Raw genomic sequence first — 57,671 nt, 5'->3', positions numbered from 1 at the left:
TCATCCTTTTGGATGTATTCCATGGATTCTTCCAAAGAGAATTTTTTTGCAGGAATGATTCTCACGTTATCATCAGAACCTGAAGCTCTCATGTTGGTGAGCTTTTTTCCTTTTTGAATATTTACTACGATATCGTTGTCACGAGAATGCTCGCCCACAACTTGTCCTGCGTACAAATCATCTCCTGGATCTACGAAGAATGTACCTCTATCCTGAAGTTTGTCGATTGCATAAGCCGTACAAGGTCCACCTTCCATTGCAATCAACGAACCATTGATTCGGCCTGGAATTGTTCCTTTGAATGGCTCATAAGCAGAGAATCGGTGATTCATGATCGCTTCACCTTGAGTTGCCGTCAAGACGTTGTTTCTCAAACCGATCAAACCTCTGGATGGAATTCTGAATTCCAAATGCTGAAGATCGCCCTTCGGCTCCATGATGGTCAGTTCGCCTTTTCGCTGCGTAGCAAGTTCAATTACTTTACCTGCAGTTTCCTGAGGAACGTCCACCACAAGTAATTCGATTGGCTCGCATTTCACTCCGTCAATATCTTTGAAAATTACCTGAGGCTGACCTACCTGTAGTTCGTAACCTTCTCTTCTCATCGTTTCGATCAAAATCGACAAGTGAAGAATTCCACGTCCATAAACCAAGAATTTATCTTCTGATTCAGTTGATTCAACTCTAAGTGCTAGGTTTTTTTCGGTCTCTTTGAAAAGTCTGTCTCTCAAGTGACGGGAAGTCACGAATTTTCCTTCTTTGCCGAAGAATGGAGAGTTGTTGATCGTAAAGAGCATATTCATCGTAGGCTCATCGATCGAGATTCTTGGAAGTGCTTCTGGAGTATCTGGATTGGCAATGGTATCACCGATTTCGAAATCTTCCACACCCATTACAGCGCAGATATCACCTGCCGCTACTTCAGTCACTTTCACTCTTCCCAAGCCTTCAAATACCTGCAATTCTTTCACACGCATCTTTTTGATTACGCCGTCAGCTTTGCAAAGTGCGATTTGTTGATTTTCCATGATCGTACCTCTTTTCACACGACCGATAGCAATTCGACCCACGAAGTTGGAATAATCCAAAGAGGTGATTTGCATCTGAAGTGTACCTTCGTCGATTTTTGGAGCAGGGATGTGTTCCAATATCGCGTCTAAAAGTGGGAAAATGGTATCGGTTGGATTTTTCCAATCCGGACCCATCCAGTTATTTTTTGCTGAACCGTATAGCGTGAAGAAATTAAGCTGCTCTTCTGTCGCATCTAAGTTGAACATCAAGTCAAAAACTGACTCGTGTACTTCGTCTGGGCGACAGTTTTCTTTATCTACTTTGTTTACTACTACGATAGGAGTAAGTCCAAGTGCCAAAGCTTTGCCCAATACAAATCGGGTCTGAGGCATAGGTCCTTCGAAAGCATCTACTAAAAGAATAACGCCGTCAGCCATTTTAAGCACTCGCTCTACTTCACCACCGAAATCGGCGTGACCAGGAGTATCAATGATGTTGATTTTAGCGTCTTTGTAGCGTACAGATACGTTTTTTGAAAGAATGGTAATGCCTCTTTCACGTTCAAGGTCATTACTGTCCAAGATTAGGTCTTGGAATTGTTGATTTTCTCTGAAGATTTGAGAGGCGTGGATGATCTTATCCACTAGTGTTGTTTTACCGTGATCAACGTGAGCGATGATCGCGATATTCCGAATATTCTGCATGGTTTGCCTAATTGAGGCTGCAAAAGTAAGAATTTTATTTGGGAGTAAGGTTATCGCCCTGTGAAGTTTACGATTACAAAGTGGATTTATTCTGGGTAGCGTTAAATCAAAAAGGCTTTTGTTAGATTGAATTCCTAGGGGAAATTAAGAGTATTTAAAAGTCGATTATGGCTTTTAAAAATCAAGTACCTCTGGGAAGTATAAAAAATATGTGAGTAAAGATAATTTAAAAGATGATATTTAGTTATATGTGTAATTTTTGATAATTATTTGAATATATGGGAAAAGTTGTTTTTTGTATTTGTTTTTTACTTTTCGGATTTTCTTCTTTTGCTCAAATCCAAACTAATGCACTAAAAAAAGCAACCAGGTTAGCTAAAGGGGAAAATTACAGGAATTTGAGCAATGAAAATGGGTACTACGTTTTGCCATTTTTTGGTATGCGATACGGAGTTTATTCCGATTTTCAGTTCAGCGGAAATGAGGACCTTAGTTTGTACTATGGACTGGGTTTTGGTTTTCGAAAAGATAATTTATCCTTAGAATCAGGGCTTTCATTTTTTCATCATGATTCCAGTCCACTATATCTTGAAGTGTATGGAAGATCTCTGGATGTTTCAGGGGCTGGATCGGCTAATTTAGTTTTACCATTCACTTTTCGGTACGATATTCCCACTGGAAAAGAGCAAAACATCCGAATTGGAGCATTTTTGAATCCTAATTTGGCGATTTCGGGATTAAACATTGAATCTCAAAGTAGATCAGGTCAGATCCAAACTTCAGATGGAGAATTGCTGGATTATAAAATAGAGTTGATCAAAAGGAGTCCATTTTTCTTTAAAACTGGCATTCATTCCAGAATTAGGGTATTCAAATCTTCCTTTTTGAATCTTGAGATAGGCCAGTTTTTTACTTTAAGTCCAAATCGGTTATATGAGTTTACTTTAGAGAATAATTCTCCCGAGAGAATCTCCAGGAAATGGGAAGGTTTATCCTGGACATTTGGCGGTATTTTCCCTATGAGTGTTTGGGAGAAAAAGTTTAAAAAGAAAACCTAAAGTTTTTACTTAAAATAAGGCCTAAAAATCTCTGTCCAGATCACATATCCTTTTTCATTCAGATGAAGTTGATCTTCCAAGAATAATTTAGGTCTTGGATTTCCTTCGGCATCTGTCAGTGCTTTCCAAGTATCGATAAATTCTACACCTTCTTTTGCTTTTCCATATTCTTGCAGCTTCTGGTTAAATATGGCATAGTTTGCCTTCTTCTCCCATCTAGAAGGACTGGGTTTCGCACCAATTAAGAAAATTTCTGTTTTCGGGTCAATTAATTGAAGTCGATTGACAATGTTGTCCAAGCTTGTCAAAATTTCTGCTACCGGAACGTCACTCCAAATGTCATTGTCTCCCTCGTAAATGAATACGCGGCTTGGTTCCAATCGAATGACCAAGGGAAAGAGGTGAGTTTCCAAATCCGAAGCTTTGGAACCTCCAAAACCTGTATTAAGTATATTTTGATCTGGAAAAGACGCTTGCAGTGTTTTCCACATCCGAATAGTCGAGCTTCCGGTAAAGATTGTGCTGCCACTTTCCCAACCTAGGCTGTCAAGATCAGATGATATCTGTCTGACTTCTTGTTCAAATAGTGCCGTTTGGGAAAATGCACTCAGATGTAGAAGTCCAACCAAGGACACAAGGATTAGTAGCTGCTTTTTCATTTAATTCTGTTGTGATGTGCTATAAGAACGAAAGGACTGGTTGCAATGGTAAATTGATAGAGTAAATCCCACAGATGCACAGATAAACATCCCTGCATTTGTGGCAATCTAAGTTAAAAATTTTGGTTTATCCCGGGCAGGATTGAGGTATCTATTGTTCTAAAATCATTTCACTGTTTGAAATGTGCTTGTCATGTAAAGTCAATTTTCTCTTGAACCAAAACCGTTCATCAGTTGCACGATTACGTACAACCCGAACAGATTAGGGTTTTGACCCCTTTTTATCTGGTGGTTTAGAAAACAACTTTCTGTCACAGGAAATGAGGTTTTGATCCCATTTTTGGTCCAAAGAAAGGTCTCCAAACATAAGTCCTATTTTTTGGAAGAGTTTTGGCGTTCTAATCAAAGGATCCATCCTACAATCTTCCAATCATGCAGCAAATCACCCGTTTCTTTTGGTTTTGCAGCGGTGCAAACTTTGCTCTGCTCAAACGTGCCCCAACCGAATCCAATAAGTATTTCGGAATCGGGGCAACAGTTTTCTTCACAGGAGTTTTGGCGTCGCTTTCTGCCGGATATGCGCTTTTCACAGTATTCCAATCTTTGGTTCCTGCGATTTTCTTTGGGCTACTTTGGGGTTTGATGATTTTCAATCTGGATCGATTTATTGTCTCCAGTATGCGAAAGCAGGAAAATGCTTGGGCAGAGTGGAAGCTTGCCATTCCTAGATTGGTTTTGGCTATTTTATTGGCTTTGGTGATTTCCAAGCCACTGGAATTGAAAATGTTTGAGCGGGAGATTAATCGCAAACTGGATGAGAAAAAGACAGAATTCATCACTCAGTCAAAGTTGAATTTAGCTAAGGGCTTTCCTGAGATTCAGGAATTAGAGGCTAAAATTGACACACTAAAAACTGAAGTTGCAAATGCTGAAAGGTTTCGAGACCAACTTCAAAAAGAATATGATGCAGAGCGATTTGGTGAAAAAACCTCCGGTACGAGCGGAATTGTAGGTTTGGGTACCAATGCCAAAAAGAAGGAAGCTCAGCTCGATGCAGCACAACTTGCTTTGGATGAGCTGCGCAAAAGAAATCAAGTACGAGTGGATACGATAGAAGCTCAGATTCGTGAATTTATCGCTTTGCGCCAAGCCGAATTTGAAAAGCAGCAACCCGGAATCGAAGGTTTCGATGGACTTGCTGCACGAATGGACGCATTGTCTGTTTTGACAACAGAAAGCTCAGTGATGGCGATGGCTAATATTTTTATCATTTTGCTCTTCATCGCAATTGAGACGGCACCGATCTTCGTCAAGCTGATTTCAGCTCGAGGACCTTATGATGAATTATTGGAGCTGCATGAGGAAAAAGTCAAGCTATTCAAGGGTGAAAAGTGGACTAAAGCCAAGGGCGAATCCGAGGCTAGGGTGAGCTATTTTCAGGAAACGCACTTCTATGCCACAGATCTGAACAAGGAAAAAACCAACAAAAAGAATAAGGCTCAAACCGAAGCCGAAATCGCTGAAATTGAAGAAAAGCTTAAAAATTAACAATTTTCAATGATCAATGATCAATTACCATTGAACAACATACAATGAGCATTGATCAAAATTTATTAACAGACCAAACTTGTCCGCAGAGGCGGAGAAGAGGTTCTCACCTGGTTTTTGCGATCTTCAATCCTTTTTCCAGTTAGTTACCAAGGATTGAATTGGAAGGCTTATTCTTCACATAGGGCTAGATTTCAATTATTTGTAGTAAATTCTAAATAAAATATTTGACTTTACGTATAGATTTATTTTTCTTTGCGTAGTAAATAATTTATTCATCAAATTTCTTTGTCATGGATGCTAAAATCACACTTGCTTTCAATCGAGATGTCATCGAGAAGGCAAAGGACTTCGCAGAAAGCAATAATATCAGTCTTTCCCGATTGACAGAGTATTTGTATTCTCAGATCACTTCCAAAAACTACAAATCTTTGGAGGAGCTGCCTGTTTCCGATTGGATTAATGAAGTGTCAGAAGGTCCAATTGAATACAAGAAATCTCCGAGTCGGGACAGCCTCAAAAATGAATTTTTTGAGAAGAAATGAGGATCTTTTTGGATGCCAACGTATTGGTTTCTGTGTTGAACAAAGAATATCCACTTTTCCCGATTTCTTCCAGAATCCTGAGTTTGGCTGATAAATCCGGCTATGAGCTTTTCACCTCTCCGATTTGTTTAGCTATCGCTTTTTACTTTTCAGAGAAAAAAAGCGGAACCGATTTGGCCAAAAAGAAAATTGAAATGCTGGCCTCAAAGCTGAAATCAACAACTGTCGATCAGGAAGTAGTGAGCTTGACAACCACAGATTCTCGAGTAACAGATTTTGAAGATGGGTTGGAGTATTATTCTGCTTTGAATTCATCCTGCGAGTTCATCATCACAGAAGATCATAACGGGTTTTACTTTTCGGACATTCCAGTCTTGACCTGTGATCAGTTTATGAAGGAGAAGTTGTTTTAGAAGGAATTCACTGATCAAAAAAGCTAGAATACGCTTGGATGCGGTACAGTTGATCAGGATGGAGTAGGGGGAGTAGATGAGTAGTAATTAATGGCCTCTGTAAGAACTAATGAATTCGCTAAAAACTTTCCTCAAATTATTTGAAATCCTTTTGCTCGTGAAAACGTTTTATCCTCAATTTGAAGATCAACCAATCAGTTGCAATTCCGAATTTCACTACTTTTGCTGCTTCTAATCACCACCCGATGTTTCTCGACATATTAATCGCCATGCTATGGAGCATTTCTCCTTTTGGAGAGGCGAAACTGGGCATACCTTACGCCCTCCTGAATGATATCAATATTTATTTGGCCTTCGTTCTTTGCTTTTCGGCCAATGTGCTGGTCTTTCCCATCATGTCATTTTTTTTAGACGTAGTAAACCGATATTTCATGAAATGGAAATCCTATAAAAAGGCGGCAATTTTTGTAGGTCGTAGAGCCAAAGCTGGTGCTGGCAACAACGTGAAGAAATATGGTTTTTGGGGCTTAATGATTTTTGTGCTGATTCCGCTTCCCGGTACAGGCGTGTATGCAGGTAGCATTGCAGGATATCTTTTTGGTTTGGATAGAAAGAAAGCTTTTCTAGCCAATACAGCCGGGATTTTTTTCTCATGTGTTATCGTATGGGTGACCACTGTAGTAGCCATGGGAGGGTTTAATTAATCCTCAAATTATCCTTGCGGAGGGAATAGACGGTAAACCACTGTCTAAGAGAATTTTTATTTTGGATTGGACTTGTGGAGCGTGAAAGCGTTGAGCAAAAAAGTCTCCAGTCCTTACGAAATTGTAATTTCAATAAACAACCCGATTTACAGAAATGAAGACGATGTGGATTACTCCCGAAGGTTTGGAGAAGGTGAAGGCTGAATTGGACCATCTGTGGAAGGTGGAGCGTCCGGAGACTACCCAAAAAGTCGCTTGGGCTGCAAGCTTGGGGGATCGCTCGGAGAATGCCGATTACCACTACAACAAAAAGCGGCTCCGCGAAATAGACAAGCGGGTACACTACCTACGCAAATGCCTCGATGACTTAAAGGTGATTCACTATACGCCCTATCAGGAAGGAAAAGTGATGTTTGGAGCTTGGGTTGAGATCGAGAATACAAAGGGACACAAGATACACTTCCGGATTGTTGGTGGCGAGGAGATTTTTGAGCGCAGAGACTATATATCGATCGATTCCCCTATGGCCCAAGCGCTACTAAAAAAGGAAGTAGGGGATGAGGCACTCGTTCAAACCCCTAGCATGCAGATTCTTTGGCGGATTAAAAAGATTGAGTATGAGAAGTAAATAAAAGATGATCAGTTTAGACCTTGCAAAGATTTTCATTTTACTTCGAGGTTGGGCTCAAAAATGCAATGCAAAACTTTGTTACTTTGGAATTAGATATGCCGTCCCGATGGGACTTTAAAAAATTAGCTCTGCTGATAATTTGGAGGTAGACAGAAATGCCGTAGGCCCCTAGCGATACACAGAGGGATGATTATCAAAAACTCTGGCTTACATAATTCTCAATTTCTTCCAAATCCAGATAAGCAGTCTCTGTAAGTTTTATTGTAAGGTTTGCCATTTTTCCTCCAATTTATTCTTAGCATCAAGGAGGGTCATGGTTCTGCCTTTGTCAGCATCCTGAATGCCTTTTTCTACTTTTTCTATAAACAACAGCTTTTCTACTAATTCTTCAATATTAAATTCGTCAGGCAGTTGATCTAATGTTTCTATAACTTTGTGTTTTTTCATTGTTATGCTTTTTTTCAATCTACTGGTTTTTGAATATTTTTCCAATTATGCTAATAGTTTAGTTTGCCTCTGGATGAACTTTGGCGAAAGGAGGCTAGATGTACTCCGCGATAGCAATTGGGAATAAAACTCCTTCGTGTCCAAACGAATTGTCAATTCGATTTCATCTCAGGACGATTAAATGGAATTTGCTTCCGATTACAAATCGGCTCGGATTAAATTACACTCAGTCTGGAGCCTTTGTAAACCTTAAAATTGAAATGAAATAAATTATACCTAGAGTGTTTTGAATTTCTTATGCTTCCGGATTGCGGTATATCTCAAATCCCGAACAACGAATGTCGAACACACCGAAAATCAAACCACCAAATCATAATCCGTAATGAGAATCTCGGCCGAGAGGTTAAGTTTATTGGTCAGCTTGCGTACCATCTCAATGGTGAGTTTTCTTTTACGGTTCAGAATTTCAGACACCCGATTGGTTCCGCCCATTGCTTCAGCTAGGTCAATTTGTTTGAGCGAAAGTTCTTCCATCCTGATTTTTATGGCTTCAATTGGGTCAGGAGGACCGATTTGGAAATGCTTGTTTTCATAGTCATCTATCAACAAAGCCAAGATATCTGCTTCATCACTTTCCGGACTTTCGATAGGTGCATCGAATATTTCATGCAGTCTTTTCAAGGCGACTTGATAATCAGTGTCTGTTTTAATTGGTTTTATTTCCATATTAAATTGTGTTTGCGTCTATTGAATCATATTCTCGATGTGTCCCAATGAACCGGATAAAGAGCCATTCCTTCTCATAATTTATTTTGGCTACCAATCGAAATGAGTTGCCTTTGATGTTGAAAACAACTCGACCTTCTTTCAAAATACTCGCGTTTGCGAAAGTTTCCTTCAAATCAGCCGGTTTTTTCCAAGTGGTCTTGGTTACAGTATCGTACCAGACCTTCAGGTGCTGTTCGATTTCAGGATACCGTTCCCAATACGCTCTTAATGTTCCCTTGGAAAAAATCCGCTTCACGTTTAAAGACTTTGAATGAAGTAATAATTCCCAATTTGGGAATAAAAATCAAAAGAACATAAAAAATCCCTAAGGTTGCTCCAAGGGATTGTATTGATTTGAGATTTTGAATTTATGATTTGAAATTCTTAAAATCGAAGAGGTCAATTTTATTATTCACGATTGGAGGTCAATTAGACCTCGTAAATCGTATATCGTACTTCGTAAATCAAAATACTATCGAATGTCGAATGGTGAACTCCGAACGCCGAACATTAACCCTTCGACTCCACCCACTTCCTCGCATTCACAAAAGCCTCCATCCAAGGAGTGAAATCATCATTCCGATCACTCGGATAATGCGCCCAGTTCCAAGGTTTCAAGCTTCGCTCAATATGTGGCATGATAGCCAAGTGTCTTCCGTCTTCGGATGCAATTCCTGCTGTTGCAAAGTCTGAACCGTTAGGATTTCCCGGATAAGCAGCATAGCTGTACTTCATGGCGAAGTTGTAACCATTTTCACCTTTTGGAAGGGAGAATTTGCCTTCTCCGTGTGCTACCCAAACACCAAGTCGCTGACCACTAAGCGAACCCAGCATCACAGATTTGTTTTCCGGGACGGTAACATTCACAAAGCAGGATTCAAATTTGTGACTAGCGTTGTGAAGCATTTTAGGCTTCTGATCGTGATCTGACGTGACCAAGCCCAATTCCACCATCAGCTGACAGCCGTTACACACGCCCAAAGAAAGCGTGTCAGGTCTTGCATAAAAATTATCGAGTGCTTGCTTGGCTTTTGGATTGTAAAGGAAAGCACCTGCCCAACCTTTAGCCGAACCAAGAACGTCTGAATTGGAGAAGCCACCTACGAAGACGATCATCTGTACATCTTCCAGATTTTCACGACCGGCAATCAAGTCAGTCATGTGAATGTCTTTCACCTCAAATCCTGCCAACCAAAGCGAATAAGCCATTTCTCGATCGCCGTTCACGCCTTTTTCCCGGATGATTGCAGCTTTCGCTTTTCCTTTTGTAGTTCGGAAAGGATCTAGTCCTAATCCTTCAAAACTTCCTTTCCAGCCTTCGGCAAATTCATAAGAAAGTGCCTGATTTTTATAATTGTCAAAGCGGTCTTTGGCAAGTTTCTCTCCGCTTTGCTTTCTATCTAATAAATAGGAAGATCTAAACCAAACATCACGCATTTCACCGACATTCAGATCCAAGTTTTCCAAAGAAACAGCTCCATCTAAGGTAACTTCTGCTAATTCTACAAAATCAATTTCAGCCTCTGCTAGTAGTGTTTCAACTTGATTATCATCGGCAACTTGAATCAAAATTCCTGGATTTTCTGCGAAAAGTGCTTTTACCAAATCGCTTTCCCCTAATCTTGATTCCTTTACTTTCAAACCTACTTTTTCCGAAGGAAAGCATATCTCCAGCAAAGCAGTAATGATCCCTCCAGAGGAAATGTCGTGTCCTGATAGGATCAACCCTTTTTCAATCAAATTTTGAATTGCTCCAAAAGCCGCAGCGAAATAGGCCGAATCAGTTACTGTTGGTGTTTCTGTGCCGATTTTATTCAATATCTGATAGAAAGACGATCCTGCGAGTTTTGCTCCGTCTTTTGAAAAATCGATGTACAAAACCTTGCTACCTGCCTCTGGGAAAAGTGCAGCTTTCACGGTCTTTTTGATATCAGAGCATTCGCCTACAGTAGAAATGATCACAGTCCCCGGAGAATAAACTACTTTTCCGTCAGGATATTTCTGAGTCATGGATAGCGAATCTTTTCCAGTAGGAATATTTACTCCCAACTCAATTGCAAATTCAGAAACTGCCTGAACTGCTCGGTAAAGTCGATCATTCTCCCCTTTGTTTTTAGCAGGCCACATCCAGTTGGCAGAAAGGGAAATTCCTTTCAACCCATCTGCAATCGGTGCAAAAACCAGGTTGGTCAGTGCTTCCGCTATCGCCAATCGGCTTCCTGCTTCAGGGTCTGCCAAAGCCGCAACAGGTGCGTGTCCGATGGAGGTGGCAATTCCTTTATTCCCGGTAAAGTCCAAAGCCATTACAGCGACGTCATTCAGCGGAAGCTGGATTTCCCCAACGGTCTGCTGCGTTGCAACACGACCTGTAACAGATCGATCCACTTTATTCGTCAACCAGTCCTTGCAAGCAACCGCTTCTAATTGAAGAACTTCTTCGATGTATGACTTAAGTTGCGCTGGATTGTATTCTGGTTCAGAAAATGAAGCATTACCTGAATTGTCCTCAAGGATTGTTTTTGGTGAAGAACCAAACATGTACGACAAGTTCCAGTCCACGGGCTTTTCACCTGTTTTACTGTTTTCAAACTTGAAGTGCATATCTCCAGTCGTCTCGCCGACCACATAGAATGGTGCGCGTTCCCGTTCGGAAAGTTGCTTAAGAATGTCAACATCTTTTTTGCCCACGACCAATCCCATTCGTTCCTGAGATTCGTTTCCGATGATCTCTTTTGAAGAAAGAGTGGGATCACCAATCGGCAATTGGTCAATGTGGATCGTGCCACCAGTGGTTTCGACCAATTCAGAAAGGCAATTCAAATGTCCTCCAGCTCCGTGATCGTGGATGGAAATGAACGGGTTATTTTCGCTTTCAGCCATCGCTCTAATCACGTTTGAAACACGCTTTTGCATTTCGGGATTGGAGCGTTGGATTGCGTTAAGTTCTATGGCGTTGGAGAGTTCGCCGGTATTTAAAGAGGAAACAGCCGAACCGCCCATTCCGATGCGGTAGTTGTCACCGCCCATGATGACGATTTGATCGCCTTTTGCTGGCTCGCTTTTCTTAGTGTATTTGGCATTGGTGAAGCCGACACCACCAGCCAACATGATTACTTTGTCAAATCCGTGGTGCTTTCCATCTTCCTCATGCTCAAAAGTCAAAACAGAACCAGCGATAAGCGGCTGACCGAATTTGTTACCAAAATCAGATGCTCCGTTGGAAGCCTTGATCAGGATATCCATCGGAGTCTGATATAGCCAAGGACGCTCAGCGAGATTTTTCTCCCAACTTCGACCTTTTTCCGAACGGGAATAAGAAGTCATGTAGACGGCAGTTCCAGCCAAAGGAATCGATGCAGTCCCGCCAGCCAAACGATCTCTGATTTCTCCACCGGCTCCAGTTGCTGCGCCATTAAATGGTTCAACTGTAGTGGGGAAGTTGTGAGTTTCAGCTTTTAGGGAAATGACGGTATCGATCTCGCGAGTTTCAAAAAAGTCAGCTTGATGCTGCGTTATTGGGGCGAATTGCTGTGCCTTTGGACCAGTGACGAAAGCCACATTGTCTTTGTAAGCTGAGGCGATTCGATTCGGATGCTTTTTGGAAGTTTCTTTGATGAGTTGAAAAAGTGTCATCGGTTTTTCTTCGCCATCAATGATAAAAGTACCATTGAAAATCTTGTGTCGACAGTGCTCAGAATTCACTTGCGAAAAGCCAAAAACCTCTGAATCGGTCAATGGACGACCTAATTGTGTTGAGACATTATCAAGATAATCGACCTCTTCCTGACTCAGCGCGAGACCTTCGGATTTGTTGTAGGTTGCAATATCAGTGACAGCTTTGATTGGTTCGGGCTGGAGATGTATATCAAAAATCTCCTGATCCAGTCCATCGTAGATTTTCTGAAGCATCGGATCGATTTGATCGCCTTCTGCTTTTGGTAAAAACTCTTCGATTCGCTGGATTCCCAGGATTCCCATGTTCACGGTGATTTCCACGGCATTGGTGGACCATGGTGTGATCATCTCTTTTCGTGGTCCAGAATATTTCCCTGCCAGTTTTTCTCCCTGAATCGCTTTGGCTTCGCCAAAAAGCCAGATGAGTTTTTCGATGTTTTCAAGTGAAATTGGCTGTGGGGATTGAACTCCGTAAACGAGTTTCTGGGGTGATTCAAAGAAGAAAATCATGTCCTTGGGCTGGTAAGTCGCAAAGGTAAGGATTTGGGGGATAGATTGGGGAATTGAAGTATTGAAAGATTGAAATTGTCAGGTGAAGGATGTCAGATGACCGATGTTTAGTTAGCCAAATGACCACAAGATTTTTTCCAGAATTTTTATTTGAGCTTTCAGCCTTAACGTTCGCCCATCAAATACTCAACTGCTGCTTCAATCAATTGTCCATGACCGACGGGAAGTTCAACGTTTTTCAAATGCGGTATTTTTTTACTGAATCGATCAAGATTCTCTGCAGTCACCATTTTGTCATGGCTTCCAATAAATAAGGTAATCGGTGTTTGATGATTTCTGGCTAATCGAATGATCTGCCCGAGGTGTAGCTGAATACCTCCAAAAACTTTCCAGACGAAATAGGCTTGAGCACGGTGAGATCGTGTTTCGAGCTGGGTTTTTACAAATTTGACAAAGCTTTTTTCTACCAAACCAGCGGAATTTAACCCGTCAATGATTCCAAAAAATCGATTAGGCTTGAAAATCATCCTTTTAAAAACGGGATGAATAAAGTTGGGATAATTTGTCATGCTATACCAAAGGCCTGTTTTGATTCCATCAGGGGCTAGAAGTGTGAGGCTTTTGACTTCGTTTACAAATAGCTCATAAGTGAGCATTGAAAACTTGCCTCCCATGCTGTATCCTATTAAGTTGAACTGTGTAAAGTTCTCCTTTATTTGAAGCATTCTTATAATTTCTACCCAAGTAGCGCGATCTAAATTTTTTAGAGAATCAAACCATTGACTGCGTCCATGATAAAACATGTCGATGAATAGAAAGCACTGATTTGGCATTCTTATTTCATCAAGGGGGAGCATATCCTGATGATTTTGCCCAAAACCATGGAAAATCAAAAACATTTCGGGACCAATCCCCTTTTTTTTGTAAACAAGTTTCCCCTTGGGGTGGATTAAATATTCCATGAAGTAAAAATTTATATTTCGAAGTTATAGAAAATGGGAAATATCCTAGATTCATTTTTTATACAAACGAATATTATTTTGTTAAAACCGGATAAAATCGATTTATGCACGATTTCGAACATGATAATTTTGTCTTAATGAAATAATAATCTGGAAAAAACTTAAGAAACTTTGAACAATATGAAAGTTTCCATAGTTTTGTCCGAAATTCAGAAAAGGAAATTGGAGACGAGAAATAGAATTTTAGAGATAGCAACCGAGCAGTTTTCGAGATATGGTGTCAGAACAGTGACGATGGAAGATATTGCCCGACTAGCTGGAGTATCCAAAAAAACTGTTTATCAAGAGTTTGCAGATAAAAAGGATTTGGTAAAAGAGGCGTTTGAGAAAATTCTGGAGGAAGATCGAACCAAGCTGGCATACATTCTAGAAACGGAAGATGGTGTGATCGAGCACTTGGTGAAGACATCCAAAATGATGCGAGAAAGAATGAAAAACATCAACCCGATGGTAATCATGGAGATTCAAAAATATTTCCCTGAGGCTTGGAGAATGTTTGAGGATTTCAAAACTCGAGTAATCATGAATGACATTGTAAATGTCATCGAAAAAGGGAAAGAATTAGGGTATTTCAGAATGGAAATAGATTCTGAGATTTTAGCGAAAGTCCGTGTCAATCAAATAACATCTGCCTTTGAACCCAGCAATTTCACAGATCCTAATTACAATTTCGCAGAAGAACAAGTGGTCCTGATGGATCATTTTCTTCATGGAATTTTTACAGAAAAAGGCCGTTTGGCCTATGCCGCTCAGCAAGCAATAGAAAATTGAAAACTAACCGTCTATGAATAAGAGCCTTTTAACAGTTATAATGTTTTTTCTCGTTCTTTCAGGCATTCACGCTCAAGAAGTAGCCCAACTCACCTTGAACGAATCGATTCAGTATGCCATAGAAAACAATGTAACGACCAAAAACGCCCGTTTGGAAACTTTAATTTCCAAAGCAACAGTAAAGGAAACCACAGCTCAGGGACTTCCGCAAGTTAAGGGATCCTTCAATTTGGACTATAATCCCCAGATTCCTGTGGTATTTCTTCCTAATCAGCCTCCCTTTGGAGATCCCACAAATCCATCTGATGTAATTCCCGCTCGATTTGGTGTGAACTATTCCTCTGGAATTGGTGTGAATGTGACACAGATGATCTTTGACGGATCATTTTTCGTGGGACTTCGTGCCGCCAAAACTTTGACTCAGTTAACCAATTTTGATTTGGCCAAAGCAGAAAATGATGTGATTGAGACTGTCAAGAAAGCCTACTTTGGGGTTTTGGTCAATCAAGAGCGAATTCGACTTTCGCAATCCAACCTTGCAAGAATTGATTCCTTGCTGAAGGAAACTAAGGCACTTTATGAGGCTGGTTTTGCAGAAAAAATCGATGTGTCAAGAATTCAGGTGCAGCGAAACAACACTTACTCACAAGTGGCACGCAGTCGTACAGCATGGGAGATCAGCAAAGAAATTCTCAAAATTCAGATGGGAATGCCTTTGAACGTGGATATTTTGATCACAGAAACACTGCAGGACTTGAATCCTCAGGAAAATCTTAGTCGGCTTTTGGTAGAAGAAGGTGATGGTCGTGTGGAGCTTGATCAGATAAAAACTCAGATCGAACTGGTTCAACTTGATATCAAGAATAATACCTCGCAATACATGCCGACTATTGATTTTGTCGGAAACATGAGGCGAAATGGTGCTGGAAATAGCTTTAACACAGTCTATGATAGCCGAAACTGGTTTGGGAGTTCCTTATTAGGTATAAGTATGAACGTGCCGATTTTCGATGGTTTTGCCAAAAGTGCCAGGATTCAAAAAAATCGTCACCAGATTAATCAGCTCGAAAATCAGCGGTTTTATTTAGATGATAATTTCAAAAATGAAATTTTTGTAGCCAAAGCTAACCTCAGAAATGACCTCACCCTACTTGAAGTCCAACAAGAAAATCTTGCTTTGGCAAGAGAGGTTTTTGACATAGCAAAAATCAAATACCAAGAAGGCGTGGGATCCAATTTGGAAGTAGTGGATGCTGATGGTGCCTTGATCGAGGCCGAGATCAACTATTTAGCAGCCTTGTATGACGGATTAATCTCTAAAGTAGATCTTGAAAAAGCCCTAGGACTTCTAAAGTCCGATTTGAATAACTAAACCAACTCTTTATATCTCATTCTATAATTCTCTTCTCTATATGAAGCCTATACTTAAATTTTTACCTGTAATGTTCTTAGCCATCCTAACCTTTTCTTGTGAGAAAAAGGAGGGGGTAGAAGCCATGAAAACCAAGCTTGTTGAATTGAAAAATCAAGCTGGGGAGCTGAATACAGAAATCAAGACCCTTGAATCAGAGATCGCTAAACTCGATCCTGATTTTGCAAAAGCCAATAAAAAATCAATTCTCATCACCACTGCAGCAGCCAGAAAAGGTGAGTTTACACATTATGTGGAGGTGACAGGTTCTGTTCTTTCAAAGAAAAATGTGAGTATAAGTGCCGAAACTGCGGGAAGAATCCTTGAGGTACCAGTGATGGAGGGGATGCGCGTAAGTAAAGGTCAGATATTGGCCAAAATCGATTCGGAATCAATTGATCGAAATATCGAAGAGATGGAAAATTCTTTACAATTGGCCACTACGATTTTCCAAAAGCAGGAAAGACTCTGGAATCAGAAGATCGGAACTGAGATTCAATATTTAGAAGCTAAAAACCGAAAAGAAGGCTTGGAAAAGAATCTGGCTTCAATGAAAACCCAATTGAACAAAGCATTTGTCAGAGCTCCATTTAACGGCACAATAGAGACTGTTCAAGTGAGAATGGGAGAAGCAGTACAGCCAGGTGTTCCCATGTTTGAATTTGTAGGCGAAAGTGACATGTTTATCCTGGCGGATGTTTCAGAAAGTTATGTTGGAGTTCTGACTAAAGGGGACAGTGTTACAATTGACTTTCCTTCCATTGGAAAAACTTTGACTACGCGTGTTTCAGCTGTCGGTGGTGTCATCAATCCAAACAACCGAACATTTAAAGTAGAAGTACTACTTCCGAATATGACTGACATCAAGCCAAATATGATCGCTGTACTTAAGATCCGTGATTACCAAAACCCAAACAGCGTCTTGGTGCCGGCACATTTGATCTTGGCTGACAACAAAGGGGATTATGTCTTTATCGTCGAAAATCAAACGGCCCAAAAGAAATATGTTAAGCGTGGTTTAACAGCTAATAACGAAACAGAAATCCTTGAAGGACTGACTGGCTCTGAAATAATAGTTGACAAGGGCTTCCGTGAAGTTGGTGATAATTTCAGTGTCAATATTTCTCAATTGTAAATCATGACCAACGCACCAAAATCTAGCATTATTCGGGAATTTGGGTTGTCCAGTTTCAGTGTGGACAATTCCACCTCGGTGGTCATCTTAACTCTGATTATCACAGTTCTTGGATTGGGGGCATATCGTACCATGCCCAAGGAAAGCTTTCCCGAGATTGTCATTCCGACAGTATATGTGGGAACTCCCTATCCGGGTAACTCACCAGTGGATATGGAAAACCTAATCACTCGTCCCATAGAAAAGGAGTTGAAGTCTCTAAACAATGTGAAAGTGATTAAGTCCACCTCGGTACAGGATTTTTCTTCCATTGTGATTGAGTTTAATCCGGGAATTCAGATTTCCAAGGCGATTCAAGATGTAAAGGATGCCGTGGATAAATCAAAAAGTGAACTTCCATCAGATCTGGATCAAGATCCAAATGTCTTGGAAATAAACACTTCTGATTTTCCGATCATGAATGTCAACATCTCCGGACCTTATTCAGAACAGGAGTTAAAGAAGTTCGGGGAATATCTGGAAGATGCGATTGAGAAACTTCCTGAGATTTCCAAAGCAGATCTGGCAGGTACCGTTGAGCGGGAGATCCAGATCAATGCCGATCCTTACAAAATGGAAGCTGTCGGAGTGAGTTTTGGAGATATTTCCAGTGCGATTCAGGCAGAAAATGTGACAATTTCCGGTGGTACTATCAGGAGTGGAGACTTCGAGCGTTCACTTCGTGTGGATGGAGAGTTTATGAATCCTATGGAATTGCTCGACATCATTATAAAGACTGATCAGCAAAAGATCGTTTACCTTCGGGATGTTGCCGAAGTCAAAGATACTTTCAAGGACAGATCTACCTATGCGCGCAGCAAAAACCTACCGGTAGTCACTATCAATGTAACCAAGCGCAGCGGGGAAAATCTCCTGGATGCGGCAGATAAAATCAAGGTTATCATTGCGAATACAAAAGCCAATCGATTCCCGCAGGATCTGGAAATCACGATCACAAATGACCAAAGTAAGCAAACCCGAACTCAGGTAAGTGACTTAGAAAATTCGATCATATTCGGGATTATCCTTGTCGTCTTGGTTTTGATGTTCTTTATGGGTTTCCGAAATGCGCTTTTTGTAGGTTCGGCGATTCCATTATCCATGTTTATTTCATTCCTTATTTTGAATGCATTTGGGATTACGCTGAACCTGATGGTTCTCTTTTCCCTAATTCTTGCCTTAGGAATGCTAGTAGACAATGGGATTGTAGTGGTAGAGAATGTCTATCGTTTGATGCAAGAAGGCAAAACCAGTATTCAGGCAGCAAAAGAAGGTGTAGGCGAGGTCGCATGGCCGATTATTACTTCTACAGCAACAACTCTGGCCGCATTTCTTCCCCTAGCATTTTGGGATGATTTGGTCGGTGAGTTTATGAAATTCCTTCCAATTACATTGATCATTGTACTCTCGTCCTCACTTTTTGTGGCTTTGGTTATCAACCCGGTGATGACGTCCATGTTCATGAAGTTAAGTGAGGTAGGTAAAGATAAGCCAAAGCAAAAGTCAATTATTACGGCAGGGGTTTTCTTGATTTTGTCTACCATCTTCTTTTTGATTGGTTGGATAGCTTTTGGATCCCTAGCCCTAGTTGCATCTGTTTTGACATTGTTTAACGTTTTTGTATTGAGAAAGGCGATTGCTTGGTTTCAGACGGTACTTTTGGTCAAACTGGAAAATGCTTATGAATCCACGCTTAATTTTGCCTTGCATGGTAAAAAGCCCTTCTTGTTCTTTGGAGGAATAATCAGTTTACTGTTACTTTCTTTTGCTTTGCTCTATATCCGTTCGCCGAAAGTTCTTTTCTTTCCGGATAATCAACCTCAGCTGGTCAATGTCTTTGTCGAATTTCCTATAGGTACTGACATCAATGCCACCAATGCATTTGTTGACCAAATGGAAGATGAAATGTTGGTTGCTTTAGAGCCTTACGCCGATATTTTAGAATCTGTGATTTCGCAGGTTGGCGAGGGTACAGGGGATCCAACAGAGGGGCCAAGCCAACAAGCTACACCCCATAAAGCTAAAATCACCATCGGATTTGTTGACTATATTAATAGACAGGGAATCAATACCAATGGTGCGATGGAAGCTATCCGGGATTTAGTGGAAAAATACCCAGGTGTTCTCATCACGGTAGACAAGCAAAGAAATGGACCTCCTGTTGGCAAAGCTGTAAATATTGAATTCGTAGGAGAGGATTATGAGCAACTAATTGCTTTTGTCGGAGAGACCAAAGAATACTTGGAGTCTAATAATATTCCCGGTCTGGAAGAACTCAAATCTGACCTTTCATTGGGGAATCCTGAAGTGGTGGTTGCTATTAATCGTGAAAGAGCTCGAAGATTTGGCTTGTCGACTTCGCAGATTGCAACCGAATTAAGAACCTCTCTATTTGGTTTGGAAGTATCAAAATATAAGGAAGGAGAAGAGGATTTTCCAATTCAATTGAGACTTTCCGAAGATTACCGGTACGATATCAATACCTTGGTAAACAAGAAAATTGGATTTAGAGATAAGTTTGGAGATAAGCGTGAGGTGCCCATTTCAGCTGTTTCAACGATAGAATATGGGTCAACATATGGTTCGGTAAAAAGAAAAGACCTTGAAAAAGCGATCACCCTTTTCTCGAATGTGCTTGATGGATACAATCCCACCGAGATAAATCTTCGGATTAAAGACTTGATGGAAAATTATGAAATTCCTGACGGAGTATCTGTGAAATTCACCGGAGAGCAAGAAGAGCAGGCAAAGTCTATGGCCTTCCTGCTCAATGCTTTGATGATTGCAGTTTCTATGATTTTCTTGATTATTGTTGCTCAGTTTAATTCTGTGATTAGTCCATTCATCATTATGACCTCAGTGGTGTTGAGCACGATCGGTGTGTTTTTGGGATTAGTTATTTTCAATATGGACTTTGTGGTAATCATGACTGGAATCGGAATTATTTCTCTTGCGGGTGTAGTAGTAAATAACGCCATCGTATTAATTGACTATACTGATCTGGTGCGGGCCAGAAAGCGAGAAGAAAAGGGAATCCCCAAAGGTGAATATTTAAATTATGAGGATTTATTGAGCAGTATCGTAGAAGCCGGCAAGACAAGACTTCGTCCGGTATTGCTTACAGCTATCACAACTGTGCTTGGATTGATCCCACTAGCGATAGGTATGAACATAAATTTCGGCACATTATTAACTGAGTTTGATCCTCAATTCTATGTCGGTGGAGACAACGCGGCTTTCTGGGGACCAATGGCCTGGACAGTGATTTTTGGGCTAACCTTTGCTACAGTCATTACGTTAGTGATCGTACCAGTTATGTATTTGCTGGCGGACAAACTCCAAATGAGGATTCGCAAGTTTAATGCATAATTGATTTAAGGTTGGTGGTTTTTTTTGACAAAACCTCCGGGACAATGTTCCGGGGGTTTTTTGGCTTTTATTCCGTATTTCCCACTCGGATTATGTAATTTTAAAGCCAAAAATAAGTGGTTTCTACAAATGCTTGACATGAAATGGTATGTGATGTACACTACATCACGTTCGGAAAAAAAAGTCGCCGAAAGATTACAGGAAAGAGGTTGGGAAGTTTATTTACCGGTTGTGGAAGAACTTCGTCAGTGGTCTGATCGAAAAAAGAAAGTTCAACGTGCATTATTTAATGGATACGTTTTTGTAAAAACAGAGCGAAATAAACTTTGGGAGTGCCTGCAAGTACTAGGGGCAGTAAAGTTTGTCCATTTTTCCGGTCATCACGCCACCATACGTGATGAAGAATTGGAAATCATTAAGCGAGTAATAACTACAGGTGTGGCAGTAGAGACTGACGGAAGTGAAATCGAACCGGGAGAAAAAGTAAAAGTAATTGGAGGGCCACTTCAGAATATGGTTGGCGAATGCATCGAAAAAGGAAACAAGGACTACTTCCTTATTCGAATTCCAGGAATTATGCAAAACATGATGATCACAATTGAGAGAAAGTACTTGCAAGTAATCGAAAACCAAACAGTATAAATATCCGCTTTTATAGAGGAATTTTTTTTTAGTCTTTAGTTTTAGGAATGAAATATCTCCTGTAAACTATCTGCGCCTGAAAAAGGTGATCTCCAAAACTATTAAAGCCTATATTTCCATCAATATTATCTGTGAAAGTCAACATCAGCGTGCCCTCTCCGCCTATATCCGAATAAGGTCCGATTCGATAGCTTAGGCCCGCACGAAATGGAATATAACCAGTAGTGATTTGATTTCTGGTAGGTACTTCCTCAGAGTTGAATGATTTGGTTTGTTGAGTTCGGACGTTCATGATACCTAAACCAAATCCACTATAGAGGTTAAATAGACTTCTATTCATGTGGTTACCAAAGCCTATGAGGTTCATGCTTGGCATTATGTCAAAATAGTAGGCAGGTCCCTTTGCAGTGAATGACGCAAATTCTGCAAACCAAGCATCTCTTACAGCAATAGAAGGATTGCCTCCACTACTGATCCATTGTACTCCACTAGTTGCTCGAAGATCAAAAATCTGATTGAGTCGCTTGGTCAAAGCAAGAGAGACGGATGGCTTGATCTCAAAATTCAAATCTCTGTATTGTCCTCCATTATCCAGATATGCAAATGATGGACCGACTCCGATCGAGAGGATATTATCTCTTGATACTCGCTCTTTGTAAAAGTTTTGAGCGGAAAGTTTTCCCGAAATAAAAATTACGAGCAAACAATAATATGTTTTTGATATTAGCTTCATCAAGTATTTGATTGATTGGAAGAACAATCAGAATACCTAAATCGGCAACAAACATGCCAAGCACGCTTTAGTATTATTTCGTAATTTGTTTAAAAAAATAGGTTTTAAATAATCAGGCACCTTCAAATGCAGCTTGAATGTCTGTTTCTGTTGATTTCAACTTTGCCTTGCAATGCTTAACCAGTTCGGCAGCTTCTTTTACCAAAGTTGAAAGTTCGTCAACTGATTTATTTCCCTCTTCGAGTTGGAGGAGGATGGTTTCCAATCGGGCCATAGCCTCGGTGTAGGTTTGCGATTTCATGTATTTGTTATATTTTCTTTAAGTCCACATGGAATCTCGCATTTCGAATAATCATTTCTCTGTTTGACACAAATAGTGTTATGCTCGATTTCATTTTTGATTGATTTCTGTGATTTTACTGCTTATTCTTTGATTTTGGGTAATAGTTACGATTTGGTCTCCGATATGAGCTTTGGCTAAATGGACTGGTATACCATCTAACTCAGTTCTTGAGTATCCCCGTTTCAGGATGGAATTTGGATCGAGCTGGCGCAAGAGCATTTCTTGGTTTGCAAGTTTTTCAGTTTGCTTTTCCAGAAATACATTCAAATTTTTTCTCAAAGCCTTTTCTAAGGTATCGAGATTTGATGATTGAGATCTAAGCTGATTTTTAGTGGCAAGTTCAATTCTATTGATCCGGTTTTTCACCTTTTCAGCTTCAAGAGAAATGCGGTTTCTTGACAGAGATTTTGCCCGAAGGGCTAATTGGTGGATTTTACTTTCCTCCTCTCGGAGTTGCTGCCTAGTCGATCTGTCCAGTCTTTGGAGCATCATGGCCAGATTTTCCTCAAATTCTCTGAAGCCGGACAGCAGAAATTCCGCAACTGCCGTAGGAGTTTTGAGCCGAGTATGCGCCACCAAATCAGCGATAGTTTCATCGCGTTCATGTCCAATTCCGGTGAATATCGGCAAGGGAAAATTGGCGATGGCTGCGCCCAAAAGATAATCGTCGAAACAATCCAAATCGAGTTGCGCTCCTCCGCCTCGTATTATAATCACTGCCTCTAAACCCAATCGTGTACTTTCTGCCCTTACTTTTTCAAGTGCGGAAAGTAAACTTGTCACCGCCTCATTTCCCTGCATCATGGAGGGGAACAGTTTGTGATAAACTTGGTAACCGAAGGCATTTTTTTCAATTTGATTGACAAAATCCCCATATCCTGCGGCAGTAGCACTTGATATTATAGCGATCCGCTGAACAACCGGAGGCAGCTGAAATCTACCGTTCAATTGAATTAAGCCCTCTCGGGTCAGGCGATCAATCGTTTCTTGTCGGATTCGCGCTCTTTCTCCCAGAGAAAAGGAAGGGTCTATATCCTTCACATTGATGCTTAAACCATAGACAGGGTGATAGGATACTGCCACTTGGGCAAGCACTTTCATTCCGTTTTTTAGACTTGTGCCCGTGACGGATTGAAATTTGACCGATACAGATCGGTAGGTGAATTGCCAGAGATTGGCTCGGATTTTAGCCAAAACTTGATTTCCCTGCTTTTCTACCAGTTCAAAATAGACATGCCCCTGAGGAGCTTGCCTGAAATCTGCCAATTCCCCCACCACCCAATAAATAGGTTCGAGTTCAGTCTCCAAGGTTACTCGGATCTGCTCGGTCAGTTGGGAAATGGAAATCGGTGACATGCTAGATTAGTTTTGAGCGGCTGCTTTGATCTTGTTATTCAGATCGAAGCTAGCCCGAAGCATCGGTAATCGAACTTGATCGCTTTCGATGACTCCTTGGTGGAAAAGTAGATTTTTGATCCCCACAGGATTGCCTTCGAGGTACATCAGCGAATTTATTTCCAACAAAGAAAATGCTGTGGCCAAACCCTCTTGATCGGAGCCATGGGTGAGGATCTTGAATTTTTCAGGAAAAGCATTTGCCATAACAGAAATTATTCCACTCCCTCCTATACTCATAATGGGTCTTGTGAGGAGGTCATCACCGGAAAGTAGCAGAAAATCCTTGGGCATAGCTGATGCGATCTGCATACACTGCTCAAGATTCCCGCTGGCCTCTTTCATCCCCACAATATTGGGATGATGCGAAAGCTTCAGCGTGGTCGTCGCTGTCATGTTAGACATGGTACGGCCAGGAATGTTGTATAAAACCACAGGCACTGGGGCGACATCTGCTATAGCCTTGTAATGAGCGACTATTCCTTCCTGACTTGGTTTGTTGTAATAGGGACTCACAGAAAGCATGGCAGCTACCCCAAAGAAATCGGTGTTTTTGATTTCATTGATTACCGCATGTGTATTGTTTCCGCCGATGCCTAACATGACAGGTACTCTTCCGGCATTATATTCCAAGCAAGCTTTCAGCACCTGTTTCTTTTCAGCGGAAGTTAAAGTAGCAGATTCTCCGGTAGTGCCAAGCACTACCAAATAGTCCACTCCGCCTGAAACAACATGGTCGATCAGTTTCTTGAGACTGTCAAAATCAATAGAATGGTCGTCATGAAAAGGAGTAACCAATGCCACTCCGGTGCCTTTGAATGCGTTCATGTTTTTTGTTTGGTTAGGGCTGCAAAGATACAGTCTTACCTTGGTTTTAGAGTCCGTTTGTAGAAAAAATAGGGTTTAGTGGCTTTAAAGCGTGATTGAGATTATTCTATTTAGAAAACGCTCACCCAAAAAAACATTGATGAGAATCATCCATAATCTCCTCTAATGCAAGTTCCAAGGTGTCTACCACTGGCTTGGGATCGTATGGATACCACTTGAGATTTCCGCGCATCCAGTAGATTTTCCAGAGTTCGGTTGATTTTTCAAACTTGATTTTGGCAAAAGGATATCTCCCAATTTCACCCGGTTTTAAATAGACAGGGCGGATTTCTTCCAAATAAATATCCTGGCCTTTGATGGTATAGCCCATGTCCACCTGTTTTCGGATTTTCTCCTCAGGACGGTGCGTGACCAGCCACAGCGTTAAGGTTGATTCAATATTTCTTAGTTGCTCTTTTGTAAATGCCATTTCAAGGTTTTGTCTAAAATCTTGTATCTAATTTCTTATGTCTTTTCACCCACCATCCTCAAAAACTCCTCTTCCGAAATTAACGGTACTCCAAGCTTTTGGGCTTTTTCTTTTTTGCTTGGACCCATTTCTTCGCCCTCGATGATGAAGTCGAGGTTTTTGGAAACAGAGGAAATGTACTGACCACCGTGTGCCTGCACAAAGTCCACAATTTCGTCCCGCTTGAAGTTTTGGAGTTTACCTGAGGCCAGAATCCGCTTGCCTACAAGTGAAGAACCTAATTGTACCGAGACACTCTGCTCAATTTCAAACTTTAAGCCTTGGCTTTTTAGCCGCTCGATGATCACGAGATTTTCTGGCTGCGCAAAAAACTCCTGCATGCTTTGCACCAGGGTTTCTCCGATCCCATTGATTTCCAGAAGCTGCTCTGAAGTGGCGGATTGAAGTTTTTCGATGCTAAAGAAATGCCTTGCAAGCAACTGAGCGGTGTTTTCGCCAATGTTGCGTATGCCTAGAGCAAACAAGACTTTCTCAAAAGGTTGGGCTTTAGAAGCTTTGATTCCTTCCATCATGTTGGAAATGACTCCTTCCTGAAAGGTATTTGCTTTGAGCTTTTTGATCCGTTCATTTAGTTCATTTGGCAAATCCAAATTGAGATCCAGGAGGATCATGTGGACGGTTCCATGCTTTCGACTGGCTTCCAGAATCTGCTCAAACTCGATTCTCCTTCCTAGGAAAATCTCCAATACCACTGGCACAGGCACGTAATCTTCCACTTTTCCCAGATCGGCATGTCGGTTTAGATGCTCCAACAGGTAATCTACCATGCCCGTATTGGCTAGCACCTTTTTCTTCCAAACTCGGATCTGCTCTTGGAATTTCCTGAGCTTTTCCCGCAGAGGTAAATGAGAAAACTCTGTAAGGAAATCCTGAATCTGCTTGAAAGGAATGGTTTCGGTCAGAGCGAATAGTGCCTTTTCCAGAGAAATGTAGAGCACTCCAGAAACTTCTCGCTCGTACTGATCCTGGCTCATTTCAAGCCCCAAAAGCTCTGATTGCTTTTGATCCAAATCGTAGATGTCGGCATAGCTTCGGATCAATCCCTGATCAATCAAAGCCCGAATTCGCTCGGTACCCATGGAGTCGATGTCCATAGCGCGCTTGCTAACGAAGTGCTCGATTCTACCCAAAACCTGTGGAGGACAGCTCACTGCATTTGGACAGTAATGCTTGGCTTCGCTTTCTTTTCGGACTAAGGTGGAACCACACTCCGGACAAGTGTCGATATACTGTACAGGCTGCGCATCAGGTTTTCTTCGAAGCTCATTGACAGCGGTGATTTTGGGGATGATTTCCCCGCCTTTTTCCACAAAAACAAAATCTCCATCATGGATACCCAAGCGCTCGATTTCATTGGCATTGTGCAGAGAAGCGCGCTTTACAGTAGTTCCAGCCAGACTAACTGGGGAAAGGTTCGCCACAGGTGTAATTGCGCCGGTTCGGCCCACTTGGTAAGTGATGGAAAGAAGTTCGGTTTCAGCGCTTTCGGCTTTGTATTTATAAGCAATGGCCCAGCGCGGGATCTTGGCAGTGAATCCGAGTTCTTCGCGCTGATCGTAATCGTTGATTTTCAGGACAATTCCATCCGTGTCCAAGGGAAGTGAAAAGCGTTTTTCTCGCCAATCTTCGATGTAGCCCAATACTTCCTCGATGGTTCCAGCTTTTTTGTAAGTAGGGGAGACGTTGAACCCCCAACTTTCGATCAGCTGAATGGCTTTCTCATGGGTGTTTACTCCGATTTCATCGCCTAGAAGTTGATAGAAATAGCAGTTCAGACGACGCTTGGCCACGATCGAACTGTCCTGCATTTTCAGGGTGCCTGAAGCAGCATTTCTAGGGTTTGCAAGTAATTGGTCGCCAGCAGCTTCTTTTTCAGCATTGATCTTCAGGAATTCTTTGAGCGGAAGGAAGATTTCTCCTCGCACTTCAAACTTCTCAGGTATGTTTTCACCCGAAACGGTCAAAGGAATATTCCGGATCGTGCGGACATTTTCGGTGACGTCATCGCCTTTGAAACCATCTCCTCGGGTCACTGCCCGTACTAGTTTTCCATTTTCATACACCAAACTGATGGCCACTCCGTCGAATTTCATTTCGCAGAAATATTCGTATTTGGTATGTCCAAGGCCTTTTGCAACCCGCTCGTCAAATGCGATCAACTCTTCTTTGGAATAGGTATTACCCAAAGAAAGCATCCTAGTACTATGCTCCACCGTCTTGAATTCCTTGGTGATTGTGCCACCCACCCGCTGACTTGGGCTGTCGGGAAGCAGTAAATCCGGAAACTCCCCCTCCAACTTCACCAATTCTTCCAGTAGTTGATCGAATTCAAAATCAGAAATTTCAATCCTACTTTCCTGATAGTAAAGCTGATTGTGATGATTGATTTCTTTGCTGAGTTGGGCGATACGGGAAGCGGCTTCGGAGTGGGTCATGTGTTAAAAATTAGGAATCGTAAAAATAGAAGTATTGAGGGAGATTGGAAGATTGGAAAATTATAAAGTATAAAGTCAGAATTCTGAAATCAAAAAAATAATCTGATTATACGCTATTCTGCCAGTAACCAAATTTAATTACCCATTTGGGCCGAATGTCGGGTGCCTGCCTGCCGGCAAAGGCAGGTCAGATGTCCGATGAAGCCTAACATTTGGTGTTTTCAGGTAATTTTAAGTCTATTCAAATGCAACTGACAAAGTTCCGTATATACATAAAAAATAATTTGTGCGTCCGCAATTACACTAGCACCAAAGGGAAAGCAGAAGGTTTGTGTAATCGATATTTTTACAAAATTCCAAATCGCCTTCTTAGGTAGCTCCGAAGGAGTCAAACCATTCATGCCTGTCCGCCAAGGTGGAACCCTGTACGCAGTGCAGGGTCGCCATTGAATTCCCTTCCCTTGAGCCCTGAAAGGGTGAAACTTCAATGTATCGCCCCTTCAGGGCTCTTTTTTTATTGTGTCACTTTACCCCCGGCTACACCGGGGGTTATAAATTGTTTTTATCCTTCGGATCTTTGGCTACCAAACCTTGACCTCCACATCAATTTTTTCAATTTAATTTGTCTAGTGGTGTCATTGCGGATATGCATAAAAACTTAAATTCTGCTTCAATTAGACGAGCTTTTTCCCCTTTCGACCCAAGCATTTTTTCCTAATTTTGACTTCTCACCTGAAATTAAAAATGCCTCACCCCTTAGATAATCCTATTTGGAACGCACTCAATACCGGAAGTGCGATGTTCTCTTCCGGAAATGAAAATTGCAAATTTCTTAATTCTGAGATGGGATTTTTTGTGGGTTTGCCGAGCTATGATGGGGAAAGCCTCGAATATCTCCACTCGATTTGCAAACTTGGCCAAAGGATAATTCTATTTCCCCCCGGTCGAATTACTGTATCCAAATGTTGGAAAGTTTTAAATGACCACGAGCTTTTACAGATGGTTTGCACTTCCGATCCAGAACCCAAAGTTTTGGATGGTCCTCTGACTCAACTTGCGGAAAAGGATGTTCCCGCCATGTTGGAGTTGATAGAACTGACCAAGCCCGGCCCTTTTCTCAGTCGGACCATAGACTTTGGTGGATATGTGGGTTTATTTCATGAAGGCAAATTGATATCCATGGCAGGAAAACGTTTAAGTCCGGATCCCTATGTCGAGGTCAGTGCTGTATGCACGCATCCTGATTTTGTGGGAAAAGGGCTGTCCAACAAAGTAATGCGACGGGTGATTGCTGAGATTAAGCAAGCTGAAAAAATCCCTTTCCTTCATGTCTATCCTGAGAATACTCCTGCGATAAAGCTTTACACCAAACTTGGCTTTGAGCCGCGAGCATCCTTGAGAACCTATTTTTTGGAGAAGATTGGATGACCCGAACAGGTTATTGATATCAATTAATATGATTATCCTCTATTTCACAAGTAGGCGAATTTTATTTTGGTAAGGGTCGGGTGTCAGATGTCAGATGACCGATGAAGCTCAAAATCAAGTGTTCCGAAGAATTTTCATTTCTTTAATTTACAATACTGTTAAGATTGCGGATATACAAATCAATTAAAAAGTGGAAGTCTTATTTGAATAGAGCAGCTGACTATATTTTTTCTACCACATTTAATTCATCCTTTACTTGGTACTTGTGCAAAAAATCGGGGCAAAAATCAAATTCATTAGGCCAAAAAATCCCTCTTCCGTTTTCGATAAGTTCTACCTTTTTGAAAAAAGTTGGGTCTGAAAGTGGCTTGCTCAGGCTGTCTTATCCGATAAACGGTTTAAAGTCAATTGTCTTTTCTGTCCCGTCGCTAAATCGAGAACGAATTTTCTTTTCAGTTTCTAATTTAAAGTCTGTGATTTTTATCATGATTCGATTTGTCATTTAGATCTTAATAAATCCCTATTCACTTTTAAGGTGCTACCCAAAAATTAAATTTACCTTTTTGCCCAGACCGAATTCAAAAATCCGATAGAGGGTTGAAAGTTGGATGTCACATTTTCCGTTTTCGAGTCGAGAGATATAACTTTTTTTAGTCCCTACTTTTTCAGCAAGTTGTTCTTGTGTCATATTGGCTTCCTTTCGCGCCTCTTTAAGCATTTCGCTGATTACAAAATATTGTGCTTTTTCTTCAAAATCATCGCGTTTTTCAGAGCCTATTTTTCCATATTTTAGGTCTAATAACTCATCGAAGGTTCTAGCATTTTGGATTTCTTCGTTGTTCATCATTTTGTGGTTTTTGAATTAAAATATTCGCTTTTAAGCTTCAGCGCTAGCTCGATTTCCTTTCTGGGTGTTTTTTGAGATTTTTTCTGGAAAGCATTAAACAGAATTACCAGGTTCCCTTTGTCAAAGCAGCAAAATATCCTGAAAATATTTCCTTCATATTCAATTCTAATTTCATAGAGTCCGTCTGTGCCTGATAGGTGCTCTAGAAATTTTTTTGGAATATTTTGAACTGTTCTAATGATCTTGAAAACATATTCAATCTTCACTTGCACTGATTCTTTTTGCTTCAGATAGAAGTCAATAAAATGGTGTTCGTAAAAAATGATTTGTCTCGGCGAATTCATCAGGTAAAGTTAACTTTAAAGTTATCATTTTGAATCATTTTCTTTAATTTTTTCAGAACTTAAGCTAATTTTTCTTTTAGGGTATGACTTTAGAAAACATGAAAAGTCAGCTTAAACAAATCGTCCTTATCTTTATCTCTAGATTTAAAGAGATGAGTAAAAAGACCTCCACAGAAGGAAAAATTCTTGAAGCAGCCTATCGATTGTTTTTGGGAAAAGGCTATCGTCATACTACCATGGATGACATAGCCCAGGATCTCGGGATGAGTAAAAAGACGCTTTACAAATATTATCCGGGCAAACTCGATTTGCTTTCCGGATCCTTTGAAGTGCTGAAAACAAAGATGACGGCAAAAGTGGAAGCGATCTTGGATAATCGGTACATTTCCTTTCCGCTGAAGCTCAAATCCATGCTTACTGTGATCGCGACACATTTGGCGCCGATCAATCCCGAACTTTTCGAAGATCTGAGAGATCATGCTCCTGAAATCTGGGAAGAACTCACAACCTATATCAATGAGTCCGCCTACCTGCGTTTTGCGAAGCTTATAGAGCAAGGCGCGGCGCAAGGACTTGTCAATCCACGACTCAATACCAGTTTGATAGTGATGCTCTATGCGGCTGCAATTCAGTCGCTTCTGGACCCCAAGTTTTCCAGTCAATTTCCCGAAGCGCTCCAAAAAGGAATGAAAATTCCACCTTCAGAAATTTATGATCAGGCGATTAGCATTATTTACAATGGGATTTTGACTGATGAGGCCCGAAATGAATTTCAAAATGCCTGATCTCGCCTTCCACTGATTTCCCTATCTTTGGCCTCAATTTTAGGAAAGAATGTGGACTATTCTATCCGAAAAAAGTCATGACTCAAGAAGTAAAACAGTTAGCAGAACGTTCGTTTTCTTCTGTCTTCTGTCTTCCGTCTCCCATCTATTTTACCCATGAGCAATAAAAATTTCAAACGCTATACAGTCACCTCAGCACTTCCATATGCCAATGGCCCACTTCATATCGGACACTTGGCGGGATGTTATGTGCCTTCTGATATTTATGTCCGTTATCTCCGGTCGCAGGGTAGAGATGTAGCCTACATCTGTGGTTCGGATGAGCATGGCGTAGCGATCACCATCAAAGCAGCCAAAGAAGGCAAAACTCCTCAGCAAGTCGTGGATCAATATCATGAGATGATGAAGGGTAGTTTCAAGGAATTTGGGATCAGTTTTGATCACTACTCCCGCACCTCTGCACAGATTCATCACGAAACTGCACAGGGATTTTTTACTGATTTGTATAATAAAGGTGAATTCCTCGAACAAACTACTGAGCAGTATTATGATGAGGAAGCTGAAAAATTTTTGGCTGATCGCTACATCGAGGGCACTTGTCCTAAATGTGGCAACGAGCATGCCTACGGAGATCAATGCGAAAAGTGTGGTTCTTCACTTAGTCCCACCGAACTCATCAATCCCAAATCCAAACTGAGTGGAAGAACACCTATTTTGAAAGAAACCAAACACTGGTTTTTGGATTTGGCTCGCTATCAGCCTTTTTTGAAAAAATGGATTCTAGAAGATCATGCGGATGATTGGAAGAATAATGTGCTGGGTCAGTGCCGTTCTTGGCTGGAAGCAGGCGACGGTTTGCAGGCCCGCTCTATGACTCGTGATCTGGATTGGGGAATCAAAGTGCCTTTGGAAGGTGCCGATGGCAAAGTGCTCTATGTCTGGTTTGATGCGCCGATTGGCTACATTTCTTCGACCAAAGAATGGGCGGCAGAAAAGGGTATTGATTGGGAACCTTACTGGAAAGATCAGGGTACCAAATTGGTGCATTTCATTGGTAAGGATAACATTGTATTCCATTGCATTATTTTTCCGGCAATTCTGAAAACGCATGGCGGCTATGTCCTTCCGGAAAATGTCCCTGCCAACGAGTTTTTGAATCTCGAAGGAGACAAAATTTCCACTTCTAGAAACTGGGCGGTGTGGCTCCATGAGTATTTGGAAGAATTTCCTGGAAAACAGGATGTGCTTCGCTATGTACTGACAGCCAATGCACCGGAGACTAAGGATAATGATTTCACCTGGAAGGATTTTCAGGGTCGAAATAACTCCGAGCTGGTAGCGGTATATGGCAATTTTGTGAATCGGGCGGTGGTCTTGACTCAGAAGTTTTATCAGGGAGAAATACCTGCAAGAGGGGAACTGACTGGCTATGACAAAGAAGTGTTGACTGCTTTGGAAGAATTCCCTGAGAAAATAGCTGCTTCTATCGAGCGATACAGGTTCAGGGAGGCACTTTCCTTTGTAATGGATTTTGCCCGATTGGGAAATAAATACCTGGCGGATACCGAGCCGTGGAAGGAAATCAAAATCAATCCCGAGCGTACTAAAACAATCCTGAATATTGCCTTAAATATTGCTGCGAATCTGGCGATAGTTTCAGAGCCGTTTTTACCTTTCACAGCTGCAAAACTTTTTGAAATGTTCGGAATGGATGAAATTTCCTGGTTTCAGGCTGGAAATGGTAAACTACTATCCGAAGGAAAAACCCTAGGAAGTATGGGATTGCTCTTCGAGAAAATCGAAGACGAAACCGTTGAAAAACAAATTCAAAAACTCCTCGACTCCAAAAAGATGAATGAAGCTGCCAATGCGCCTGTCGCACCCATGAAAGAACTGATCACCTATGATGACTTTGCCAAGCTTGACATGCGTGTCGTCACAGTCTTGGAAGCCGAGCGTATGGCAAAATCAAAAAAGCTCATCAAGCTAAAAGTGGATACTGGCTTAGGTCATCAAACGGTTCTTAGCGGAGTAGCTGAACATTTCGAACCGGAATTTTTGGTTGGAAAGCAAGTCACCATGCTGATCAACTTGGCTCCGAGAAAAATGATGGGCATCGACTCGGAAGGAATGATCCTGATGGCAGAAGACAAGGACGGAAAGCTAAAGCTTCTGATGCCGCATGAGGGAACTGGGAGTGGATCGACGATTTCTTGATAGTATCAAGTATCAAGATTTAAGTATCAAGACGAAGAAGCAATAATCGAGAGAGAAGAATTCAGATTTTAGAAACCTGTCAGCGTGGAGAACACGGGACAGGTTTTTTTATGGGTGGCCAAGTGCCGAATGCAATTCTTATGGAGTTGTTGCCCATTAGTTACCTCGACTAAAATCTTTTTTCCATACGCTAGACTCACCTGTCTTAGGTCTTGATACTTAAGTCTTGCTACTAGGATTTGCAAATTTCTTCGTTGTATTTTTCAAAGAATTTAGAAAAAGTTGAAATTAATTGAAATTCAATATTTTGTTAGTTCGATTTTCAACGAATTATATAATGATTTAATGAAGAAGGGGGGGGGACGAAAAACAAAATATAGTTCTGAATTTCAAACTAAGAATAATGCAATTTTAGTATTCTGGTCAATTTACTGACGGACAATGATTTGGAAGAGTGAAAAACATTGTCTAAAATCAATCATTCATTTAATTATTTCAAACTTTAACCATTAACAATCATGGAAAAATTAACAATTGACCAGATGGAAAATCTGGTGGGAGGAAACGAGTATTGTGCAAATCTTTACACAACACTTTTTATTGGCCCTTTTCAAGGTAGCGATGAATTATACATCCAAACAATGGGATTTTTCGATACTCATTGTGGAGGATATGAGCCTCCTACTATGGGTGGTTGATTTTGTTTGGAGGGTATTAATACTTACCCTCCATTCTTTTTTTTCTCTTAAAATAATTAATTATATAATTTAAAGATTAAAATAACATGAAACTTGTCATACTATTTTTATTTCTAATTGACCCAAGCCAGCTTATAGGAAGGTGGATTTTGAAATTTGATGGCATAACGCTAAGTGTAATTAGTTCTAATGCATTTCAATCTACACCAAAAGAGCAGCAAGATAAAATACTTGAAATGGGGGAGTTTTTTTTTGAAAATGCATATTATGAGTTCACCAAAGATACGGTGTATTGGACTGATATAAATCCAAGAGAAAAGAAAGTTGTTTTAAAAAAAGGTAAATGGATTGTTTCAGGTGATACACTTAAAGTGTTTGATTATGAAAAAATAAAGCCATATAATTATCTTTTAAAGGTGAATTCATCATCCAATGAATTCGAAATGCTTATCATTTTTCCAAATAATTCTATTGCAAGAAATAAGTTGGTGTATTCCAAGAAATAATTTATGGTTTTATATTAAATTTATAATGATTAAATACGTGATTTTTTATTCAATTATTTTTATTATTATAGAGATAGTATTTAATTCCATTTTGATTAGTGAAAATATTTTAATACTCGAATATCAAGATGTATTTTCTACTTCACGTATTGAATCACTCCTTGAATTTAGAGAGCGCTGGCTTTGGTTAACTTACCTAATTAAGTTAATTTTAAAATTAATTTCCATTTTCGTAGTATCGTTAATTATTTATTTAGGTTTGTATCTGAGTAATTTTCAGATAAGGTTATTGAGAGTTTTTCAGATTGTTATTTTAGCTGAGTTTATTTTTTTTGTTCCAATAGTATTTAAAATTTTATGGTTTTTATTGAATCCATTTAGTTTTGATGCATTTCAAAATTTTAATCCTTTATCCTTATATAGCCTGTTTAATCCCGATCTTTTGCAAGAATGGTTATCTTACCCATTTAAAGTTTTAAATCTTTTTGAGGTAGCTTATTGGGTTCTGCTAGCTTTTTTACTTGCTAGATATTTGAAAAAGTCAATAGATTCGATGTTAAAAATTGTTCTAGGATACTATGTAAGTTTTTTATTTTGTTGGGTAGTATTTGTGATGTTTATTTCTCTCGGAAACAGTTAATGCTATGCGGATTAAATTAATTTTTCATATTCTACTTCTTGCTCTGTTATGCTCAGGTGCTTGGTTTGGCTTTTCTAGATATTCTGCAAATTTAGAACAGCATTCTTTGGTTGTAAATTTACCTTCGATTGAAGTGTCCTCTCTGGAAGGCCAATCCGTTTATTTGCAAAATCAAATAGGTACTACTTTGATGCTTATTTATTTTAACTCCACCTGTCCGATTTGTCAATCGGAAGCGGAATTGATCAGGAAAGTTTTTTCAGAGGAGCAGAAGGTAACTTTTATCTGGATTTCTTCGGAGACTGTGGCTGAAGTAAAAGACTTTAGGGATAGGTATGATTTTGCGAATCTTTCTAATCATACTTTTTTATCTGATACGCTTTTCAGGCTTGCAAGTGAGTTTAAGTTGACTACTGTGCCAGCTACTCTTGTCTATGACTCCAAGGGGGTCTTGGTTGAGTTTTTTAGAGGTGCGGTTTCTATGACTGATCTGAAGGCCGCTGTAACTAAAGCTCATGAAAACTCCAGATAGAGTGCCGATAGTATTGCAGCAGGCTAGTTCTGATTGTGGAGTGGCTTGTTTGTCCTCAGTGATCCGTTTTTTCGGTGGGCATCAGACCTTGGAGCAACTCAGGGTTTTGAGTGGTACGGCTATTCAAGGAACTACGGTATTGGGGTTGATGGCATCTGCAAAGGCCGTAGGAATGGATGCGGATGCCATTCGAGTGGATTCACTCAATAGACTGGATACCTTAAATGGACCTGCTATCCTTCATGTAGTCATGGAGGAGAAATTCAGTCATTACGTTGTCTGCTATGGTCTGGTAGCAGGAGGATATCTTGTGATGGATCCTGCACTAGGCAAGAAAATTCTCTCAGCTGAGCTTCTTGACCGGATCTGGCAAAGCAAGTCACTAGTACTGGCCAAACCCAATTCAGCTTTTCAGCTTAAGTCTGATTATCTGGCAAAAAAGAAGAAATGGGTTTTTGAGTTAGTCAAGGAGGATCTTCCGATTTTGTTGATTTCTGGTTTTCTGGGCCTAGTTGTGACTATTTTAGGGTTGTCAGTTGCAGTTTTTTCTCAGAAGCTGATCGATGAGATTCTTCCTGACAAGCAATGGGAAAAGTTGATATTAGGATTAGTCCTTTTGGCAATCCTATTGGTTGGCCGAAGTGTTTTGGGATATCTCAGATCCGCTGTGCTGATCCGACAAAGTAAGGAACTCAACCTGCGGCTGATTTCCCGTTTTTTTGAACAATTGATTTATTTGCCTAAACAGTTTTTTGATTCCCGCAAAGTGGGAGACATTACTGCTCGCATGAATGATTCCCGACGGATTCAGCGAGCTGTTTCGGTACTTACTACGGAGCTCATGGTGGATTCCTTTGTTGTGGTAGTTACCTTGATTTCCATCCTCCTTTATTCAGAAGTAATTGGCCTGCTTGTGGCCGGATTCCTTCCTGTTTATTTCTGGTTGGTTTATAGCTATCACCACCCTATCCGGCTCGGTCAGCAGCAGCTGATGATTCATTATGGGAGTTCGGAGTCTTCATTTATTGATGCCTTGACAGGGATAGGGACAATCAAAGGTGCAGGCCGAGAAGAAGATTTTCTGAAAAAAAACCAATCTGTTTACCATGATTTTCAAGATCAAGCTTTTCGCTTAGGCCAAGTGAGTAATCGATTGGGATTGGTATCTCAGCTTGCGGGGGTACTTTTTTTGGTTTCGGTTTTAGGTGCTAGTTGTTACCTGGTAGCCACAGATCAGATGGACTTGGGTGTCTTGGTAGCGATCAGTGGAATGTTGGGAATGCTGGTTCCAGCAGTCAACAAACTCGCTTTGTCTAATCTTCAAATTCAGGAAGCTAAAATCGCCTTGGATCGGCTGTATGAATTTATACAAGTAGAACGAGAGTCCGAAAATCGTGGGCAAATCGTCCCAGAACGGATCGATTCGATTCAGCTAGAGAATATCAGTTTTCGGTTTCCAGGCCGAAAACTATTGCTTCAGAATATTTCATTTGAATTAAAACGGGGAAAATTAAGTGTCCTGTTAGGTGAATCAGGAGGAGGAAAAAGCACCTTACTTCAAATTTTAATGGGTTTTTATCTGCCCGAGCAAGGGGAGATCCGTGTCAATGATACACTGGATTTTAAATCTATTTCGGCTGGAGATTGGCGAAGAAAAGTTGGATATGTACCACAGGAGATCAAGCTGTTTAATGGCAATCTGATAACTAATCTGACTCTGGGGCAGGATAAGGAAATGTTCGCCAAAGCAATAAAGATTTGTCAGACTCTAGGGTTGAACAAGTTTTTTGAAAGTTTGCCACAAGGATATTTCACAGTGGTGGGTGAAGAAGGAATCAATCTTTCCGGTGGTCAAAAACAGCTGATAGGATTAGCACGGGCATTGATTCAGGAACCCAAGCTTTTACTTTTGGATGAATTCACTGGGGCTATGGATCGGAATACGGAGCAAATGATGCTTGATTTAATCCTGAAAGTCAAAGAATCCATTTCTATCTTGATTGTTACACATCGAGTTAACCCTGCTTTAGTAGCAGATGAGGTTTTGATCTTGGAAAATGGAAAATTGGTTGACATTGGAAGTCCTGCTGAATTGCTTGACCGGGAAAATCTACTGGCACAGAGTGTGCGGGATCTGACCGGAGTAAAATGAACAAAGACCATTATTTTGCACCTTGATAATTGAACATTGAATTTGATATTTGATACTTGTCTATTGCTCATTTCTGGCCTTTTCGGTTTTCGTTTCGAACCATTTTCACCCCAAATTTCTTAACTAATTAAATTCTGCTTTTCTTCGCAGAGGTACATCACCCCAATCTTTTTCATGCAAATCACTGCCGAAAATATTCTTCTAGTTGGCTCATTATTATTGATCCTGAGTATTATTGCCAGCAAAACAGCAGGTAAAGCTGGTATTCCTGTGCTACTTCTCTTTTTGGGAGTTGGGATGCTGGCAGGAACAGATGGGATAGGAAAAATCTCTTTTGATGATCCTGCTGCCGCTCAGTTTTTGGGAATTTTGGCTTTGACCTACATTCTATTCTCGGGTGGATTGGATACCAAATGGCAGTCGATCAAGCCTGTCCTCAAGCCGGGTTTATTACTTTCTACAGTAGGAGTATTGCTGACAGCCGTTTCAGTGGGACTTTTTGCAAGTTGGTTTGCAGATTTGAGTTGGAAAGAGGGGCTGTTGCTTGGGGCAATTGTTTCTTCTACAGACGCAGCAGCTGTCTTTTCGATTTTGCGAAGCAAAAGTATAGGACTTAAAGGTAACCTCAGGCCACTATTGGAATTTGAATCTGGAAGTAACGACCCAATGGCATTTTTCCTTACGATTGGAATGACTACCTGGCTTAGTGTGGAAGGATTCAGTCCAGTGGATTTAGTCCCAATGTTTATCAAGCAGATGGTCTTTGGAGCAGCAGCAGGGATTTTATTGGGCAAAGGAATCGTTTTTCTGATCAACAAGATCAATTTGGAATACGAAGGTTTATATCCTGTGCTGATGTTGGGATTGGTTGTTTTGGTATATACCGTGACTGATTTAATTGGTGGAAACGGGTTTTTGGCAGTTTATCTTTCAGCCATCACGATGAATCAAAGTAGCATGCTTCACCACAAAAGCCTGGTTCGGTTTTTTGACGGGATTGCGTGGCTGATGCAGATTGTCATGTTCATAGCATTGGGTTTGCTGGTTTATCCTACACAAGTTTGGCCGGTTATTGGAGTCGGTTTTGTCATTGCTATGTTTTTGATGTTCGTTGCCCGTCCAATCGGAGTATGGGTTTCGATGTCTTTTTTCAGCTTTTCCAATCGTAAAAAAGCATTTATCAGTTGGGTTGGTCTACGTGGTGCAGTGCCGATAGTATTTGCTACTTTTCCTCTGATAGCAGGAGTGGAGAAGAGTAATTTGATTTTCAACATTGTGTTTTTCATCGTTCTCGCCTCAGTCGCCCTTCAGGCCACTACATTGGCCAAAGTAGCCGAATGGCTTCACTTAGCCGTTCCGGCTGGATTGAAACGGAGGAGTTTATTGGATATAGAATTGTCAGATGGTTTCAAAAATGCGCTTGTGGAGGTCAATCTTCCCGAGGATTCACTCATTGATGGAAAAAAGATTCTTGATTTAAATTTCCCCAAAACTTCGTTGATTGTGCTGGTAAACCGAAACAATAAATACATCACTCCAAACGGTGCAACTGAATTGAAATCAGGTGATAAGCTGATGGTGATGATCAATTCAGGGGCGGAGGAGCATTTGGTGCGGAGTGCACTGGCATTAAAATAGAGGTAAAATGTCTTGAGTGATTTTCTTTACTTTTTAAGAAAAAATCATAAAATTGACACTATACATAAAAAAAAGAACTCAAAAATCTGATTTTGTTGAAAAAATTTGATTCCAAAGTTTCTTTTTTATCTTATGGTTTATTTTTAATCCAAAAAGTATGAAGACAGAAGGGTATTCTAGCAAGGAGCATTTTGATGAAATGTTCACAGCTGAAGGGAAAGTTCGGGGACACTACGAGGAGTTTTACAATTATCTTGACAAAACTACCTCCAAGAAGATGAATCAACTTCAGCATTCAGCCAATATGGCTCAGAAAGCGATGGGGATGACCTTTAATGTGTATCATGACAATCAGGGTTTGGAGAAAATACTCCATCTCGACATCATTCCTCGGATCATTGCTAATGAAGAGTGGAGAAAGTTGGAAGCGGGATTAAAGCAACGAATCTATGCCCTCAATCTCTTTTTACAGGATATCTACAATGATCAGAAAATCCTAAAAGACGGAGTCGTACCCGCAGACCTTATTTTAGGTTCTAAAGATTTTCTGAAGCCCTGCATTGGTTTGACTCCTCCCAAGGGGATCTGGTGTCACATCACGGGTACTGATTTGGTCAAAGACAAAGATGGGGAATACTACATTTTGGAAGATAATCTCCGCTGCCCGTCCGGAGTTTCCTACATGCTCGAAAGCCGTGAAATCATCAAGCGTGCCTATCCGCAATTATTCAATGATAAGGGAGTCATGCCGGTCTCGGATTATCCCACCAAACTTCTTAGGATGCTGCAGTTTTTATCCAACAAGGCAAAACCTGTAGTAGGTGTCTTAACTCCCGGGATCTACAATTCTGCCTATTTTGAGCATTCTTATCTTGCTTTGCAGATGGGTGTGGAACTGGTTAGTGGAGTTGATCTCATCGTCAAGGATAAAGTCGCCTACATGCAGACGACTAAAGGACTGCAGCAAATAGATGTGATTTACCGCAGGATAGATGATGCATTTTTGGATCCTTTGACCTTCAATGCGCATTCCATGCTGGGTGTTCCGGGGATTTTCGAGGCCTACAAAGCGGGAAATGTTGCCTTTGCTAATGCACCCGGTACAGGTGTTGCAGATGACAAAGCCGTCTATGCTTACGTTCCTCGAATTATTAAATATTACCTAAATGAAGATCCTATCTTGAACAATGTTCCAACTTACCTGTGTAGGGAGGAAGAGGATAGGAAATACGTTTTGGATCATATCGATCAACTTGTTGTGAAAGAAACCAATGCGGCAGGTGGCTACGGAATGCTGATTGGGCCCAAATCCACTAAGGAAGAGCATGACAAATTCCGTGAATTAATCAAAGGTAATCCTACGAATTATATCGCTCAGCCGACTTTATCGCTTTCTACGGTGCCTTGTTTGACGGATAAGGGGGTTTCAGGACGTCACGTAGACTTGAGGCCTTACATACTATATGGAAATGAGATCGAAGTAATTCCCGGTGCATTGACCCGAGTGGCTCTGAAAGAAGGGTCCTTGGTAGTCAATAGCTCTCAGGGTGGGGGAAGTAAAGATACTTGGGTACTATACAATTAATCTAAAAAACTATGCTTAGTAGAGTCGCAAGTCATATTTATTGGTTAGGAAGGTATCTGGAAAGAGCCGAAAATTACGCACGATTTATCGACGTGAACTTCAACCTGATGCAGGACCTTCCGATGGATCTCAAAGAACAATGGGGTCCTTTAGTTGCTGCTACCGGAGATCTGAGTTTGTACAAGAAGAAATACGATGATTTTGAGCGAAATCAGGTCATGTTCTTCTTGACTTTCGATTCGGATAATCCCAATTCCATGCTCTCTGCGGTTACCAATGCCCGGGAGAATGCCCGAATTATTCGAGAAAACCTGAGTAAAGAAACTTGGGAAAAAATTAATGAGCTGTATTATATGATGCAGACGGGTTTGGAAAAGAAAATCTGGAAGAAGGAAGACCCTCGTCAATTCTATGAGCAAATCAAAAATCAAATTCTTTTACTTTATGGATTGGCCGATTCCACAGTGGCCCGGACAGAAGGTTGGTATTTCCGGCAGCTTGGACAATTATTGGAGCGTGCTGACAAGACTTCCCGGATTTTGGATGTGAAATATCACATTCTGCTTCCATCGGTATATGAGGTGGGTTCGCCCATGGATTTCCTTCACTGGATGGCCTTGCTCAAATCGGTGACAGGTTTCAATACCTATCGACGGCTTTATGGAAATATCGATCCTTCAGGAGTCGTCGAGTTCATGGTGTTGAATAAGTATTTTCCCCGGTCTATCTATTATTGTATCAAAGAAGCTGAACGTTGTCTCCACTGCATTTCCGGAAATAATTCGGATGGTTTTCATACCTCCGCAGAAAAGGCAATAGGCGAAATGCGCTCCCGTATGGAGTATTCAGAGGTCGATGATATAATTTCTGTGGGTCTTCATGAATATTTAGATTCAGTTCAGCTAAAAATCAACCATCTTTCCAATCTCATAGACATCAATTATTTCCGAATCAAGGAAAATAATGTTACTCAATCACAATCGCAAGCATGACCTTCTGTCTGGGGATTAAAACCAAAAATGGCCTCATCGGCCTTTCTGATACCCGAATTACCTCCGGTAGTGAAACCACTACTTCCAAAAAAGTTTTCACTGTCAACAAGCGAAAACACTCCTTCTTTATCATGACTTCAGGTCTCAGGTCAGTTCGAGACAAGGCAATTACCTATTTCTCAGAAGTGATTGATCGGCAGGATGATTCATTTAGCAAACTCTACCAAGCTGTTAATGAATTTGGCAATCAAGTCAAAATCGTAGCTAAAGAGGATCAAGAATTTCTAGAAGAGGCCGGATTTAAATTTAATCTATTCTCTATTATTGGGGGACAACTTGAAGATGATTCAGAGCCGAAACTTTATTTACTTTATCCCCAAGGAAATTGGATTGAGATTCGTAAAGGGACTCCATTTGTTATAATCGGAAATACCGGATTTGGACATCCTGTTTTGAAACGGTCCTTACAATTTGACGATTCGCTTGAATACGCCTTGAAATGTGCATTTCTGGCTTTTGATGCAACGCGAATTTCCGCAAATGATGTAGACTTCCCGATCGATACCGTAATATTGAAAAATGACGAATACTTCATTAAAGAAACCAGATTTGAACAAAAAGAACTCGAGCATGTCTCTGCTTTTTGGAATAACCGCCTAAAAAACGCCATTGCCGAACTTCCATCAGAAGCATTGAGTAGTGCTTTTGAAGATTTTGATCTTATTTCCCGAGAGGTCTAGATCATGTTGGTTCAAGTAACTCATCACTCCCGATATGAATACAGTTCTGCTGTAGTCCTTGGAATGCATAAGCTCTACCTCATCCCACAGCATCGGCCTTACTTCAGAGTGGAGCATCAGAAGTTTACCATTTTGCCCGAACCTGATGGAAAAAATTACCGACAGGATCTTGCGGGGAACTGGTATAAGTTAGCCTGGTTTTCTATTCCAACTGAGTCTTTGGACATTACAGGCGAGTGGATCTTTAAGCTAAAGACTTTTAATCCTTTTGGATTTATTATTGATAAAAATTTTGAAGACTTAGGCTGGGGGAATTCTTTTTTTCAGTTCAGTTATGAGGATCGTACCGCATTTCTGATCCCGTTTTTGTCGGACAAATCTGAAAATCAATTCACTGAATTTCTACTTGCTGTAAAAGAAAAATCAAGTGGTCTTGTAGACTTTTTGGTCAATCTGACTCAGGAAATCTATCTCAACTGGAAGCATGAGATCCGACACGAGCAGAATATTTGGGTGGCAGAACACACCTATCGGGAACGAAGAGGTTCTTGCAGGGATATTTCGCTTTTGCAGATGGAAATGCTACGGGAACTGGGCCTAGCTACCAGATTTGTAAGCGGATACGCTTTTAATCCTGATTTGGAAGAAGGGCATGAACTTCACGCATGGCTGGAGGTATTTCTTCCCGGTGCGGGTTGGGTTGGCTTAGATCCAAGTTTGGGTCTGCTCACCGATCATCGATATATTCCACTGGCATGTCATCCGGATCCAAGTCGGACTTTACCTGTTCAAGGGACTTTTGGAGGGTTGTCGCAATCAGAACTGAAAACCTTTGTGGATATGAAGTTGCTGAATAAAGGAAAGTAAATGATCAATGATCAATGATCAATGATCAAATTCAATTATCAATTTTCAATTCATCCCGTTAACTATCGGGACAATTTTCAATGAAGTGTAAAATGGTGCATCTTTAATCAATGAAATGACCCTCGCTAGTTGGGAATTGCGCAATGAGCATTGTCCATTGAGAATTGAGCATTGTCCATTGAAAATTGTCTTAGTTTGCAGCAACCGCATTTTTCTTCGGCATAGCGAACAAATCAGCATCCATTTCCTTTTCTACCAGAAACACATCTGAAAAGCTTACCTGATAATTAATAAAGCGTGCTGAGTCATTTTCATACTGATATCCTGTCATGACTCTTGGAAATATCAATCCACCCGCATCTCGGTAATCCTCGTATTTGAGCGCACTCATTTTAGTGTTACTCTTGTCAAAAAAAGTGACGGTATAAAGTACCCAAGCCAATTGGTGAGTTTCAGGATCCACTAACATAAAATATTTGTCCCCCGGGCTGTCTCCGACTTTTTCAGCAAAACTCACAGCAAAAGCTTCATAGGATTGTCCATTGACCATTTTGTTTTCGGCTTTTTCCACTGTCACTCCCGGGTCTGTGAAGATGTAGGGAATCGAGAAGAAATAGAAATATAAGTTATGGTAAAAGCGAACTGAATTTCCATTAAATGCCTGTCTGTTGGGGCTGATCCACACTTTTTCTCCATCATTCCCAATCTGCCAGGTGTCAGCATCGATCCGTACTTTTCGATCTGTCAGATTGATGTAATGATTTTCCCAAGAAAGGGTGGTTTCATGTACCATGGCATAGGAAAAAGCTTTGGCATCAACCCATTTGCTCCAATCTCCATGGGCATCAAGAAGTTTTTTGAATTCTGCCGGTTGGTCTAACCTTGGATCAGGTGTAGTGTCTTTTTGCTCGCAGGCAAAGAAAAAGCTGGCAAAGGCAAGAATAAATAGATTTTGGGTGATTTTCATGTGTTTATAATTTGTTTTTTGAAGGCCACACCTGCCTGCCGGCAGGCAGGTGGAATCTTCGCATGGCAGATAATCATTCCACTGTGTAACCCAAAAAGATCATGCTCGATTTCATCTGAAGAGATTTGGTCTGGAAAGATACCAAAACCCATGAAATTCACCATAGTGACCATGTGAATGAAATGGTAAAACCATTGCTAGAATTTATTCTCACTCTTTATTAAATTTTTTCTTAGATCAATTCTAAATAATAAAAACTCTTGTTTAGATTTGTTCCAGATAAAAATAAGCCCCGTATGTGGAAGCCTATCCGGAAGTTTTTGAATGACATTCACCTTTATGCCGGCCTTACTTGTGGGCTGATCGTCATCGTAGTCTGCCTCAGTGGTACAATCTACGTGTACAATACAGAGATCCGCGAAACAGCAGATTCTGAGCGTTATTTTGTAGAAACTGCCGGCGAAAGAAAATCTCTGGATAACTTGAAAACTCAAGTTGAAGAAGAATTGAACGGTGAAGTCATCAGTGTCAATGTTTTTCAATCGGAGAATCGCACGATTCAGTTTGGTGTAAAAATACCAGAGGCTGAAAAGCCAAGCACATACTTTATTAATCCATATTCTGGGGAGATTCTTGCAAACAATATCGAGAAAACCGGAACAGAGGAGTTTATGGGTTACATGTTTTCCCTCCACCGTTGGTTGCTTTTGGATAAAATCGAGAAACCGATTTTGGAATCCAAGACCAATATGGAATTGGGTAGATTTATCAATGGAGTAGCAACCTTACTCTTTTTACTCGGAGTCGTAACTGGTCTTTTCATCTGGTTTCCTCAGAAAGTGAAAAACTGGAGGCAAGGACTAAAGGTAAAATGGTCAGGCAACTGGAAGCGAATCAATCATGATCTGCACAATACTTTGGCTTTTTATTCTTTGGGAGCTTTATTTATCATGGCTGCTACAGGTCCATTTTGGTCTTATCAATGGTACAAGGAAGGTTGGCAAAAAACGTTTGACATCTATCAAGCGCCTCAAACTAATTTAAATCCAGTTGCTTCAAATTCTGAAAAACAAGCCGAGGAAGCGCCTTTGGAACTGGTTAATTTTTCGCTGGATCAAGTCCTTGTCAAGAGTAATGCAAGATTGAATTATGAAGGTAATCTCAGAATCACATTACCAAATATGCCGGGTGGAGACATCTCAATCAGTAAATCCCGAACCGGATTTTTTGCGAAAGCAGGGGCAGATCAGTTGACTTTGAATCCTATGACACTCGAAGTAAAGGAAGCTAAATTATTTTCTGATCTTCCGCTGAGGCAGCAAATTGGACGCTCGTATAAGTCACTCCACATGGGGGATATTTTCGGGCAATTCACCAAGTTTATCTGGTTTGTGGCGTGTTTGATTGCGACTTCACTTCCGATCACAGGAACGCTGATATGGTGGAACAAGCGGAAAAAGAAAAAGTCAGACAGAAGGCGCCAAGTTAGAACCGCCCAAGCAGAAATGGCTTAACGAAAAACTTTTTTTTTACCACCAGCGAACTGAGAAAAAAGAGATCAGGGAGATGCCCTTTGAACTGGATTGCCTAGCGCAAGTCTTCAGACTTGTGCTCAAAAAAATGCAGTCTTTAGACTGCGAAATCAGGGAGCTGATTTTGTTTTAACCGTTAAGTACGCTTAGTAACGCAAAGGGGATGAAGCAAAACACAAACCTTTAGCTTTACTCTCTGCGCTCACTGCGACTCTGCGGTGAATAATTTTTCCCGCTGATGACCGCAGAAAAAGTCGCTGATTTACGCGGATTCATAATATTCGTGATAAAACTTCAAAACCTTCGAGTACGCCGCGGCGCACTCAAAGGTTTGCTGTAACAAAAGCTTTAGCTTTTCTCTGCGCTCTCAAAAAAGTTTGAAAAACCAGATGGAAATGCTGTTCTCATAAGGTTCAAAAAAGCCAAACCTCTCTCTTTTTCTCTGCGGTAAAAATCCTTGTCTCACAGATGGCACAGATGTTCGTAGATATTCGTTTCGATTCTTAGCTTTTCAGCGTTGAACAAAAAAAGCCTACTATTTTCCCCGAAGCGGTTAACTTGCATCATGCGTAAGATTAACCTGATTTTTACCTTCTTGATTTCTCTCTCGGCTTGTGCCCAGCAGAAACCCTGGATTCTCGGCCCATTCGAACGGCCTCAAAACGCGCAGCCTATTATTTCACCGATTTCTGATACACAGTTTAAAGATCCAATGACTGGAAATACGGTCAACTGGGAATCAATGGCCACATTCAATCCAGCAGCAATTGTTAGAAACGGTCAGGTTCACGTGATCTATCGCGCTGAAGAAAAGTTGGGTGAAAAGGAAATCGGCGGACATACTTCCCGATTAGGCATGGCGACTTCATCGGACGGTTTCAAGTTTCAGCGAGAGAAAGTCCCATTTTTTTATCCTCAGGAAGATTCTCAAAAGGAATTTGAATGGACAGGGGGAACTGAGGATCCAAGAATCGTGGAGACTGCAGAAGGACTTTTTGTGCTTACTTATACCCAATGGAATCGGGATGTACCTCGTTTGGCGGTTGCCACTTCCAGAGATCTGAAAACTTGGGAGAAGCACGGTCCGATCTTTCAGGAATGGAAAGAAGGTAAATATCATAACACCGAATCCAAATCTGGGGCGATCGTCACGGAACTGAAGAATGGGAAGCTCATCGCTGCCAAAATCAACGGGAAATACTGGATGTATTATGGAGTCCCTCATATCTGGTTGGCGACGTCGGATGATTTGATAAACTGGGTTCCGGTGGAGAATCACGAAGGAAATCGAGTGCCTGTATTAAGTCCGAGACCCGGATTTTTTGATTCTTGGTTGGTGGAGGCTGGTCCGCCACCGCTGCTGACCAAAGATGGAATTGTTGTGCTGTACAATGCAGGTAACTCACAGCAAGTTGGAGTGAAAAACCTTGGTAATAGGGTTTATACCGGAGGTCAGGCACTTTTCGATGCTGCTGAACCTTGGAAGCTTTTGGATAGAGTAACCGAACCATTTATCCAACCTACACTCTCATTTGAGAAGTCGGGCCAATATCCAGAAGGCACAACTTTCCTGGAAGGGCTGGTTTATTTCAAGGGAAAATGGCTGTTGTATTACGGTACTGCGGATAGCATGGTCGGGGTTGTCAGTTCACCTACGAAGTAACAAACTTAAATTTTTTTTTAAAGGCCACATAGCCTGTCCCGAACTCGATTCGGGAGAATCTTCGCATGAGGGATAATCATTCCTCTGTGTGACACCGACAGGGTCATGCTTGATTCATAGAATCACCCCTTCGGGGCTCTCAAGACTTACTATCAACTTTTCCTCCGGCTCCTTTCAGTCACCGGAGGTCATAAAAAGTCACAATCCTTCGGATTTTCTCTAAAGTCAACGTACCACCAAACCGCTTGTGCATTGATGCCTCAGCTCAGAAGGAGCCAAACCATTCATGACCGCGGGTGTAGCCCGTGGTAAAAGCATTAAGCATAGGACATTAGCCCCGAAGGGGTGAAACTTATTACTTACTTTCATATGATTATAATTGTTTTTAAGCGGTCATATGGAATCTTCACATGGATTAAAAACATCCCTCTGTGTGTCGCTTTGGGCCATGATTGATTTCATAAATGATCTTTTTTCAAAAAGTTAAGAGAATCTTAAGAAACAAAAGGTCGAACTTCCAATTGAATTTCTAAATTTTGACTTTTGCAAAACCCATCCGATGCGCATCCTGATTGTAGAAGACGAACCCGGAATTTCCAATTTCCTCAAGCAGGGATTGGAGGAAGAAGCCTTTGCGGTGGATGTTACAGATAACGGAAAGTCTGGACTTGATCTGGCACTTTCCGGGAATTATGATTTGCTTCTACTAGATTGGATGCTTCCCGGAATCAGTGGAATTGAGTTGACCCGTCAGTTTAGAAAGGAATTTCCCTTGACTCCTATCATTTTTCTCACTGCAAAGGACACCGTGGATGAAACTGTATTCGGACTTCAATCAGGTGCGAATGATTACATCAAAAAGCCCTTTCACTTTGAAGAATTGCTAGTTAGAATACGGGTTCAGCTCAGAGGAAAAGCAGGAGCGGAAGAAAAGCTGAGTTTGGGCCAGATATCAATTTTTCCGGATCGGCATGTAGTCAGAAATGGAGATGAGGAAATTCAACTCACGCAAAAGGAATTTGCATTGCTGGAATATTTGGTGCGAAATAAAAATAAGGTGTGCCGACGAACCCGTATTATAGAAAGTGTCTGGGATATTCATTTTGAATATAACACAGGCGTGATTGACGTCTTTATCAACTCACTGCGTAAAAAACTGAATTTGCAGAAAGACGAAGATTACATTCAAACGATTCGTGGAGTAGGCTATATGGCAAAAGAAATTTAAAATCGAGCAGGAGATGAGATTGGCCTACAAAGAGCGAATAGCAACCCGACTTACTCTGGTTACGGCAATGATCATTCTGGTGGTGTTTGCTGTCATTTACCTTGTTGCCAATTTCACAGTCATTAGAAATATTGATCGGGAGCTAGGACTAGAGACAGATAAACATAAAGACCAAATATTTCTAGTCAACGGTGAAATCCGCTTTTTGCATAAAGACGAATGGCAGGAAATGGAGCACAGTCAGATTCAGCTCAACCCGATTTTTATTGAAATTGTCGACCTGCAGGGCAAGTCCATGGATCGATCTCCAAATCTTCGGGAAAATCACCTCAGCTTTTCCCCGGAAAAATCCTCGAAAAAAGAGGCTTGGACACTAAAACTTGGAGAAAGTGAAGTCAGGCAAATGCAAATACCGCTCTTTACATCAAGTAAACATGAGGGATACCTTTTGCTGGCAAAATCTTTTGACGATTCTCGAGAATTGCTCGACAATCTCCGAAATGTGTTGTTGATCTTATATCCAGTTATTCTTTTGTCGCTTTATTTATCCATGAGATATCTCGCCGGAAAGAGTATTCAGCCTATCCAGCAAATCATCCGGAAAACCAATCAAATCACCCAAAGTAATCTCAATGAGCGCGTTCCTGAGGCCGAGCCAAATGATGAAATTGGTCAACTCACCCGATCGATCAATGAACTCTTGCAGCGACTGGAAGCATCATTGAATCGAGAAAAGCAGTTCACTTCGGATGCTTCACATGAATTGCGGACACCGCTCTCTGTGCTCAGAGGAACCTTGGAAGTGTTGATTCGCAAGCCCCGGACTTCTGAGGAGTATGTCGAGAAGATCAAAACATCGCTTTCCAGCATTGATCGAATGTCTGCTACTATCGATCAGTTGTTGGCTTTGGCAAGAGAGGAGAAAGGTAAAAATCTAGTCAAAGAAGAACTTGAACTGATTACATTTTTGGAGGAAATTGTAGATCAAACTTCACTGGAACAAGGCCGGAAAATCACTTTTCAATCCCAATCCGGCATTCCGATTTATGTCAAAGTCAATGAAAAATCTCTCCAGATGATTTTGAGCAACTTGCTTCAGAATGCCATCAAATATTCCAAATCAGACACCGATATTTTGGTCAAAACCGGAGTGGAAAATAAGATTCCCTACATCGAAGTTTGCGACATAGGACCGGGGATTTCAGCAGCACATTTGGGGAAAATATTCGATCCATTTTTTAGGGAGAAAGAAGTGGTTGATCAGCTCATTCCCGGAACAGGACTTGGATTAGCTATTGTGAAAAAGCTTGCAATGGAATCCGAGATTAAGATCTCTGTCACAAGTGAAAAAGAGAAGGGAAGCACTTTTAGGCTGGATTTGCCACTTTCTTAAGCAAATCTTAAGAATACACTAAGGCTTAACTAAGGTAGGAATGAGATCTTCGAGTCAAAATTCTGCAAGTTCATGCTAGACCGGATCATTCAGTGGAGTATCGGGCACAAGCTCATCATTTTTATTTTTATCGCCATTTGGACAGGTTTCGGGATCTATTCGATGGTGAATTTACCCATCGGCGCTGTGCCAGATGTGACTAATAATCAGGTTCAGGTCATTACCACTTCCCGCAATCTCGCCACCGAGGATGTGGAAAAATATCTTACCTATCCCGTGGAGCTTGAAATGGCCAATCTTCCTGGGGTTTTGGAAATTAGATCCATTTCCAAGTTTGGGCTTTCGGTGGTCACGATCGTTTTCGAGGAAGATATGGGTACTTACTTACCTCGTCAGCTGATTTCGGAACGATTAATCATGGCTCAGGAGCGAATTCCTCAGGGATTTGGGACGCCATTTATGGGGCCGATTTCTACAGGTTTGGGAGAAATCTACCAATACATTATCGATGTCGAGCCTGGATATGAAGACAAATATTCGATCACAGATCTCAGGACGATTCAGGATTGGGTTGTAAGAAGGCAACTTGCCGGCATCTCCGGTGTAGTAGAAATTAATACTTGGGGAGGATTCCTTAAGCAATATGAAGTAGCGATCAATCCGGACCGATTGAAGGGAATGAATATCAATCTCGCTTCTGTCTATGATGTGCTAAGTAAAAATAATTCCGTTGCAGGCGGAAGCTATATCGAAAAGACGAATGAAAGCTTTTTTATCCGAGGAGAAGGTTTAGTCACAAGCTTGGAGGATATCGGGAATATCGTGGTCGATGTCAGAAATGGTGTACCTGTTTACATTAAAGACATCGCTGAGGTTCGATTTGGTCACGCCAATCGATTTGGAGCAGTCACTGCAAATGGAGAAGGCGAAAAAGTCCTAGGTCAAGTCATGATGCTCAAAGGTGCCGATGGCAAAGGGACCATTGATCGGGTGAAAGAACGAATTGCCGAAATGGAAAACACCTTGCCAGAAGGGATTGTCATCAATGGGTTTTTGGACAGATCTGAGTTAATTGATAGGACTACCTTTACCATTGCTGAAAATTTGATTTTAGGCTGTTTGATCGTGGTTTTCGTGGTGGTATTGCTTCTGGGTAATTTCAGGTCAGGTTTGGTTGTGGCCTCGGTTATCCCCTTGAGCTTGCTTTTTGCACTTTCGATGATGTATATCTTTGGGGTTGATGCCAACTTGATGAGCTTGGGAGCCATTGACTTTGGGATTATCATTGACGGTGCGGTGATTATTGTAGAATACATTGCCTTTCAATTTTCCAGATCATCCACAATTTTTGCTAATCTCTCCCAAGCCAAAAAGCAAGAAACTAAAGATAAAATCACTTTTACAGGAGCCTCCAAAATGATGCATTCGGCCATTTTTGGGCAGATCATAATTATCATTGTGTTTATTCCGATTCTTTCGCTTTCAGGCGTTGAAGGAAAAATGTTCCGACCCATGGCTGAGGTATTCAGCTTTGCATTGATTGGAGCCATGATTTTGGGTCTGACTTACGTGCCGGTCGTTTCCTCCATTTTTTTGAAGTCTGAAGCACCTGGTCCAAGAAACGTGTCAGTTCTTTTGATCAATTTTCTGAACAGAATCTATGAACCGACAATCATTTGGGCTTTAAAACATTCCAAGGCTGTGCTTGCTGGTGCGGGAGTTATCCTTATTGGAGCTTTTTTACTCTTTTCTTCCATGGGATCTGAATTTGTGCCCACTTTAGATGAAGGGGATTTTGTGATTCAGCCTGTGTTGAAGACCGGTACCACACTTACTAACACAGTGGAAACAGTCACAAAAATGGAGAAGATTCTGATGAAATTTCCCGAGGTCAATCAGGTAGTCACTCGTATCGGAGCGGCCGAAATTCCAACCGATCCTATGTCCATGGAGGAAAGTGATGTGATCGTGACTTTGCATCCTCCCTCAGAATGGACCACAGTGGAGACTAAAGATGAGCTGGCTGATGAATTCAAAAAGGCCTTGGAAGCGATTCCGGGTTTGGATTTTGAATTTACCCAGCCAATTGAGATGCGCTTTAATGAGCTGATTACCGGAGTAAGAGCTGATTTGGCGATCAAAGTCTTTGGAGAAGATCTCGATATCCTGCTGAAAACAGCTCAAAAAATTGAAGTAGCAATTCAAGGAGTGGAAGGAGCCGCGGATATTATTTTGGAGAAAGTTGACGGGCTTCCTCAAATGAAAATCGAATACGATCGGGCCAAAATCGCTAAATACGGACTCAATGTCGAAGACTTGAATCAGGTCGTAACCATGGGATTTGCAGGCTTGACCGCGGGGACGGTTTTTGAGGGAGAAAAGCAATTTGACCTTGTGGTGCGTTTTGCGGAGCCTTTCCGGAAGGATATTTTCAATATCGAAAACGCAGCAATCCAACTCCCAGCTGGAGGAAGTGTCCCATTAAGTGAGCTTGCAAAAATCTCCTACACGAAAGGTCCTGCCAAGATCTCCAGAGATAACACACAGCGTAGGATCGTGATTGGTGTCAATGTGAGAAATCGTGATTTGCAATCTGTGGTCGATGATATTCAGGGAATTGTCTCCAAAATTGACATTCCGGAAGGCTATCGGGTAGACTATGGTGGACAATTTGAAAATCTTCAGCAGGCACGAGCAAGACTGATAATTGCCGTTCCCGTAGCGCTGGTTTTGATTTTTATCCTCTTGTATTTCGCATTTTCATCGTCAAGAGATGCTATCATGATTTACACGGCTATACCATTTTCGGCCATTGGCGGGATTCTTCTTCTGTGGTTCAGAGACATGCCGTTCAGTATTTCGGCGGGTGTCGGGTTTATTGCCCTTTTTGGCATCGCCGTTCTCAACGGAATCGTCATGATCGAACATTTCAAATCCATGAAAGATAAATACTCTTCAATTCGGGAGCTGGTAGTTATTGGTGCTAAAGAGCGACTTCGCCCGGTTTTATTAACTGCTTCGGCAGCTGCGTTAGGCTTTTTGCCCATGGCGATTTCCAGTTCAGCAGGCGCCGAAGTTCAGCGTCCATTGGCCACTGTAGTCGTTGGAGGTTTGATCTCTGCGACTTTGCTTACTCTGGTAGTTTTGCCGGTACTGTATGTTTTATTTAACACCCGAAAGGATGGCAGTACCAAGCTTCCCAAGACGGCAGTCATGCTTTTAGTTCTTTTTGTAGGTTCGTCTTTTCCTGCTTTTTCTCAAACGGAGGTTCAAAAACTCAGCTTGGAGCAGGCGCTAGAAATCGCTCAGGAACAAAACCTGGGAATTCTAGCTGCGCAAAAAAGCCTGCAATCGGCCACAGCTCGAACTCATTCCGCATGGAATATTGATAAAACCCAGATTTTCTATGGGTATGACAAAAACGATATTGCCGAGAATGGAATATACAATCGTGTATTGGGAGTAAGGCAGAGTTTTGCGTTTCCTTCAGTCTATTCAGCTCAGAAAAATGTACTCCAGGCCGTAGAAATGCAGGAATCGGCTCGACTTCAACTAAGTAACCGATTGCTCAAAAAAGATGTCAGTCAGGCGTTTGTCACAGCATTGTATTGGCAAAAACTAGAGCAAAATTACCGTTTCCTTGACAGTTTGTATGGGGAATTTACCCGAGCTGCGACTAGGAGACTTGAGACAGGAGAGTCTAATCTTTTGGAGAAACTTACTGCACAGAGCAAGCAGCGAGAAATCGGTTTGAAAAAAGCCGAGTCGCTCAGGAATATTGAGACTTCAAAAAATCTGCTTCGTCAGCTTTTGAATATCGAAGGGAATTTCGATTTAGTTGGAGAAGATTTAAACCTTTCCAATCAGGGAGATTTGGATAACCATCCTTCCTTGTTGCTGTATCAATCCGCGTATCTCCAAGCCGAAAGTCAGACTAAAGTGGATCGTCGCATGCTGCTTCCGGATGTGAATGTGGAAATTTTCCGAGGAACCAATCCTGAACCTGGGGCGATTGTTTATCCTGGATTCCAAGCAGGTGTTGGGATCCCCTTGTTTTTTGGCTCACAAAGCGCCAAGGTAAAAGCAGGAAAATTCCAGCAGGAGCAAATCTTCTTCGAATCGGAAGCTTTCAAGCAAAAGTTGGAGACCAACTATTCAAGAATTCAGGCTTCAATTGCTCAAAATCAACAGGTAATCCAATATTACGAGTCAGAAGGACTTATGCTTTCTACGCAATTGAGAGAGCAGGCCATCCGCTCTTTTAAAGAAGGAGAAATTGACTTTTTTCAATATGTCCAATTGATTGAAAATTCCCGGAACATCACGCTGCAATATTTGCAGGCAAAATTGGATTACCAAATCAACCAATTAGAACTCATTTATCTGAATAACTGATGCAAGCATTACATATAAAATTTCTCACAGTCAGTGTTTTCGCACTTTTGTTAGGTTTACTTACCGCCTGCGGAAATCCTGAAAATTCCAGTAACGATGGGATAGAAGTATCTCAAGCACCGGAAGGATCACAGGAAATTTCCCTGACCCAAGTCCAGTTTAATACCATGAATATGGAATGGGGAAGTCCTGTCAAGGGTGATTTTTCAACCGAAATCAATGTGCAGGGAACTGTGAAAGTACCAGTTGAAGGCATGCGGGAGATCTCTGCATACTTTGGGGGCTATGTGAGTGACCTCAAGTTGGTAGAAGGTGAAGTTGTCCGAAGAGGGCAGGTGCTTTTTAATTTGGAAAATCCCGATTTCATTAAGTTGCAGCAGGATTATTTGGAAACTACCAGTCAGTTGACGTATCTGAAATCTGAATTTGAGCGCCAAAAGACGCTATTTGGAGAGCAGATTTCAGCTCAGAAAAATTTCCTCAAAGCCGAAGCAGATTATCAAGGTTCGCTGGCAAGAAGTCAAAGTCTTAAAAAGCAATTGGGGCTCATCAATATAAATGCGGATCAACTCACTCCTGATAATATCCGCTCCAAAGTCCCTGTATTCTCACCAATCAATGGGTTTGTGGAAGATGTTTTTGCAATTCCGGGACAATTTCTTCCTGCCTCGGGCAAGGCGCTTACTTTACTCAATAAGGATCATTTGCATATCGAACTGATCCTTTTTGAAAAGGATGCCTCTCGCATTCACGTGGGGCAGAAGGTTCTATTTACTCAGCCTGATCAACCTACAAATGAGTTTTTGGCAAAAATTCATGTCGTAGGGCAATCAGTCAATGAACAGCGACAGATTACAGTGCATGCGGATTTGGAGGATGAAAGTGAGGGAAAGAGACTAGTTCCGGGTATGTTCGTTCAGGCTAGGGTGCAGCTTGATCCACAGGTCTCTTGGGCCTTGCCTGAAGATGCCTTGGTAGAATTAAATGGAAAATATTTTGTGCTCGTGCAAAAAGCAAAAACCGATCAGGGATATCAATTGACGCAAGTGAAAGTGACTCCGGGAGCAAGGACCAGGACAATGATTGCCATAGAACCTGTGGAAGGATTGGATGAGACTTCTGTGGTGTTGGTTAAAGGTGGGTTTAATTTGCTTTGATTGGATTTAATAATTTAAAAAAGTCGAATCGTTTTTACCTTAGTTAGCTTAAAAAAACTCAAATCAACGCGTCCTTTTCTAAAAAAACATAAAGTTTGAGGGGAGTTCAAAAGTTTAATATTTATATACATTTTTTCTTAACCTTATTTTAATAATTACTAAATATCAGAAACGGTATTAAGAAATTTAATCAATCAAAAATAGCTTTAAATGATAATAAAACTAGTTTTTGATAGTTTTAACAAAAAATTAATTCACTTTTTGATAAAACGGAATTAACTCGGGGGGAACAGTGAAAGTATAGCTTTGGTAAATATTTTTAACCAAAAAGTTTACTTATTCCAAACCTCTACTAACAAATGATTGCTCAAAAAAGCATTTGGCAATGGACGTCGACATTTTGTATGATCTTCGTCCTCAACTTTTCCTTCGCCCAACAATCACGGGTTACAGGAAAAGTAAGTGATGTAAACAATGTGCCATTACCGGGAGCTACTATCCTGGTCAAGGGAACCACTCGTGGAACAGTAGCAGATGTCGATGGCTCTTATGCTATCGATGCTGCAAGCAATGAGACGCTCGTTTTTTCTTTTGTGGGTTTTGATCCAAAAGAACAACTCGTAGGCAGCTCGTCCATCATCAATGTATCTCTTTCGGAGGGAGTTGCACTCAGCGAAGTAGTTGTGACTGCCTTAGGTGTGGAGCGTGAGACCAAAGCGCTGGGGTACTCGGTACAACAAGTGGACGGAAGTCAATTTACCGAAGCTAGGGAAACCAATGTGCTCAACTCACTGAGTGGCCGAGTTGCAGGTGTTCAGATCACTAACAGTTCTTCCGGGATAGGTGGTTCTTCCCGAGTGACCATACGAGGGGAATCCTCACTGAATATTAATGCCAATCAACCGCTTTTTGTAGTCGATGGTGTGCCTATCTCCAATAATATAGTGGGTTCTTCCGGCTCTAGAAATCAGGAGGTGGATTATGGTAATGCAGCCGGTGAAATCAATCCGGATGACATAGCCTCCATGACGGTACTGAAAGGGCCTGCTGCCGCTGCGCTTTATGGGTCGAGGGCTGCTAATGGTGCAATTTTAATCACTACAAAAACAGGAAAAACCAAGAAAGGCCTCGGTGTTACGATTAATTCAAATACCACCTTTGACAATCCTTTGAGACTTCCCCAGTGGCAAAATAAGTACGGTCAGGGAAACAACGGACAGTTTGCATTTGTCAACGGAGCCGGAGCAGGTACAGCAGATGGGGTAGATGAAAGCTGGGGTCCTGAATTGGATAAAGGAGCATTGATTCCTCAGTTTGACTCTCCTAGAAGTGCTCCGGGTTTCCGAGGAGGAGATTTGAATGCTCCTGCCGGAAGTACAATTACTCCCACGCCTTGGGTTTCTCAGCCTAACAACATTAATGACTTTTTCGAGACAGGAGTTACACTTGCCAATAACATCGCACTGGAAGCTGGGAATGAGAAATCAAATTTCCGACTTAGCTGGACAAATCTGGATCAAACTGGAATCGTCCCAAACACAGATCTTAAGCGAAATACAATAGCAATGAACGGTGGGATCAATGTGACAGATAAATTGACAGTTAATTCCACGGTCAACTATCAGCGATCCAACAGTGGAAACAGACCAAATATTTCTTATGGTACTGAAAATCTGATGTACTTATGGATCTGGTATGGCCGTCAATTGAACAATGAAAGTATGAAAGATTACTGGATGCCTGGATTAGAAGGTCGGCAGCAGTTTAATTATAACTACAACTACCACGACAATCCCTATTTCAATGTCTACGAAAATACCAATGGACAAAATAAGGACAGGATCTTTGGAAACATCTCCGTCAACTACAAGTTTACGCCTAAGCTCAACTTGATGCTAAGAACTGGTTTGGATACCTACAATGAATTGAGAGACAGAAGAAGAGCTTTCAGTACACAGCGATTCCCTTTTGGCAATTATCGGGAAGACAATGTGTTCTTTAGTGAGCAAAACTCTGACTTTTTATTAACCTACTCAGAGA

The 57,671-nt window shown here is 41.2% G+C and carries 47 protein-coding genes (2 of these 47 cut by a window edge); 31 read left to right on the top strand and 16 right to left on the bottom strand.

What is annotated here, in order from left to right:
• Positions 1 to 1,715: the 5' portion of a translational GTPase TypA gene (typA, locus tag ACK4HU_RS12630; RefSeq protein ID WP_409807275.1), read on the bottom strand. It extends 91 nt beyond the left edge of the window; only the first 1,715 of its 1,806 coding nucleotides appear in the window; its start codon is at positions 1,713 to 1,715; its stop codon lies beyond the left edge, outside the window.
• A gap of 398 nt (positions 1,716 to 2,113) precedes the next feature.
• On the opposite strand from typA, the gene ACK4HU_RS12625 reads away from it, so the two are divergent.
• Positions 2,114 to 2,773: a hypothetical protein gene (locus ACK4HU_RS12625; RefSeq protein WP_409807273.1), complete on the top strand. Its 660-nt coding sequence runs from the start codon at positions 2,114 to 2,116 to the stop codon at positions 2,771 to 2,773.
• A 5-nt stretch (positions 2,774 to 2,778) separates the two neighbouring features.
• On the opposite strand, the gene ACK4HU_RS12620 is transcribed toward ACK4HU_RS12625, so the two are convergent.
• Positions 2,779 to 3,432, bottom strand: coding sequence for a GDSL-type esterase/lipase family protein (locus ACK4HU_RS12620; RefSeq protein WP_409807271.1), 654 nt, complete (start codon positions 3,430 to 3,432; stop codon positions 2,779 to 2,781).
• A 432-nt stretch (positions 3,433 to 3,864) separates the two neighbouring features.
• On the opposite strand from ACK4HU_RS12620, the gene ACK4HU_RS12615 reads away from it, so the two are divergent.
• The 5 genes from ACK4HU_RS12615 (at position 3,865) to greB (ending at position 7,270) form a co-directional block, all read left to right on the top strand.
• Entirely contained in the window at positions 3,865 to 4,980 is a 1,116-nt protein-coding gene (locus ACK4HU_RS12615; RefSeq protein WP_409807269.1) for a DUF4407 domain-containing protein, read from the top strand.
• A 293-nt stretch (positions 4,981 to 5,273) separates the two neighbouring features.
• Entirely contained in the window at positions 5,274 to 5,525 is a 252-nt protein-coding gene (locus ACK4HU_RS12610) for a DUF6364 family protein (protein WP_409807267.1), read from the top strand.
• Positions 5,522 to 5,938: a PIN domain-containing protein gene (locus ACK4HU_RS12605; protein ID WP_409807266.1), complete on the top strand. Its 417-nt coding sequence runs from the start codon at positions 5,522 to 5,524 to the stop codon at positions 5,936 to 5,938. Before ACK4HU_RS12610 ends, ACK4HU_RS12605 begins: the two co-directional genes overlap by 4 nt.
• A 179-nt stretch (positions 5,939 to 6,117) precedes the next feature.
• Complete coding sequence (locus ACK4HU_RS12600; protein WP_409807264.1) at positions 6,118 to 6,642, top strand: COG2426 family protein; 525 nt, start codon at positions 6,118 to 6,120, stop codon at positions 6,640 to 6,642.
• 154 nt (positions 6,643 to 6,796) lie between these two features.
• A complete protein-coding gene (gene greB / locus ACK4HU_RS12595; RefSeq protein ID WP_409807262.1) occupies positions 6,797 to 7,270 on the top strand; it encodes a transcription elongation factor GreB in 474 nt (157 codons plus the stop codon).
• A gap of 261 nt (positions 7,271 to 7,531) precedes the next feature.
• Here greB and ACK4HU_RS12590 read toward each other — a convergent pair whose 3' ends face one another.
• The 5 genes from ACK4HU_RS12590 to ACK4HU_RS12570 form a co-directional block, all read right to left on the bottom strand.
• Entirely contained in the window at positions 7,532 to 7,765 is a 234-nt protein-coding gene (locus ACK4HU_RS12590) for a hypothetical protein (RefSeq protein ID WP_409807260.1), read from the bottom strand.
• Positions 7,766 to 8,077: 312 nt separating this feature from the next.
• Positions 8,078 to 8,446 (bottom strand): type II toxin-antitoxin system HigA family antitoxin, encoded by a 369-nt coding sequence (locus tag ACK4HU_RS12585; protein WP_409807258.1) that lies wholly within the window; start codon positions 8,444 to 8,446, stop codon positions 8,078 to 8,080.
• Position 8,447: 1 nt separating this feature from the next.
• Entirely contained in the window at positions 8,448 to 8,744 is a 297-nt protein-coding gene (locus ACK4HU_RS12580; protein ID WP_409807256.1) for a type II toxin-antitoxin system HigB family toxin, read from the bottom strand.
• 254 nt (positions 8,745 to 8,998) lie between these two features.
• Positions 8,999 to 12,673, bottom strand: coding sequence for a phosphoribosylformylglycinamidine synthase (gene purL / locus ACK4HU_RS12575; RefSeq protein ID WP_409807254.1), 3,675 nt, complete (start codon positions 12,671 to 12,673; stop codon positions 8,999 to 9,001).
• A 164-nt stretch (positions 12,674 to 12,837) separates the two neighbouring features.
• Positions 12,838 to 13,635: an alpha/beta fold hydrolase gene (locus ACK4HU_RS12570; protein ID WP_409807252.1), complete on the bottom strand. Its 798-nt coding sequence runs from the start codon at positions 13,633 to 13,635 to the stop codon at positions 12,838 to 12,840.
• A 180-nt stretch (positions 13,636 to 13,815) separates the two neighbouring features.
• On the opposite strand from ACK4HU_RS12570, the gene ACK4HU_RS12565 reads away from it, so the two are divergent.
• The 5 genes from ACK4HU_RS12565 (at position 13,816) to ACK4HU_RS12545 (ending at position 21,062) form a co-directional block, all read left to right on the top strand.
• The gene (locus ACK4HU_RS12565; RefSeq protein WP_409807250.1) at positions 13,816 to 14,466 is read left to right on the top strand and encodes a TetR/AcrR family transcriptional regulator; all 651 of its coding nucleotides are present in this window, start codon (positions 13,816 to 13,818) and stop codon (positions 14,464 to 14,466) included.
• 13 nt (positions 14,467 to 14,479) lie between these two features.
• Complete coding sequence (locus ACK4HU_RS12560; protein WP_409807248.1) at positions 14,480 to 15,838, top strand: TolC family protein; 1,359 nt, start codon at positions 14,480 to 14,482, stop codon at positions 15,836 to 15,838.
• 40 nt (positions 15,839 to 15,878) lie between these two features.
• Positions 15,879 to 17,012: an efflux RND transporter periplasmic adaptor subunit gene (locus tag ACK4HU_RS12555; protein ID WP_409807246.1), complete on the top strand. Its 1,134-nt coding sequence runs from the start codon at positions 15,879 to 15,881 to the stop codon at positions 17,010 to 17,012.
• 3 nt (positions 17,013 to 17,015) lie between these two features.
• Positions 17,016 to 20,420 (top strand): efflux RND transporter permease subunit, encoded by a 3,405-nt coding sequence (locus tag ACK4HU_RS12550; RefSeq protein WP_409807244.1) that lies wholly within the window; start codon positions 17,016 to 17,018, stop codon positions 20,418 to 20,420.
• 129 nt (positions 20,421 to 20,549) lie between these two features.
• Positions 20,550 to 21,062: a UpxY family transcription antiterminator gene (locus tag ACK4HU_RS12545; protein WP_409807242.1), complete on the top strand. Its 513-nt coding sequence runs from the start codon at positions 20,550 to 20,552 to the stop codon at positions 21,060 to 21,062.
• 28 nt (positions 21,063 to 21,090) lie between these two features.
• Here ACK4HU_RS12545 and ACK4HU_RS12540 read toward each other — a convergent pair whose 3' ends face one another.
• The 6 genes from ACK4HU_RS12540 to ligA form a co-directional block, all read right to left on the bottom strand.
• The gene (locus tag ACK4HU_RS12540) at positions 21,091 to 21,795 is read right to left on the bottom strand and encodes a hypothetical protein (RefSeq protein ID WP_409807240.1); all 705 of its coding nucleotides are present in this window, start codon (positions 21,793 to 21,795) and stop codon (positions 21,091 to 21,093) included.
• A 112-nt stretch (positions 21,796 to 21,907) separates the two neighbouring features.
• Positions 21,908 to 22,096 (bottom strand): exodeoxyribonuclease VII small subunit, encoded by a 189-nt coding sequence (gene xseB / locus ACK4HU_RS12535; RefSeq protein WP_409807239.1) that lies wholly within the window; start codon positions 22,094 to 22,096, stop codon positions 21,908 to 21,910.
• A 90-nt stretch (positions 22,097 to 22,186) separates the two neighbouring features.
• The gene (gene xseA, locus ACK4HU_RS12530) at positions 22,187 to 23,494 is read right to left on the bottom strand and encodes an exodeoxyribonuclease VII large subunit (RefSeq protein ID WP_409807237.1); all 1,308 of its coding nucleotides are present in this window, start codon (positions 23,492 to 23,494) and stop codon (positions 22,187 to 22,189) included.
• Positions 23,495 to 23,500: 6 nt separating this feature from the next.
• Positions 23,501 to 24,361, bottom strand: coding sequence for a 4-hydroxy-tetrahydrodipicolinate synthase (gene dapA / locus ACK4HU_RS12525; RefSeq protein WP_409807236.1), 861 nt, complete (start codon positions 24,359 to 24,361; stop codon positions 23,501 to 23,503).
• Between the two features lie 121 nt (positions 24,362 to 24,482).
• The gene (locus ACK4HU_RS12520; RefSeq protein WP_409807234.1) at positions 24,483 to 24,830 is read right to left on the bottom strand and encodes a DUF3024 domain-containing protein; all 348 of its coding nucleotides are present in this window, start codon (positions 24,828 to 24,830) and stop codon (positions 24,483 to 24,485) included.
• A 35-nt stretch (positions 24,831 to 24,865) separates the two neighbouring features.
• Positions 24,866 to 27,325 (bottom strand): NAD-dependent DNA ligase LigA, encoded by a 2,460-nt coding sequence (ligA, locus tag ACK4HU_RS12515; protein ID WP_409807233.1) that lies wholly within the window; start codon positions 27,323 to 27,325, stop codon positions 24,866 to 24,868.
• A gap of 744 nt (positions 27,326 to 28,069) precedes the next feature.
• Between ligA and ACK4HU_RS12510 the strand changes: the two genes are divergently transcribed.
• Complete coding sequence (locus ACK4HU_RS12510; RefSeq protein WP_409807231.1) at positions 28,070 to 28,753, top strand: GNAT family N-acetyltransferase; 684 nt, start codon at positions 28,070 to 28,072, stop codon at positions 28,751 to 28,753.
• 538 nt (positions 28,754 to 29,291) lie between these two features.
• Here ACK4HU_RS12510 and ACK4HU_RS12505 read toward each other — a convergent pair.
• Both ACK4HU_RS12505 and ACK4HU_RS12500 read right to left on the bottom strand, forming a co-directional pair.
• Positions 29,292 to 29,600, bottom strand: a complete 309-nt coding sequence (locus ACK4HU_RS12505) for a helix-turn-helix transcriptional regulator (RefSeq protein WP_409807229.1) — start codon at positions 29,598 to 29,600, stop codon at positions 29,292 to 29,294.
• Positions 29,597 to 29,944 (bottom strand): type II toxin-antitoxin system RelE/ParE family toxin, encoded by a 348-nt coding sequence (locus ACK4HU_RS12500; protein ID WP_409807227.1) that lies wholly within the window; start codon positions 29,942 to 29,944, stop codon positions 29,597 to 29,599. The genes ACK4HU_RS12505 and ACK4HU_RS12500 overlap by 4 nt, the downstream gene beginning before the upstream one ends.
• 98 nt (positions 29,945 to 30,042) lie before the next feature.
• Between ACK4HU_RS12500 and ACK4HU_RS12495 the strand changes: the two genes are divergently transcribed.
• The 12 genes from ACK4HU_RS12495 to ACK4HU_RS12440 all read left to right on the top strand — a co-directional run bounded on the left by ACK4HU_RS12495 (position 30,043) and on the right by ACK4HU_RS12440 (position 43,296).
• Positions 30,043 to 30,729 (top strand): TetR/AcrR family transcriptional regulator, encoded by a 687-nt coding sequence (locus tag ACK4HU_RS12495; protein WP_409807225.1) that lies wholly within the window; start codon positions 30,043 to 30,045, stop codon positions 30,727 to 30,729.
• 156 nt (positions 30,730 to 30,885) lie between these two features.
• Complete coding sequence (gene metG, locus ACK4HU_RS12490; RefSeq protein ID WP_409807223.1) at positions 30,886 to 32,946, top strand: methionine--tRNA ligase; 2,061 nt, start codon at positions 30,886 to 30,888, stop codon at positions 32,944 to 32,946.
• 518 nt (positions 32,947 to 33,464) lie between these two features.
• Positions 33,465 to 33,644, top strand: a complete 180-nt coding sequence (locus ACK4HU_RS12485) for a hypothetical protein (RefSeq protein WP_409807222.1) — start codon at positions 33,465 to 33,467, stop codon at positions 33,642 to 33,644.
• Positions 33,645 to 33,730: 86 nt separating this feature from the next.
• Positions 33,731 to 34,150: a hypothetical protein gene (locus ACK4HU_RS12480; RefSeq protein ID WP_409807220.1), complete on the top strand. Its 420-nt coding sequence runs from the start codon at positions 33,731 to 33,733 to the stop codon at positions 34,148 to 34,150.
• Between the two features lie 25 nt (positions 34,151 to 34,175).
• Positions 34,176 to 34,790 (top strand): hypothetical protein, encoded by a 615-nt coding sequence (locus ACK4HU_RS12475; RefSeq protein WP_409807218.1) that lies wholly within the window; start codon positions 34,176 to 34,178, stop codon positions 34,788 to 34,790.
• A gap of 4 nt (positions 34,791 to 34,794) precedes the next feature.
• Positions 34,795 to 35,322, top strand: a complete 528-nt coding sequence (locus ACK4HU_RS12470) for a TlpA family protein disulfide reductase (protein WP_409807216.1) — start codon at positions 34,795 to 34,797, stop codon at positions 35,320 to 35,322.
• A complete protein-coding gene (locus ACK4HU_RS12465) occupies positions 35,306 to 37,474 on the top strand; it encodes a peptidase domain-containing ABC transporter (protein WP_409807214.1) in 2,169 nt (722 codons plus the stop codon). The genes ACK4HU_RS12470 and ACK4HU_RS12465 overlap by 17 nt, the downstream gene beginning before the upstream one ends.
• A gap of 174 nt (positions 37,475 to 37,648) precedes the next feature.
• Positions 37,649 to 39,112, top strand: a complete 1,464-nt coding sequence (locus tag ACK4HU_RS12460) for a potassium/proton antiporter (RefSeq protein WP_409807212.1) — start codon at positions 37,649 to 37,651, stop codon at positions 39,110 to 39,112.
• Between the two features lie 157 nt (positions 39,113 to 39,269).
• Positions 39,270 to 40,697, top strand: coding sequence for a circularly permuted type 2 ATP-grasp protein (locus ACK4HU_RS12455; protein WP_409807211.1), 1,428 nt, complete (start codon positions 39,270 to 39,272; stop codon positions 40,695 to 40,697).
• Between the two features lie 11 nt (positions 40,698 to 40,708).
• On the top strand, positions 40,709 to 41,689 hold the full coding sequence (locus ACK4HU_RS12450) for an alpha-E domain-containing protein (protein WP_409807210.1): 981 nt from the start codon (positions 40,709 to 40,711) through the stop codon (positions 41,687 to 41,689).
• Positions 41,686 to 42,429, top strand: coding sequence for a peptidase (locus ACK4HU_RS12445; protein WP_409807209.1), 744 nt, complete (start codon positions 41,686 to 41,688; stop codon positions 42,427 to 42,429). Before ACK4HU_RS12450 ends, ACK4HU_RS12445 begins: the two co-directional genes overlap by 4 nt.
• Before the next feature lie 3 nt (positions 42,430 to 42,432).
• Entirely contained in the window at positions 42,433 to 43,296 is an 864-nt protein-coding gene (locus ACK4HU_RS12440; protein ID WP_409807208.1) for a transglutaminase domain-containing protein, read from the top strand.
• Positions 43,297 to 43,486: 190 nt separating this feature from the next.
• Here ACK4HU_RS12440 and ACK4HU_RS12435 read toward each other — a convergent pair whose 3' ends face one another.
• A complete protein-coding gene (locus ACK4HU_RS12435; RefSeq protein WP_409807206.1) occupies positions 43,487 to 44,263 on the bottom strand; it encodes a DUF6503 family protein in 777 nt (258 codons plus the stop codon).
• Between the two features lie 296 nt (positions 44,264 to 44,559).
• Here ACK4HU_RS12435 and ACK4HU_RS12430 point away from each other — a divergent pair, with 296 nt between their 5' ends.
• From ACK4HU_RS12430 to ACK4HU_RS12400, 7 genes are all read left to right on the top strand, one after another.
• Complete coding sequence (locus tag ACK4HU_RS12430; RefSeq protein ID WP_409807205.1) at positions 44,560 to 45,777, top strand: PepSY-associated TM helix domain-containing protein; 1,218 nt, start codon at positions 44,560 to 44,562, stop codon at positions 45,775 to 45,777.
• Positions 45,778 to 46,360: 583 nt separating this feature from the next.
• Entirely contained in the window at positions 46,361 to 47,458 is a 1,098-nt protein-coding gene (locus ACK4HU_RS12425) for a glycoside hydrolase family 130 protein (protein WP_409807203.1), read from the top strand.
• Positions 47,459 to 48,017: 559 nt separating this feature from the next.
• Positions 48,018 to 48,686, top strand: a complete 669-nt coding sequence (locus ACK4HU_RS12420; RefSeq protein WP_409807201.1) for a response regulator transcription factor — start codon at positions 48,018 to 48,020, stop codon at positions 48,684 to 48,686.
• A gap of 13 nt (positions 48,687 to 48,699) precedes the next feature.
• Positions 48,700 to 50,079: a sensor histidine kinase gene (locus ACK4HU_RS12415; RefSeq protein ID WP_409807199.1), complete on the top strand. Its 1,380-nt coding sequence runs from the start codon at positions 48,700 to 48,702 to the stop codon at positions 50,077 to 50,079.
• Between the two features lie 72 nt (positions 50,080 to 50,151).
• Positions 50,152 to 54,474 carry a CusA/CzcA family heavy metal efflux RND transporter gene (locus ACK4HU_RS12410; RefSeq protein WP_409807197.1) on the top strand — a complete coding sequence of 1,441 codons (4,323 nt, stop codon included), beginning with the start codon at positions 50,152 to 50,154 and terminating at the stop codon, positions 54,472 to 54,474.
• Positions 54,474 to 55,631: an efflux RND transporter periplasmic adaptor subunit gene (locus ACK4HU_RS12405; RefSeq protein WP_409807195.1), complete on the top strand. Its 1,158-nt coding sequence runs from the start codon at positions 54,474 to 54,476 to the stop codon at positions 55,629 to 55,631. The genes ACK4HU_RS12410 and ACK4HU_RS12405 overlap by 1 nt, the downstream gene beginning before the upstream one ends.
• 359 nt (positions 55,632 to 55,990) lie before the next feature.
• Positions 55,991 to 57,671, top strand: partial view of a SusC/RagA family TonB-linked outer membrane protein gene (locus ACK4HU_RS12400; protein ID WP_409807194.1) — the 5' portion only. It continues 1,535 nt past the right edge of the window; only the first 1,681 of its 3,216 coding nucleotides appear in the window; it begins with the start codon at positions 55,991 to 55,993; the stop codon falls past the right edge of the window.

The sequence above is a fragment of the Algoriphagus sp. genome, from assembly GCF_046296635.1.
Taxonomy (GTDB): Bacteria; Bacteroidota; Bacteroidia; order Cytophagales; family Cyclobacteriaceae; genus Algoriphagus.
This window is presented reverse-complemented; position numbering and strand designations above follow the sequence as displayed.

Excerpts from the sequence above, each read along its gene's own strand:
- ACK4HU_RS12620 (WP_409807271.1), bottom strand. The coding sequence starts at position 3,432 with ATGAAAAAGCAGCTACTAATCCTTGTGTCCTTGGTTGGACTTCTACAT.
- ACK4HU_RS12615 (WP_409807269.1), top strand. The coding sequence starts at position 3,865 with ATGCAGCAAATCACCCGTTTCTTTTGGTTTTGCAGCGGTGCAAACTTT.
- ACK4HU_RS12610 (WP_409807267.1), top strand. The coding sequence starts at position 5,274 with ATGGATGCTAAAATCACACTTGCTTTCAATCGAGATGTCATCGAGAAG.
- ACK4HU_RS12605 (WP_409807266.1), top strand. The coding sequence starts at position 5,522 with ATGAGGATCTTTTTGGATGCCAACGTATTGGTTTCTGTGTTGAACAAA.
- greB (WP_409807262.1), top strand. The coding sequence starts at position 6,797 with ATGAAGACGATGTGGATTACTCCCGAAGGTTTGGAGAAGGTGAAGGCT.
- ACK4HU_RS12585 (WP_409807258.1), bottom strand. The coding sequence starts at position 8,446 with ATGGAAATAAAACCAATTAAAACAGACACTGATTATCAAGTCGCCTTG.
- purL (WP_409807254.1), bottom strand. The coding sequence starts at position 12,673 with ATGATTTTCTTCTTTGAATCACCCCAGAAACTCGTTTACGGAGTTCAA.
- ACK4HU_RS12570 (WP_409807252.1), bottom strand. The coding sequence starts at position 13,635 with ATGGAATATTTAATCCACCCCAAGGGGAAACTTGTTTACAAAAAAAAG.
- ACK4HU_RS12565 (WP_409807250.1), top strand. The coding sequence starts at position 13,816 with ATGAAAGTTTCCATAGTTTTGTCCGAAATTCAGAAAAGGAAATTGGAG.
- ACK4HU_RS12560 (WP_409807248.1), top strand. The coding sequence starts at position 14,480 with ATGAATAAGAGCCTTTTAACAGTTATAATGTTTTTTCTCGTTCTTTCA.
- ACK4HU_RS12555 (WP_409807246.1), top strand. The coding sequence starts at position 15,879 with ATGAAGCCTATACTTAAATTTTTACCTGTAATGTTCTTAGCCATCCTA.
- ACK4HU_RS12550 (WP_409807244.1), top strand. The coding sequence starts at position 17,016 with ATGACCAACGCACCAAAATCTAGCATTATTCGGGAATTTGGGTTGTCC.
- ACK4HU_RS12545 (WP_409807242.1), top strand. The coding sequence starts at position 20,550 with ATGCTTGACATGAAATGGTATGTGATGTACACTACATCACGTTCGGAA.
- ACK4HU_RS12540 (WP_409807240.1), bottom strand. The coding sequence starts at position 21,795 with ATGAAGCTAATATCAAAAACATATTATTGTTTGCTCGTAATTTTTATT.
- xseB (WP_409807239.1), bottom strand. The coding sequence starts at position 22,096 with ATGAAATCGCAAACCTACACCGAGGCTATGGCCCGATTGGAAACCATC.
- xseA (WP_409807237.1), bottom strand. The coding sequence starts at position 23,494 with ATGTCACCGATTTCCATTTCCCAACTGACCGAGCAGATCCGAGTAACC.
- dapA (WP_409807236.1), bottom strand. The coding sequence starts at position 24,361 with ATGAACGCATTCAAAGGCACCGGAGTGGCATTGGTTACTCCTTTTCAT.
- ACK4HU_RS12520 (WP_409807234.1), bottom strand. The coding sequence starts at position 24,830 with ATGGCATTTACAAAAGAGCAACTAAGAAATATTGAATCAACCTTAACG.
- ligA (WP_409807233.1), bottom strand. The coding sequence starts at position 27,325 with ATGACCCACTCCGAAGCCGCTTCCCGTATCGCCCAACTCAGCAAAGAA.
- ACK4HU_RS12510 (WP_409807231.1), top strand. The coding sequence starts at position 28,070 with ATGCCTCACCCCTTAGATAATCCTATTTGGAACGCACTCAATACCGGA.
- ACK4HU_RS12505 (WP_409807229.1), bottom strand. The coding sequence starts at position 29,600 with ATGATGAACAACGAAGAAATCCAAAATGCTAGAACCTTCGATGAGTTA.
- ACK4HU_RS12500 (WP_409807227.1), bottom strand. The coding sequence starts at position 29,944 with ATGAATTCGCCGAGACAAATCATTTTTTACGAACACCATTTTATTGAC.
- ACK4HU_RS12495 (WP_409807225.1), top strand. The coding sequence starts at position 30,043 with ATGAAAAGTCAGCTTAAACAAATCGTCCTTATCTTTATCTCTAGATTT.
- metG (WP_409807223.1), top strand. The coding sequence starts at position 30,886 with ATGAGCAATAAAAATTTCAAACGCTATACAGTCACCTCAGCACTTCCA.
- ACK4HU_RS12485 (WP_409807222.1), top strand. The coding sequence starts at position 33,465 with ATGGAAAAATTAACAATTGACCAGATGGAAAATCTGGTGGGAGGAAAC.
- ACK4HU_RS12480 (WP_409807220.1), top strand. The coding sequence starts at position 33,731 with ATGAAACTTGTCATACTATTTTTATTTCTAATTGACCCAAGCCAGCTT.
- ACK4HU_RS12475 (WP_409807218.1), top strand. The coding sequence starts at position 34,176 with ATGATTAAATACGTGATTTTTTATTCAATTATTTTTATTATTATAGAG.
- ACK4HU_RS12470 (WP_409807216.1), top strand. The coding sequence starts at position 34,795 with ATGCGGATTAAATTAATTTTTCATATTCTACTTCTTGCTCTGTTATGC.
- ACK4HU_RS12465 (WP_409807214.1), top strand. The coding sequence starts at position 35,306 with ATGAAAACTCCAGATAGAGTGCCGATAGTATTGCAGCAGGCTAGTTCT.
- ACK4HU_RS12460 (WP_409807212.1), top strand. The coding sequence starts at position 37,649 with ATGCAAATCACTGCCGAAAATATTCTTCTAGTTGGCTCATTATTATTG.
- ACK4HU_RS12455 (WP_409807211.1), top strand. The coding sequence starts at position 39,270 with ATGAAGACAGAAGGGTATTCTAGCAAGGAGCATTTTGATGAAATGTTC.
- ACK4HU_RS12450 (WP_409807210.1), top strand. The coding sequence starts at position 40,709 with ATGCTTAGTAGAGTCGCAAGTCATATTTATTGGTTAGGAAGGTATCTG.
- ACK4HU_RS12445 (WP_409807209.1), top strand. The coding sequence starts at position 41,686 with ATGACCTTCTGTCTGGGGATTAAAACCAAAAATGGCCTCATCGGCCTT.
- ACK4HU_RS12440 (WP_409807208.1), top strand. The coding sequence starts at position 42,433 with ATGTTGGTTCAAGTAACTCATCACTCCCGATATGAATACAGTTCTGCT.
- ACK4HU_RS12435 (WP_409807206.1), bottom strand. The coding sequence starts at position 44,263 with ATGAAAATCACCCAAAATCTATTTATTCTTGCCTTTGCCAGCTTTTTC.
- ACK4HU_RS12430 (WP_409807205.1), top strand. The coding sequence starts at position 44,560 with ATGTGGAAGCCTATCCGGAAGTTTTTGAATGACATTCACCTTTATGCC.
- ACK4HU_RS12425 (WP_409807203.1), top strand. The coding sequence starts at position 46,361 with ATGCGTAAGATTAACCTGATTTTTACCTTCTTGATTTCTCTCTCGGCT.
- ACK4HU_RS12420 (WP_409807201.1), top strand. The coding sequence starts at position 48,018 with ATGCGCATCCTGATTGTAGAAGACGAACCCGGAATTTCCAATTTCCTC.
- ACK4HU_RS12415 (WP_409807199.1), top strand. The coding sequence starts at position 48,700 with ATGAGATTGGCCTACAAAGAGCGAATAGCAACCCGACTTACTCTGGTT.
- ACK4HU_RS12410 (WP_409807197.1), top strand. The coding sequence starts at position 50,152 with ATGCTAGACCGGATCATTCAGTGGAGTATCGGGCACAAGCTCATCATT.
- ACK4HU_RS12405 (WP_409807195.1), top strand. The coding sequence starts at position 54,474 with ATGCAAGCATTACATATAAAATTTCTCACAGTCAGTGTTTTCGCACTT.